The sequence below is a fragment of the Massilia aquatica genome, assembly GCF_011682045.1.
GTDB lineage: Bacteria > Pseudomonadota > Gammaproteobacteria > Burkholderiales > Burkholderiaceae_D > Telluria_A > Telluria_A aquatica.
Genome location: NZ_VVIW01000003.1, coordinates 56,644 through 114,314 on the forward strand (window position 1 = coordinate 56,644; position 57,671 = coordinate 114,314).

Genomic DNA, 57,671 nt, shown 5'->3' on the forward strand with positions numbered 1-57,671 from the left:
GCGACATTGCGCTGCCTCAAACCCGGGCCTGATGGCAGGGTTAACGTGGATGGCTCGACCTTGTCCACCGGCTGCTGTCCATGGAATTGCTGATCATCCTCGTCCTGATTTTGCTCAATGGCGTGTTCGCCATGTCCGAGCTGGCGCTGGTGTCGGCCAGGCGCGTGCGGCTCGAAAAAATGGCGGCCGGGGGCCGGGGCGGGGCGCGCACGGCCATGCAGCTGGCCGACGACCCGGGCGCTTTCCTGTCCACGGTGCAGGTCGGCATTACCCTGATCGCCATTTTTAATGGCGCCTTCGGCGAAGCCTCGCTCGCCGAGCGCCTGGCGCCGCAGGTGGCCACGGTGCCGGTGCTCGCGCCCTATGCGCGCCAGGTGGCGCTGGCGCTGGTGGTGGCCGGCATTACCCTGGTGTCGATTTTGCTTGGCGAGCTGGTGCCCAAGCGCATCGCGATCCAGTATCCGGAAGCGGTGGCGGCCCTCATCGCGCCGCCGCTGCGGGCGCTGTCGCGCGCCATGGCGCCGTTCGTGAACCTGCTCTCGGCCCTGAGCGACCTGATCATGCGCGCGCTGGGCATGGGCCGTCCGCCCGACAGCGCCCCTACCGCCGACGACATCAGCGGCATGCTGCGCGAGGGCGCCGACGCGGGCGTGCTCGACAAGACCGAGTCGGACATCGCGGCGCGCGCCCTGCGCCTGGACGACCTGCGCCTCGATGCGCTGATGACGCCGCGCGCCGCCTTGCAGCTGATCGACCTCGACGGCAAGCGCGGCGCCAACCTGGCGCGCATCGCGGCCAGCCCCTTGAGCCGCTTTCCGGTGGTGCGCGGCGATGCTTCGCAGGTGCTGGGCGTAGTCGACGCCGGCGCGCTGCTGGCCCAGGCGATTACCCATGGCGCGTGCGAGGCGATTGATATCGGCGCAGCCATGCGTCCGGTGCTGCTGGTGCCGCAAACGGTCAGCGCGCGCGGCTTGCTGGAACAGTTGCGCCAGCAAAAGGCCGAGTTGGCGCTGGTGGTCGACGAGCATGGCGAACTCAAGGGCATGGTGACCCTGGTCGACCTGATGGCGGCCCTGATCGGCGCGCCGCCCGGCGACGAGGGCGAGGCCGATGCGGTGCGGCGCGAGGATGGCAGTTGGCTGCTCGACGGTGCCATGCCGCTGGCGCGCCTGCGCGAGGTGCTCGGGGTCGGGCATGCGCTGCCGGGCGAAGCGAGCGGGGCGTATCAGACCCTGGCCGGTTTCGTGCTGGAACAGCTCGGGCATGTGCCGGCCGCGTCCGACCGTTTTGTGTGGGAACGCTATCGTTTCGAGGTGGTGGATATGGACAGGCACCGGATCGACCGGGTGCTGGTGACGCCGCCGGAAGCGGATGCGGATGCGGCCGGCGGCGCCGCGCCGGCCACGGTGTAATGATGGTCCAATGCGGCGCCTGTGCGGCGCGCCGAATGCTGCAATCACATGCTGCAATCGACGCCGCAGCCGCAGCCGGGGGCGGGCTGCGGCGCGATGCAGGACGTGCCTGGATTACCTGACGCTGAGCTTGCCGGCGCCCGCATTGCGCAGCACCGATTCGCGCACCTTGGCGGTGTCGAGCAGGGCTGGCGTATACGGCAGGGTCCAGCCGATCGCGTTGCTGAACTTGCAGCTCGCGCCGCCCAAGCCTAGTGCCGCGCCGTTCAGCAGCGAACCGCTGTCGATGATGGCGCCGGTCTTGCTGGACGAGCCCGATGCTTCGATCACATCGCCGCATTCGCTGGCGCCGATGACGTCGAAGGCGTTGTTCTGCGACACGATCTTGGCCTTGTAGCCGACGCCGATGCTGTAGTGGTGCGCGTACAGCCTGGCGTTGCGGTCGCCTTCGTAGTAATTGTTGTACACGTGAACTTTGCCGAAACGCACGCGCGGGGCGCGGCTGGTCACTTGCTTGTAGTGGTTGCCGTGGAAGGTCACGGTCAGGTGGCCGTCGTCGGCGCTGGTGCTGTCGGACGAGCCGACCAGGGTGTTTTTCTCATGCAGTTCGAACACGTTGTTCGACACGGTCACGTAGTCGGAACCGTTCTTGACATCGAGCGCGCCATCGTGGCACTGCTTGAGTTTGCCTTTTTCTGTCGGGAACTGATCATCGGTGCGCGGCGCATCGGTGAAGGTGTTGTGGTCGATCCAGACGTGGGTCGACTTGTCGATATTCACGCCGTCGTATTCCGAGTTCCAGTTGCCGCTGCTGCCGTCGGTCGGGTCCCATTTCGGCGCGATGTCGCACGGGTTGGCGATGGTCAGGTTGCGTACGACGACGTTATCGACGCCCTTGATCATGATGCGGGCGTTGACGATGCGCGCATCGCTGCCCACGCCGATCAGGGTGGTGTTCGACGGAATCGAAATCAGGCTGCGCGCGCCCTGGTCGCTGGCGCTCTTGAAGGCGCCGCCGTTGTCGCTGGCCGTCATGTCGATGGTGCCGTAGACCTTGATCTGTGCCGGCTTGCCGGCCTGGGCCTTGAGCGCCGCCAGCAACTGCGACGGCGAGCCGACCAGGTAGATCTCTTTCTGCGTCGCCGCCGCGCCGCCGCGGGTGCCGCTGCTGTAGCTGGCCCAGCCGGTTGCAGGCGCCGCTTGCGTGAGCGGATCGGTGCCGGCCGGCGGAGTGACCGGCGGAGTCACTGGCGGCGTGACCGGCGGCGTGGTGCCGTCCAGCGGCCCGACCGCGCATTTCTTGTCGACGCCCGGATACGGATCGCTGCCGAAGGTGGCGGCGGTGCACGCCACTTTGCCGCTGAGCGACTTGACCACCCATTTGTTCTTGATGCCGAACGACATCTGGCGCTTGGCAGTGCCGATATCGCAGGTGCCGCCCTGGGCGGCGCATTTCAAAAAATTCTCAGGCCAGTCGGCGGCGTGGGCGGCGGAGCTGGCCAACAGGGTGGTGCTGATCAGTGCGGCAAGAGGTAACAGTTTCATTAAAGTTTCCTTTTTAAAAATTGTCGATATTGTAATAGTTCGTATGTATGCCGGATAAGGCCACTGCAATGACTTTTTTGACATGATGCATATCGAAATTGGTATGGGTAGGAAGGGGAAATGCTTAAATTTGGTCGCGCACGGTGCGGCGCGGTACAATGGCGGTGTGAAGCAGGCCAAGACAGTCGCTGGCTGGCGCGTAATGCGTCGGCGGGAGGAAGGTCCGGACTCCATAGAGCAGGGTGACGGTTAATGGCCGTCCGCTGAAAGCCGACCGGCGCAAGCCGGGGAGTATAAGGCGAGGAATAGGGCCACAGAGACGAGCGTATTAAGTTACGGTGAAACGCGGTAACCTCCACCTGGAGCAATCCCAAATAGGCACGCGTTGAGGCGGCTCGCGGAGCGTGCGGGTAGGGAGCTTGAGCGCAGGAGTAATTCTGCGCCTAGAGGAATGGCTGTCATAGCGAATGCCTGCAAGGGTAGTCGCCGTAACAAAATCCGGCCTATCGGCCTGCTTTACACTGAATAATCCGGCGCGCAAGGCGCCGCTGACAGATCCTCGCTTGCTGCTGGCGAATTTTCCCAATTCATCTGCCCGCGCTTCCGGCGTGGCGCAGTTGCCGAACGGCGACATCAAATTTTCATATGTTGACACTCATCAATTATTTCTATAAAAGAAATGTTTCTTTATTCTTAATGGAAATTTTAGATGATCTCTGTAATTCGCAGCATTGACGACCAGTCCTCTTTCCTGATCGGAAATTCCGATAAAAACTACTTGCTCGGCAATGGTGGCGATGACCGCCTTGACGGTGGCGCCGGCAACGATACCCTGGTTGGCGGGGCGGGCAACGACACCCTCACGGGCGGCGCCGGCGACGATACCTATTTTTTCGGGCGCGGCCATGGTCGCGATCAGATCAGTGCGGATTGGGGCGCTCCGAAGGAACGTAACCTGATTCATTTCGGCGACGGCATCAATCCGGCCGACATTGTTCTGTCCAGAGCAGGCGACGACAGCCTGACCTTGTCGATTCGCGACAGTAACGACAGCGTCACCGTCAACGGGTATTTCGGCCCTGGCGCTGACCAGTTCAGTGGCGAATCGCGCCCCGCGCCGATCGCCGACATCCGTTTCGCCGACGGCACCAGCTGGGACCACGCTGACGTCTTTGGCATGCTCAATCCCGTTCAAACCTTGTCCGCCGGCGCCGACTGGTTCCAGGGAACCAATCTGGACGGCGGCGACGGCGACGACAGCTTGATGGGCGGCTATTCGGGCAGCCAGCTTGCCGGTGGCAACGGTAACGACCGCCTCGACGGCGGCGACGGCAACGATCTGCTGATCGGCGGCGCTGGCAACGACGCGCTTCAGGGCGGTCGGGGCATCAACACCTACCGTTTCAATGGCGACTGGGGGCACGACACGATTGCGGCGAGCCGCTATGGCATGCACGTGGATCTGATCGAGTTGCCCGATGTGCTGGCGGGCGCGCTGACCTTTGCGCCTTCCGGCGAAGGGAGGGATCTGCTGATCGGCGTCAAGGGCGGGACGCAAAGCATCGTCGTGACTGATTACTTCGACCCGCAATCGCCCGAGATCGCCGCGCGCGTACGCATCGTGCTGGCCGACGGCAGCAACTGGAACGCCGAGCAGTTGCGCATGTCGACCATCCTGACCGACGGTCCCGACTTGACCGGCACCGACGACGGCGACTTTCTTGCCGACGGTGCGCATAACACGCTGCTGAGCGGCGGCAACGGCAGCGACACGCTCGCGGGCGGCGAAGGCAACGATGTCCTCCTCGGCGGCGCCGGCAATGACGTCTTGTTTGACATCGCAGGCGACAACCTCTTCGACGCGGGTGCGGGCGACGCCACCTTGACCGGCGGATCCGGGGTCAATCTCTACAAGTTCGGCCGTGATGCGGGAACCTATTTGCTCCAACCCGGCCGCGACGGTACCCATATCGTGCTGTTCGGGGACGATGTCACACCAAGCGATGTGACCTTTTCCGTTGACTATTCAAGCCAGCTCAATCTCGCCATTACCGGCACCAAGGCACTGCTGCAATTTTTCGTCAACACGTTGCCCGACATCGAGCCTGGCACGCGGATCCCTGTGCAGCTCCAGTTTGCCGACGGCACCATCTGGAGCGAGGACTACATCATGAATCGACTGTACGGGGGTGACGGGGGGGACAACCTCATCAGAAGCGGCGGCGGTCTCGACGTCCTGCACGGCATGGACGGCAATGACACGCTCGAGGGCTACCGTGGCGACGACACGCTGTACGGCGGCAACGGCAACGACAGCCTGGACGGCGGCGACGGCTATGATCTCCTGGTAGGCGGCGAGGGCCGCGACGTGCTCTTCGGCCGCGAGGGCAATGACGTGCTTCAAGGCGAGGCTGGCAACGACGAGCTGTTGAGCGGCAGCGGCAACGATACGGTGCGCGGCGGCGCCGGCGATGATGAGATCTGGGAAACGGATGGCAGCAATACCTTTGTGTTTGCACCCGGCGACGGCAACGACACACTGAACATCTCGCAAAACGAAGCCAACCAGAAGAATGTGATCGTTTTCGAGGGCGGCCTCACACCGCAGGACGTCTGGGTCAGCCTGGTGAACCAGGGTGACGGTAACCGTGGCGGCACATTGATCCTGGCGTCGGGCGCGGACAGCATCACCCTCCCGAGTTACGACTATCATTATTACGGCCCGACGTCCGTTCACGAAATCCGCTTTCCCGACGGCACGGTCTGGGACCGGGATGCCATTTTCGCCCGCTCGCTGATCGGCAACGAGCGCGACAATATGCTGACGGGTGACTTCCGCGACAATGTCCTCGAAGGGAAAGGCGGCAACGACACCCTGGAGGGCAAATATGGCCACGATACCCTCTCGGGTGGAAGCGGCGACGACATGCTCGACGGCGGCGGCGATGACGCTAACACCTATCTGCTGAACCGGGGCGACGGCGCCGACATCATCCGGAGCTGGGGCGCCGGCAGCGTGATCCGTTTCGGCGCCGGCATCGGCTTCGCCGATATCGTCGCCGCGCCAGTCAGCGGTTCCATCATGCGCTTGAGCTACGGCAGCGATTCGGTCGTGATCGACCGAATCTACAGTAGTAATGTGGCCGAGGTCCTGGCGCACAGCTACCTCGAATTTGCCGGTGGCGGGCGCATTCCCCTGTCGGCTTTCGACAACCATGCACCGGTGCCTGGCTACGTCTCGGACCCGCCGCCGGCGCAAGAAGCGCAGCGTTTCGAGTTTGCCCTGCCACCCCAGATGTTCTTCGACCCGGACCAGGGCGATAGCGGCGTGATGAGCGTCGGCGCTCTGCCGGCATGGCTGGCGTTCGATCCGCTCACGCGCATCCTGAGCGGCACGCCGTCGTACAGCGATACCGGGATCGTACCGCTGACCGTGACCTGGACCGACCGGGGCGGCTTGCATGCCAGTGTCATCGTGGATCTGACCGTCAATCGGGCGGCCAGCCTGACGTTGAGCGGCGGGGCCGATGCCGACATCCTCACCGGCAAGTCGAACCACGACGACCTGCGCGGCTTCGATGGCGACGACCAGCTCAACGGCATGGGCGGCAACGATACCCTCGACGGCGGCGCCGGCAAGGACACCCTGGCCGGCGGCAGCGGCAACGACAGCTACGTCGCCGACGCCACCGATGTCATCCTCGAAGAGGTCGGCGGCGGCCTGGACCAGGTCAGCTCGGCGGCCAGCCTGACCCTGGCCGCGCACCTTGAGATCCTGACCCTGAGCGGCACCGCGCCAGCGGACGGCAGCGGCAACGCGCTCGACAATCTGCTCAAGGGCAACGCTAGCGTCAACCTGCTGCAAGGGCTCGATGGCATCGACCTGCTGCAGGGCGGCGCCGGCAATGACGGGCTCACCGATACACTTGGGCGCGCCGGCCTGCTCGACGGCGGCGCCGGCGCCGACCGCCTGGTTGGGGGCAGGGGCAATGACCTGTTCATCGGCGGCAAGGGCGCCGACACCATTACCACCGGTGGCGGTCAGGACATCATCGTTTTCAACCGCGGCGATGGCGTCGACACCGTCATCGGCACGGGCGGGGCCGACAATACCTTGTCGCTGGGCGGCGCGATCAGCTACGCCGACCTGCTGTTGACCAAGTCCGGTAACGACCTGGTCCTGACCACCGGGGTGGCCGAGCAGATCGTGCTCAAGGGCTGGTATGCGGCGCCGGGCAACGCCAGCGTCGGCACCTTGCAAGTCGTTACCGCCGCTTCCAGCGACTACCATCCTGGCGCGCTGAGCCAGATCAACGATAACAAGATCGAACAGTTCGACTTCATCGCCATGGTGGCGCGCTTCGATCAGGCGCGTGCCGACGGCGCCACGGCCTGGAGCGCGTGGACGACGCTCGAGCGATTCCACCGTGGCGGCAGCGACACGGCGGCCATCGGCGGCGACATCGCTTTCCAGTACGCCCTCAACGGCAACCTGGCCAATGTCGGTGCGGCGCCGGCGCTCGCCATCGTGGGCAGCAGTGGTTTCGGCGGCGCGGCGCAGGAATTCCTGCCAGGCGCCAGCCTGAACGACGGCTCGCCGCTGCTGTACTGATCCACGCAGGTTCTTCATCAACGGCCATTCCCGTTCGGGAATGGCCTTCTTCCGCCGCCCGTTCAGCCGCGCTGCTGCGCGGGCGCGCAACAGAATGCTCACATCACCGTCGATTTCTTCACAATGTATTGACAATCATTCTATATTTCTATAAAACAAATATTTTTAAACTTTATCGAAAGCAATGTTCATGAACGGTCTTCCTGTTGGCGTCAATCAAGTTTATGTTTATGGAAACAATTCTCAGCAAATCCTGCCGCGCTATAACGTCACGCCTGGCACCCATGATGTTCTGTGGATGCTCGATTGCAACCCGGACGACGTGATCGTCGAGCGCCGCGATAACGATCTGCTCATCGCCGACCGCAGTGGAGGACGCCACTTGACCATCGACGCCTACTTCGTCAAGCAGGGAGGCGAGACCAATACCGTACAGCCCCATCTCATCGAAGAAATTCGCTTCGCCAACGGCATGCGCTGGGACGCGGAAGCGGTGCTGGCCCGGACCTTGCTGTCCTATAAGCCGTTCACGCAGCTCGACGATGGCGATAACGTCATGGAGACCTTCATGCCGCTCGACGCGGGTGGCGGCAACGACGAGATCCGCAGCCTCGCCAATGCCAATCTGCTGAGCGGCGGCAGCGGCAATGACACCTTGCACGGCGGCAGCGGCGCCGACGTGCTGCGCGGCGGCACCGGCAACGACAAGCTCAACGGCGGCGCGGGCGACGATGTCCTTGCCGGCGGCGCGGGCAACGACCTGCTCGATAGCGGGACCGGCAACGACACCATTCAGTTCGGCCGCGGCGACGGCCGCGACACCTTGCTGACGGCGCATGGGTTCGGAGTGGCGGGCAAGACCATCGCGCTGGCGGCAGGCATCGTGCCCGGCGCCGTCGGACTCATCCGGGATGGCAATGACCTGGTCATCGAACTCAAAGGCAGCGCCGATGCCCTGACCGTGAGCGGCTTCTTCGAGATGTCGCGTTTTGACATCCAGATCCGCTTCGCCGACAGCAGCGTATGGAGCGGCGAGCGCATCGCCGAGCTGGCCAAGTTGTATACTGCCCCTGCCATGATTGACAGTGATGAGAGTAACCACATCACGGCCAGCGACAGGGGCCAGGTGTTAAATGGCATGGGCGGCCACGACCGGCTGACCGGCGGTACGGGCGCGGATGTGCTGATCGGCGGCACTGGCGACGATACCCTGGCTGGCGGCGCCGGCGACACCGTCGATGCCGGTGCGGGCTTCGACATCATCACGATCGACGGCGCGGCCACCGTATTGGTCGGGCGCGACTCGGATTTCGACAATCTCCTGCTGCAAGGGCCGCAAGCGAAGGCCAATGTCGTTTTCGGCGCGGACATCAAGCCCTCCGATCTGCGCATGGAAATCAATCCACCCAACATGAGTTTGCTGGCCGTTTCGTGGAACGACCCCATGTCGGACCGACCGCTGAACTTGCGCATTGACAGCGATGTCGACTACGGCCCCACCCGCCTGCCGGCGCTGACCTTCACGTTTGCCGACGGCACCGTGCTCGACAGCGGCGTGATCCGCGCGCTGGCGCTGGGAAGGGACAATATGATGCCAATGGTCACCGCCGCGCTGCCCGACATGGCGACCGAAGACTCTTTGCCGTTCAGTCTGGTTCTTCCCACCGACCTGTTTCGCGACGAGGATGACGACGGCGTCAGCCTCATGACCGTGCTGGACATGCCCCGCTGGCTCAGTTTCGACCGTGCCACCCGCACCCTGAGCGGCACCCCCGAGCTGTTCGACGCTGGTGAAACGCGCCTGACGGTGGGCTTGATCGACAGCAGCGGCAACTTTGCCAGGACCGAATTCAAGCTGACCGTGACGCGCGCCGCCAGCGTGAACCTGACGGGCACGGCGGACGCGGATGTTCTGAGCGGGAAGTCAAACCACGACAGCCTGCGCGGCCTGGCCGGCGACGACCTCCTCACTGGCATGGAGGGCAACGACACCCTCGACGGCGGCGCCGGCAAGGACACGCTGGTGGGCGGGGAAGGCAACGACAGCTACAGCGTCGACGACGCCGGCGACGTCATCGTCGAGACGGACTGGGCAAGCCTCGACCATGTCACCTCGAGCGTCAGCCTGACCCTGCCGGATCGCGTCGAGCTGCTGACACTGGCCGGCACGGCGCCGCTCAACGGCAACGGCAACGCGCTCGATAATCTGCTCAAGGGCAACGCTGGCGTCAACCTGCTGGACGGCCTGGACGGCATCGACCTGCTGCAGGGCGGCGCTGGCAACGACGGGCTCACCGACACGCTTGGCCGCGCCAGCCTGCTCGACGGCGGGGCCGGCATCGACCGCCTGGTGGGCGGCAGCGGCAACGACCTGTTCATTGGCGGCAAGGGCGCCGACACCATCACCACCGGCAGCGGCCAGGACATGATCGTCTTCAATCGCGGCGACGGCGTCGACACTGTCATCGGCACGGCCGGCGCAGACAATACCCTGTCGCTGGGCGGCGGGATCGGCTACGCCAACCTGCTCTTGACCAAGTCCGGCAACGACCTGGTCCTGACCACCGGGGTGGCCGAGCAGATCGTGCTCAAGGGCTGGTACGCGGCGCCGGGCAACGCCAGCGTCGGCACCTTGCAGGTCGTTACCGCCGCTTCCAGCGACTACCATCCTGAAGCGCTGAGCCCGATCAACGACAACCTGGTCGAGCAGTTCGACTTCATCGCCATGGTGGGGCGCTTCGACCAGGCGCGTGCCAACGGCGCGACGGCCTGGAGCGCGTGGACCACGCTTGAGCAATTCCATCGTGGCGGCAGCGACACGGCGGCCATCGGCGCCGACCTGGCTTACCAGTATGCGCTCAACGGTAACCTTGCCAATGTTGGCGCAGCGGTGGCGATCGCCATTGTCGGCAACAGCGGTTTCGGCAGCGCGGCGCAGGAATTCTTGCCCGCATCCAGCCTGAACGACGGCTCGCCACTGCTGTACTGATCCGCAGCCTGCCCGCAGCGCTGGCCGGCTGCGGGCTTCCTAGCACACTCCACCGTCCACACACCGGACAAATCACTCATCCGTTGCGCAAAAGTAAGCAGATGTAATTTATTTAAGTCTTGTTGTGTCCGGCAAACCCATGTGTATAGATGAGGTTGAACATTCACTGTACTGCCTAAGTCTCTAATTTTTCGACATATTTTGCTTTGAAGATCCTTCAAGGTAATGCGCTAAGTCCTTGACTTCATTAACAAAATTCCCTTTTAGCACGATTGAAAGCGCTTGACCGTCCAGATGGCTTCATCTAAAGTGGGCAACTGTGTGAAAAAGTGTAGTTTTGTGGGATGAAATCCATGTTTCTAGCGCCAAGACACCGACTTCATCATAAACTTTTCCAAGTAGGTAACTCGTGTTTCAAGGCGCGTCCGCAATCAATCTCGATGCGAAAGGCAGGATGTCCATTCCCGCCAAGCATCGCGACGCACTCGCAGTCCAGTGCGAAGGCCGCCTCACGCTTACCCGCCACCCGCACGGGTGCCTGCTGTTTTTTCCGCGTCCGGTGTGGGAATCGCACCGCGAGCAGATCGCCGCCTGGCCGATGTCGGCCCGCGCGTGGCAGCGTATTTTCCTCGGCAACGCTTGCGATGTCGAGCTCGATTCCGCCGGGCGCGTCCTGATCGCGCCCGAACTGCGCAGTGCTGTCGGCCTCACCCGTGAGGTCATGCTGCTTGGCATGGGCAGCCATTTCGAAATCTGGGATGCCGCCAAACTGGCCGAAGACGAGCAAGCCGCCGTCGCCGGTGGCATGCCCGATGTCTTATCTAATTTTTCTTTCTAAGGCGCGCCGATGATGAATGTGGTGGCGGTGCCGGAATTTCAGCACCGGACGGTGTTGCTGGACGAAGCGGTCGATGCGCTCGACCTGACAGGCGTACGCGCCGATGGCACTTATATAGACGGGACCTTCGGTCGCGGTGGACACAGCCGCCTGATCCTGTCGCGGCTGGGGCCGAACGGGCGCCTGTTTGCCTTCGACAAGGACTTGCAGGCAATTGCCACGGCCGGCCAGATTACTGATCCGCGCTTCGAGATCGTGCACGACAGTTTCGCCACCATGGCCCAGGCCCTGGCGGCGCGCGGCGTGGCGCAGGTGGACGGCATCCTGCTGGATCTTGGCATTTCCTCGCCGCAGGTGGACGACGCCGCGCGCGGTTTCAGCTTCCGCAATGACGGCCCGCTCGACATGCGCATGGACACCACGCGCGGCGTTTCCGCCGCCGAGTGGCTGGCCAGCGAGACTGAACAACAATTGGAAAGGGTCATTCGGGATTATGGGGAAGAACGGTTTGCTTTTCAGATTGCAAAGGCGATTGTTGCTCGCCGGGCAGTCGAACCAATTTCAAGCACACGACAGCTTGCCGGCATCGTGGCAAACGCGGTTAAAACCCGGGAGAAGGGCAAGGATCCGGCCACTCGGACCTTTCAGGCTATCCGGATTTTCATCAATAAAGAGCTTGAAGACCTTGAAACAGGCTTGAGCGCGGCCTACGCCATGCTCGCGCCGGGCGCGCGGATCGCCATCATCAGCTTCCATTCGCTGGAAGACCGCATGGTCAAGCAGTTCCTGGCCAGCAAGGTCAAGGTCGAGCAGCCCGATCGCCGCCTGCCGATCCGCGCGGTCGACCTGCCGCAGCCGCTGATGAAGCTGGTCAAGAAGATGAAGCCGTCCGACGGCGAGGTTGAAGGCAATCCGCGCTCGCGCTCGGCCGTGATGCGGGTGGCCGAACGGCTGCCAGCGCGGAGTGTTGCGTGAACAGCAAGATCAACATCGTGCTCGCCGCCCTGCTGGTCGGCTGCGCTTTGTCGCTGGTTAACGCCCAGTTCCAGGCGCGCAACCTGTTCATCGAGCTGGGCAAGCTCGAACACCAGGCGCGCCAGCTCGACATCGACTGGGCCCAGTTGCAGCTCGACCAGTCGACCCTGGGCACCAACGCGCGCATCGAACAGATCGCGCGCGACAAGCTCGACATGACGCCGCTGACCCCGGCGCGCACGCAGTACCTGACGGAAGGGGCGCAATGAAACGCGGTAACAGTGGTGCGGCAGGCGCGCGGGTAGCGGCCTCGAAAGGCGTATCGTTCTCGAAAAGCCCGGTGCTGGCAGTCAGCCTGCCTACCTGGCGTTCGCGCGTCGTGCTGTTCGTGCTGTTCGCCTCCTTCGTGGCGCTGGCCGGACGCGCCATGTGGCTGCAAACCGTGTCCAACGAATTTTTGATCGGGCAGGGCAAGAACCGCTACGAGCGCACCATCGAACTGCCGGCCACGCGCGGGCGCATCCTCGACCGCAACGGCCAGGTGCTGGCGTCCTCGGTGCCGGTCAAGGCGGTGTGGGCGATTCCCGAAGACGTGCTCGAGTCGCCGCCGGAAAAACTGCGCGCGCTGGCCGGGCTGCTCGACATGAGCGACGCCGACCTGCGCAAAAAACTCGATTCCGACCGCACCTTCGTGTACCTCAAGCGCCAGGTCGAAATGCCGGTGATCGACCAGATCGCCAAACTGGGCATCAAGGGCCTCGACACGCGCAAGGAATACAAGCGCTTCTATCCGCAGGGCGAAATCGCGACCCACCTGGTCGGGTTCACCAACGTCGAAGACGCCGGCCAGGAAAGCATGGAACTGGCCCAGCAAAAGAACCTGGTGGGCACCACCGGCAGCCGCCGCGTGATCAAGGACCGCCTCGGCCAGATCGTCGAAGACGTGGGCCTGTCGAAAGAGCCGCACGACGGCAAGGACCTGACCCTGTCGGTCGACAGCAAGCTGCAATACATCGCCTTTAACCAGGTGAAGGAAGCCGTGGCCAAGTTCAAGGCCAAGGCCGGCGCCGCCGTGGTGCTGGACGTGAAAACCGGCGAAGTGCTGGCGCTGGCCAACTGGCCGACCTACGACCCCAACGACCGCAAGGGCCTGACCGGCGCGCAGTTGCGCAACCGCGTCATCACCGATACCTTCGAGCCGGGTTCGACCCTGAAACCATTTACCGTGGCGCTGGCGCTCGACAGCGGGCGCGTCACGCCCACCACCCGCATCGATACCGGCGCCGGGCGCTTCGTGATCAACGGCGCGCCGATTTCCGACACCAAGGCGCACGGCGTGATCACGGTCTCCGAGATCGTCGAAATGTCGTCCAATATCGGCACCTCCAAACTGGCGCTGTCGATGCCGCCGCGCGAAATGTGGGAGATGTTTACCGAAGTCGGTTTCGGCCAGCAGCCCAAGTTCGGCTTCCCGGGCGCGGTGGCCGGGCGCGTGCGTCCGTATAAATCGTGGCGTCCGGTGGAACAGGCCACCATGAGCTACGGGAACGGCATCTCGGTCTCGCTGCTGCAGCTCGCGCGTGGCTACATGATGTTCGCGCGCGACGGCGACACCATTCCGCTGTCGTTCCAGAAAATCACCGAGCCGCCGGTCGGGCACCAGATCATCAAGCCGAAAACCGCGCGCCAGATGCGCGAGATGCTCGAACTGGTGGTCTCGGGCGCGCACGGCACCGCCAAGCAGGCGCGCGTGGCCGGCTACCGCGTGGGCGGCAAGACCGGTACCGCCTACAAGGTCGAAAACGGCAAGTACGCGATTCCGCGCAAGTACATCGGCTCCTTTGTCGGCATGGTGCCGATGTCGAACCCGCGCTTCATCATCGCCGTCATGATCGACGAACCGACCGCCATTGGCCACTTCGGCGGCATTGTGGCGGCGCCGACGTTTGCCGCGCTGGCCGCCAACGCGCTGCGCGCACTGAATATTCCGCCCGATTCGGACGTGACCGAAATCGTCGCGCCGAACGACGGCTCCGGGGAGGTGATGTAGTGACTCAAATAATGCTGTCTTTGAATCCGCAGCAGGTCTGCACCTGGATTGCCGAGGCCGCCGCTGGCGCCAGGGTGGTCTCCGACTCGCGCCGCGTCAAGCCGGGCGACGTGTTCTTCGCCTATCCGGGCGACGCCGCCGACGGCCGCGCCTATATCGCCACGGCGATCGGGCAGGGCGCCGCCGCCATCGTGTACGACGACCGAGATTTTGCCTGGAACGACGCCTGGAACGTGCCGCACCTGGCCGTGCCTGACCTGAAGGCGCAGGCCGGTCCGATCGCGCACGCCTGCTATCACATGCCAGACAGCGCCATGTTTACCGTCGGCGTCACCGGCACCAACGGCAAGACCTCGTGCGCGGTCTGGCTCGGCCAGGCCTTTGCGCGCCTGGGCGACACGGCGGCCGTCATCGGCACGCTCGGCGTGGGCCTGTTTTCCGGGCGCGGTGACGTCGAGTACGACGTCACCGGCTACACCACGCCCGACGCGGTGCTGCTGGCCGAAAAACTGGCCGGCGTGCGCGATGCGGGCGCCACTGCGCTGGCGATTGAGGTAAGCTCCATCGGGCTCGGGCAAGGCCGTACGCTGGGCATGCATTTCGACGTTGCGTTGTTTACCAACCTGACGCGCGACCACCTCGATTATCACGGCACCATGGAAAGCTACGAAGCGGCGAAAGCAACGCTGTTCGCGTGGCCAGGATTAAAAACAGCAGTGCTTAACCTCGACGACCCGGCAGGACAACGCCTGGTCAACCAACTGACCTCCCAGCCCGGCGGCCCTTCCGTGACCGGCTACACCCTGCGCGACGTGGCCACCCAGCCCGACGTCGCCGGCGTGACCATGCTGCGCGCCTCGCAGTTCCGCAGCCGCCACGCGGGCACCGAATTCCATCTCGATTCCCCGCTCGGCGGCGCCCAGGTCAAGACCCGCCTGGTGGGTCGTTTCAATATCAGCAATGCGCTGGCGGTCCTCGGTGCGCTGCTGGCCAAGGGCGTGGCCTTGCGCGCCGCGCTCGACGCCATCGAAGCGCTCACGCCGGCCCCGGGCCGCATGCAGCAGATCGGCGGCCAGGATGCGCCGATGGTGGTGATCGACTACGCCCACACGCCGGACGCGCTCGAGCAAACCCTCGGCGCGCTGCGCCAGGTGGCGCACGAACGCGGCGGCCAGCTGTGGTGCGTGTTCGGCTGCGGCGGCGACCGCGATCCGGGCAAGCGAGCGCAAATGGGCGCGATTGCGCAGATCGCCGAACATGTGCTGGTCACCAGCGACAACCCGCGCAGCGAAGATCCGGCCGCCATTATCAAGCAGATCGTCGCCGGCATGGACGCTGCGCATCCGACCTCGCGCTTCCAGGCGATCGAAGACCGCGCCGCCGCGATCCTCTCGGCCGTCAAGCACGCGGCCAAGCCGGACGTGATCCTGCTGGCCGGTAAGGGCCATGAACCGTACCAGGAAATCAAGGGCCGCAAGATGCCGTTTTCCGACGCCGACCACGCCGCGCTGGCGCTGGCCGCGCGCGTGACCATGATGAGGACCAACTGATGCACGGCACGCTCGCACAACTGGCCGCGTCCATTTCCGGCGCGCGCATGACGGCCGACGCCAGCTTTACCAGCGTCTCGACCGACAGCCGCAGCGCCGGTCCTGGTGCGCTGTTCGTCGCCTTGCGCGGCGAGACCTTCGACGCCCACGACTTCCTGGCGCAAGTGGCGGCCGGCGGCGCCGCTGCCGTGGTGGTGGACAGCCTGCCGGATGGCTGGACCCTGCCGGCCATCGTGGTGCCCGATACGCTGGTGGCCCTGGGCCGCATCGCCAACCACTGGCGCGCGCAGTATGGCATTCCGGTGATCGGCGTCACCGGCAGCAACGGCAAGACCACGGTCAAGGAAATGATCGCCGCGATCCTGGCGGCCGGCCTGTCGGAAGACGCGCGCCTGGCCACGCGCGGCAACCTGAATAACGAAATCGGCGTGCCGCTGACCCTGATGCGTCTTGGCGCCGGGCACAAGGCGGCCGTGATCGAACTGGGCATGAACCACCCGGGCGAGATCGCGCGCCTCGCCGCGATTGCCGCGCCGACCATCGGCCTGGTAAACAACGCCCAGCGCGAGCACCAGGAATTCATGCACACCGTGGAAGCGGTGGCGCTGGAAAATGGCGCCGTGCTGGCTGGCTTGCCGCTCGATGGCGTGGCCGTGTTCCCCGGCGACGACGAATACAGCGCGCTGTGGCGCGGCCTGGCCGCCGGCCGCACCTGCATCACCTTTGGTTTTGACGCCGCATGCAACGTCAGCTGCGCGCAGCGCGCCGCCGATTTCGGCAGCGAACTCGATGTGAGCGTGCGCATCGACGGCGCGCCGCTGCGCACTTTTAACGTCAAGCTGGCCGCAGCCGGCCTGCACAATGTGCGCAACGCGCTCGCGGCGATCGCCTGCACCATCGCCGCTGGTATTGCGCCGGACGCGGTGGCGCGCGGCCTGGCCGCCTTCGAACCGGTCAGCGGACGCCTGCAACGCAAAGAGGCCGCCTGCGGCGCCACCGTCATCGACGACACCTACAACGCCAACCCGGATTCGGTGCGCGCCGCCATCGATGTGCTGGCGCAGGCGGGTGCGCCGCGCATCCTGGTGCTGGGCGACATGGGCGAAGTCGGCACGCAGGGGCGCGAGTTTCACGAAGAAATCGGCGCCTACGCGGCCGCGCGCGGCATCGACACGGTGCTCGTCACCGGCGAACTGACGCGCCACATGGCCGCCTCGGGCGCACAGCATTACACGCAGTTCGACGAATTATTGGCAGCACTCGATTCTCAATTGGGCAGCAAATCTGACGCGACTGTTCTGGTGAAAGGCTCGCGTTTCATGAAAATGGAACGGGTCGTCGCTCACCTGGCCGGATCACACAACACAAGTAAGGAAGCCCACTAACATGCTGCTCTGGCTCGCACAAATGTTCCAGGACGAACTCGGTCCTCTGCGAATCTTCAATTTCATTACCTTCCGCGCGGTGTTCGCCACCATCACGGCGGTACTGATCGGCCTCGTCGCCGGTCCGGCCGTGATCCGCAAACTGACTTCGCTCAAAGTCGGCCAGGCAGTGCGCCCGGACGGTCCGCAGACGCACCTGAAAAAACACGGCACGCCGACCATGGGCGGTGTGCTGATCCTGATCGCCATTGGCGTCTCCACCCTGCTGTGGTGCGACCTGTCGAACCGCCTGGTGTGGCCGGTGCTGGTCGTGACCCTCGGCTTTGGCGCTATCGGCTGGGCCGACGACTACCGCAAGGTGGTCTACCAGGACCCGGAAGGCATGCGCTCGGGCGAAAAATACTTCTGGATGTCGCTGATCGGCATCGCCGCTTCGCTCTACCTGGCGTTTTCGGTGTCGGCGCCAACGCCGGGTAAAGTGTGGGACCTGTTCTACGCGTGGGTGCAGTCGGGCTTTTCGCTCGACCTGCCGCCCAAGGCCGACCTGATCGTGCCGTTCGTGAAAACCGTCAGCTATCCGCTCGGTGTGTGGGGCTTCATCGCGCTGACCTACTGCGTCATCGTCGGCACCAGCAATGCGGTCAACTTCACCGACGGCCTCGATGGCCTGGCGATCATGCCCACCGTGATGGTCGGTTCGGCCCTCGGCCTGTTCGCTTACCTGACCGGCAGCGCCACCTATTCCAAATACCTGTTCATCCCGCACATTCCCGGCGCGGGCGAGCTGTTGATTTTCTGCGGCGCGATGGCCGGCGCGGGTCTGGCCTTCCTCTGGTATAACGCGCATCCGGCCCAGATGTTCATGGGCGACGTCGGCGCGCTGGCGCTCGGCGGCGCACTCGGCACTATCGCCGTCATCGTGCGCCAGGAGATCGTCCTGTTCATCATGGGCGGCGTGTTCGTGGCCGAAACGGTCTCGGTGATCATCCAGGTCAGCTGGTTCAAGTACACCAAGAAGCGCTACGGCACCGGGCGCCGCGTGTTCCTGATGGCGCCCCTGCACCATCACTTCGAACAAAAAGGCTGGAAAGAGACCCAGGTCGTCGTGCGCTTCTGGATTATCACGATGATGCTGGTGCTGGTCGGCCTGTCCACCCTGAAGCTGCGCTGATGAACCACCTCGAACAATACGCCGGCAAGCACGCCCTGGTCCTCGGACTGGGCGAGTCGGGTCTGGCCATGGCGCAGTGGCTGGCGCGCTGCGGAGCGCGCGTGCGCGTGGCCGACACCCGCGAGGCGCCGCAACGCCTGCAGGCGCTGACCGGCGCCGTACCGAGCGCAGAGTTCATCGGCGGCGAACTGGGTGAAGCACTGCTGGGCACCATCGACTTCGTGGCCGTCAGCCCGGGTCTCGCGCCCGGGCGCGAACTGGCTGCCATCATTCCCGCCGCCGCCGCGCGCGCCATTCCGGTGTGGGGCGAGATCGAACTGTTCGCCCAGGCCCTGGCGGCCTTGAAAGAAGAACGCGCGTACGCGCCCAAAGTCATTGCGATTACCGGCACCAACGGCAAGACCACCGTCACCAGCCTGACCGGTTTGCTGTGCCAGCGCGCCGGCCTGTCGACCCGCGTAGCCGGCAATATCAGTCCGGCGGCGCTCGGCGTGCTGCGCGAAGTACTCGACGCCGACGAGCTGCCGCAAGCATGGATTCTCGAGTTGTCGAGCTTCCAGCTGCATTCGACCTTCAGCCTCAATGCCGATGCCGCCACGGTCCTGAACCTCACCCAGGACCATCTCGACTGGCACGGCAACATGGATGCCTACGGTCTTGATAAGGCGCGCATTTTCGGCGCGTCGACGGTACGCGTGCTCAATCGCGACGATGCGCTGGTTGCGCGCATGGCCGCAGCGGGCAGCGTGGTGCGCACCTTCGGCACGAACGAACCGCAGGAAGCCGGCAGCTTCGGCCTGCACAACGAACGCGGGGTGCTGTGGCTGACCGTGGCCGTGGCCGGTGAGGAAAGCGAAAAGAAGCGCAAGAAAAACGAGCCGATCGACGTGGTGCCGTGCACGATCAGCCGCCTGATGCCGGCCGACGCGCTGCGCATCCGCGGCCTGCACAACGCCACCAACGCGCTGGCCGCGCTGGCCCTGTGCCGCGCAATCGGCCTGCCGTTCGCGCCGCTGCTGCATGGCCTGCGCGACTACCAGGGCGAGCCGCACCGGGTCGAACTGGTGGCCGCCATCGACGCCGTCGACTATTACGACGACAGCAAGGGCACCAATGTCGGCGCCACCGTGGCCGCGCTGACGGGCCTGGGCAAGGCCTTCGGCGGCGAGTCGCAGAAAATCGTGCTGATCGCCGGCGGCGACGGCAAGGGCCAGCAATTCGAACCGCTGGCCGAACCGTGCTCGCGCTACGTGCGCCTGGTGCTGCTGATCGGGCGCGACGCGCCGCTGCTGCGCGAGGCCATCGAGCCGTCCGGCGTCGAGGTGATCGACTGCGACACCCTGCCGGAAGCCGTGCGGCGCGCCTCCGCGCTGGCCCAGCCCGGCGACGCGGTGCTGCTCTCGCCGGCCTGCGCCAGCTTCGACATGTTCACCGGCTATGGCCACCGCGCCCAGGTGTTCGTCGACGCCGTGCGCGAACTGGCCTTGGACAAGGGACAGGATCTCTGATGGCCCTCCAGTTTCCATTCAAATTCGCCGGCCCGGCTTCGGACGCATTGTCCGGGGACCGCTCACGCCCGTCGAAAATGATGGAATACGACCAGTTGCTGGTCTGGGTCACCGTACTGCTGATGCTGTTCGGGATGGTGATGGTGTACTCGGCTTCGATCGCGCTGCCCGATTCGCCCAAGTACGCCAACTACAAGACCACCTACTTCGTGCAGCGCCAGGCGATCTTCATCATGGTCTCGATGCTGGCCGGGTACTTCGTGTTCCGCTTCCCGGTCGCGCTGTGGCAGCGCTATGCCTCCACCATGTTCGTCGGCAGCCTGGTCTTGCTGGTGCTGGTGCTGGTGCCGCACGTGGGTTTTTCGGTCAACGGCGCGCAGCGCTGGCTGGACCTCAAATTCTTCAAACTCCAGCCGTCGGAAGTGATGAAGATCGCCGCCGTGCTGTACGCCGCCGACTACACGGTGCGCAAGCAGGAATACATGCACAAGCTGACCAAGGGCTTCCTGCCGATGGCCGGCGCAATCGGCCTGGTGGGCCTGCTGCTGCTGCTCGAACCCGACCTGGGCGCGTTCGGCGTGATCGTCTGCATCGCCATGGGCATCCTGTTTTTGGGCGGGATCAACGCGGTCTGGTTCGGCGGCATCGGGGTACTGCTGGTGACCATCTTTGGCGCCATCATCGCCTTGTCGCCATTCCGGCGCGCGCGCATGTTCGCTTACCTGAACCCCTGGGCCGAGGGTAATTCGCTCGACAAGGCGTACCAGCTGACGCACTCGCTGATCGCCTTCGGGCGCGGCGAATGGTTCGGCGTGGGCCTTGGCGCCAGCGTCGAAAAACTGCACTATCTGCCCGAAGCGCATACCGACTTCCTGATGGCGGTCATCGGCGAAGAACTGGGCCTGGCCGGCGTGCTGGTCGTCATCGCCATGTTCTACTGGCTGGTCAAGCGCGCCTTCGACATCGGGCGCCAGGCCATCGCCATCGACCAGACCTTCGCCGGCCTGGTGGCCAAGGGGATCGGCATCTGGATCGGCGTGCAGACCTTTATTAACATGGGCGTGAACCTGGGCCTGCTGCCGACCAAGGGCCTGACCCTGCCTTTGATGAGTTACGGCGGCTCGGGCGTCTTGATTAACTGTGTGGGACTGGCGATTTTGCTGCGTATCGATTATGAAAACCGTGTGTTGATGAGGGGTGGACGGCCATGAAGCGTTTGATGATCATGGCGGCCGGGACCGGCGGGCATATCTTCCCGGGGATCGCGATCGCGCAGACCATGCGCCAGCGCGGCTGGGAAGTGAGCTGGCTGGGCACCTCGCACGGCATGGAGCAGGACCTGGTGCCGAAGAACGGCATCGCCATCGACAGCATCGACTTTTCGGGCATGCGCGGCAAGGGACTGAAACACAGCGTGACCGGCGCCTTCAAGATGGCCGCGAGCTTCGTGGCCTGCCGCCGCTTCATCAGGCAGCGCAGGCCCGACGTGGTGCTGGGCATGGGCGGCTATGTGTGCGTCCCGGGCGGGATGATGGCGCGCGCCGCCGGGGTGCCGCTGGCACTGGTCAACGCCGACGCCGCGCTGCTGTTGTCGAACAAGACGCTCGCGCCGCTGGCGAAAAAAGTGATGTTCGGCTTTCCCGCCGATTTCGGCAGCGCCGCCGCCAAGGCCATCGTCACCGGCAACCCGGTGCGCAAGGAGATCCTGGCCATGACGGCGCCGCTGCCGCGCTTCGACGGCCGCGGCGGGCCTTTGCGCGTGCTGGTGGTCGGCGGCAGCCTGGGAGCGAAGGTGTTGAACGACAGCGTGCCGGCCGCACTGGCGCTGCTGCCGCAAGAGCAGCGTCCGCATGTGACGCACCAGTCGGGCAAGAAGAATATCGATGCGCTGCGCGAGGCCTATGCCAAGGCCGGCGTGACGGCCGACGTGGTCGACTTCATCGACGACATGGCCGGCGCCTACGCTGCGGCCGACGTGGTGATCTGCCGCGCCGGCGCGATCACGGTGTCGGAATTGACGGCGGCGGGCGTGGCCAGCGTGCTGGTGCCGTTCGTGGCCAGCACCACCAGCCACCAGCGCGACAACGCGCAGTGGATGGACAAGCAAAAGGCGGCAATTCATTTGCCGCAGACGGAATTGAGCGCGCAGCGCGTGGCCGAGCTGCTGCAAGGCCTGAGCCGCGAGACTTGTCGCGCCATGGCGCTCGCCGCGCTGGCGGTCGGCAAGCGCAACGCCAATGAAGCAATCGCAGACGTACTCGAACAACTGGCAGGAACAGTCAATAAAACCTAGAAGCAGAACATGAAACATAAAATCAAGAACATCCATTTTGTGGGCATCGGCGGCAGCGGCATGAGCGGCATCGCCGAAGTGCTGCTTAACCTCGGCTACAGCGTGTCGGGCTCGGACCTGGGCACCAACGCGGCCAGCCAGCGTTTATCGAGCCTGGGCGCGCAGGTCATGCTCGGCCACGCGGCCGACAATATCCTTGGCGCCGACGTGGTCGTGACCTCGACCGCCGTCAAGGACGACAACCCGGAAGTGGTGGCGGCGCGCGCAGCGCAGATTCCCATTGTGCCGCGCGCGATTATGCTCGGTGAATTGATGCGCTTGAAACGCGGCATCGCCATTGCCGGCACCCACGGCAAGACCACCACCACCAGCCTGGTGGCCTCGGTACTGGCCCAGGGCGGCCTCGATCCGACCTTTGTCATCGGTGGCCGTTTGAACAGCGCCGGCGCCAACGCCAAGCTGGGCACCGGCGAATACATCGTGGCCGAAGCCGACGAATCGGACGCCTCGTTCCTGAACCTGACGCCGATGATCGAAGTGATCACCAATATCGACGCCGATCACATGGAAACCTACGAGCACGATTTCGAAAAGCTCAAGCAGGCCTTCGTGCACTTCACCCACCGCCTGCCGTTCTATGGCCGCGTGATGCTGTGCATCGACGACCAGCACGTGCGCGACATCATTCCGTTCGTGACCAAGCCGATCACCACCTACGGCTTTTCCGAAGCGGCCCAGGTGCGCGCCATCAACGCGTCCGCCATCGGCCTGCAGATGCATTTCACGGTGCTCCAGGAAGGCTATCCGGATACACAGTTCATCCTGAACCAGCCGGGCATGCATAATGTGCAGAATGCCTGTTCGGCGATCGCCATCGCGCGCGAAATCGGCATCGACGACAGTGCGACCCAGCAGGGCCTGGCCGAGTTCCACGGCGTTGGCCGGCGCTTCACGCGCTACGGCGACATTGCGATTCCGGGCGGCGGCAGTTTTGCATTGGTGGATGATTTCGGCCACCACCCTGTGGAGACCGAAGTGACCCTGGCGGCGGCGCGCGGCGCCTACCCGGGCCGGCGCCTGGTGCTGGCCTTCCAGCCGCACCGCTATTCGCGCACGCGCGACCTGTTCGAAGATTTCGTCAAGGTGCTGGCTACGCCCGACGTGCTGCTGCTGGCCGAAGTCTACGCCGCCGGCGAAGCGCATGTGGTGGCCGCCGACGGCCGCGCGCTGGCGCATGCGCTGCGCGTGGGCGGAAAAATCGAGCCGATTTTTGTCGAGGCGATGGCCGACATGCCGGCTGCAATCATGAATGTGGTGCGCGACGGCGACGTTGTGATCACCATGGGCGCCGGCTCGATCAGCGGCATTCCGAATAAACTTGTTAATCCTGTGGAGGCATGAGCATGAGTGGTTTTAATTCCGGCGACGCCGCCGCACTGGGCAAGGTCGGCGTGCTGTTCGGCGGCCGTTCGGCCGAACGCGCCGTCTCGATCATGTCGGGCAACGGCGTGCACGCGGCGCTGCAAAGCAAGGGCATCGACGCCCATCTGTTCGATACCGGCGAGCGTAGCATCGCCGACCTGGCGGCCCAGGAGTTCGACCGCGTGTTCATCGCGCTGCACGGCCGCTTCGGCGAAGACGGCAGCCTGCAGGGCGCGCTCGAGCAGCTCGGCATTCCCTACACCGGCAGCGGCGTGATGGCGTGCGCAATCGGCATGGACAAGATCTACACCAAGATGATCTGGCTGATGCGCGGCCTGCCTACGCCGCGCTACGCTTCGCTCGACGCCGGCACCGACCTGGCGCAGGTGGTGGCGCAGCTTGGCCTGCCGCTGATCGTCAAGCCGCCGCACGAAGGCTCGAGCATGGGCATCACCAAGGTGCGCGCTGGCTCCGACCTGAAAGCGGCCTACGAGGTGGCGGCCGGTTTCGACGAGATTGTGCTGGCCGAGGAATTCGTCACCGGGCGCGAACTGACAGTGGCGGTGCTGGGCCGCGGCGCGCAGGCGCGTGCGCTGCCGATCGTGGAAATCGTCGCGCCCGACGGGAACTACGACTACCAGAACAAGTACTTCACCGACGACACCAAGTATTTTTGCCCGGCGCAGCTGGACGACGCGACCAGTGCGGAAGTGGCGCGCCTGGCGGTGGAAGCCTACCGCGCCATCGATTGCGAAGGCTGGGGCAGGGTCGATGTGCTGCTGCGCGCCAGCGACAACAAGCCGTTCCTGATCGAGGTCAATACCTCGCCCGGAATGACCAGTCACTCGCTGGTGCCGATGGCGGCGCGCGCGCTCGGCATCAGTTATGAAGACCTGTGTGTCGAGATAGTTCGTTCGGCACGCTTGAAAATGGCCCAGGGCCAGGGTTAATACAGTAATGTGGCATGACGTACGCTCTTTGAACGCAACCGCGAGCGGCCTGATGGCCGCCGTGGTGATCGCCTGCCTGGCGTCGGGTGTGTGGTGGCTGTCGCAGCTGCCCATGTTCACCCTGCGCACGGTGCAGGTCGACAGCGTGCATGGAACCGAACTGCAGCACGTAAACAAGCTCACCTTGCGCGCCGGCGTGGTGGGCCGCATCAAGGGGAATTTTTTCACGACCAACCTGGAACAGGTGCGCACCGCCTTCGAAGCGGTACCCTGGGTCAGGCGGGCCACGGTGCGGCGCGAGTGGCCGGACCAGCTGATCGTGGAAGTCGAGGAGCACGAAGCGCTCGGCACCTGGGGCGAAGACGGGCGCCTGTTGTCGGTCAAGGGCGACGTATTTACCGCCAACCTGGCCGAGGCGGACGAGGACCATCCGCTGCCGGCGCTGGACGGGCCGGAAGGCAGCGAGAAGGAAGTGCTGGCACGCTTCCTGGAATTGCGCACGATGTTTGCGCCGATTTCGCTGGTGCCGGAAAAGCTGGACCTGTCGAGCCGCTACGCGTGGACCGTGAAACTCGATAACGGCATGATCGTGGCGCTGGGACGGGAGCAGGACAAGACGACGCTCAAGCAGCGGGTGCAGCGGCTGGTGGGGATTTATCCGCAACTGGCCAGCCGCCTGCAGGACGGCATCGACACGATCGACATGCGCTATCAGAACGGCCTGGCGCTTTCCGCCGCCGCCCTGGTACTGCCCGACGATCCGCACAAGCCTGTGAAGGCCGCGCCAAAAAAAGCGGTAAAACCGAACAGCACATCAACCAGCAGCAAAATCAAGCAAAGACAGTAGGCGACAGCACATGACAAAAGACGCGAAAAACCTGATCGTCGGCCTCGACATCGGCACCTCGAAAGTGGTGGCGGTAGTGGCCGAGGTCATGTCCGACGGCCGCCACGAGGTGATCGGACTGGGTCAGCACGAGTCGCGCGGACTGAAAAAAGGGGTGGTCGTCAATATCGAGGCGACCGTCGAATCGATCCAGCGCGCGCTCGAAGAAGCCGAGCTGATGGCCGACTGCAAGATCCGCAATGTCTACGCGGGCATCGCCGGCAGCCATATCCGCTCGTTCAATTCGAGCGGCATGGTCGCGATCAAGGACAAGGAAGTCACCGCCACCGACGTGGCGCGCGTGATCGAAACGGCCAAGGCGGTCAACATCCCGACCGACCAGCAATTGCTGCACACGGTGCCGCAGGAATTCATCGTCGACAGCCAGGAAGACGTGCGCGAGCCGATCGGCATGAGCGGCATCCGCCTGGAAGTGCGGGTGCATATTGTCACCGGTGCGGTGTCGGCGGTACAAAACATTGTAAAGTGCGTGCGCCGCTGCGGTCTTGAAGTGTCGGACCTGATCCTGCAGCCGATGGCCTCGGCCGACGCCGTGCTCACGCTCGACGAAAAGGAACTGGGCGTGGTGCTGATCGACATTGGCGGCGGCACCACCGACATTGCTGTGTTTTCCGACGGTGCGATCCGGCATACGGCGGTCATTCCGATCGCCGGCGACCAGATCACCAACGACATCGCGATGGCGCTGCGCACGCCGACTTCCGAAGCCGAAGAGATCAAGATCCGCTACGGCGTGGCCAAGCAGGTGCTGGCCGATCCGCACGAGTCGCTCGAAGTGCCCGGACTGGGCGACCGCGGACCGCGCAACCTGTCGCGCCAGGCGCTGGCGGCGGTGATCGAGCCGCGGGTGGAAGAATTGTTTGCGATGGTGCACCAGGTGGTGCGCGAATCGGGATACGAAGGGGTTCTGTCGTCGGGCATCGTGCTCACCGGCGGCACCGCGATCATGCCCGGCATGGTCGAAATGGCGGAAGATATTTTCCTCAAGCCGGCGCGCCTTGGCACGCCGGACTATCGCGGCCAGCTGGCCGACGTGGTGCGCAGTCCGCGCTACGCGACCGTGCTCGGGCTGCTGCTCGAAGCGAAGAAGCAGTATCTGCGCGGGCATATCGTGACGCGCCAGGACGGCTCGGTGAAAGCGGTCTGGCAGCGCATGAAGGAATGGTTTTTAGGGAATTTTTAAATCGGTACGGTTGGAATGATACGCACACGGGTTCTTGTTATTTAACGGTTAACGCAGTTTTCAATCTCCAGGTTTCATACCACTATGAGTCCTGGCGCTTGGAAACCGCACTTTGATTAGGAGTTCATCATGGAGTTTGATATGGTCGATAACGCAGCACTAGGAACCGTCATCAAGGTCGTCGGCGTCGGCGGAGCGGGTGGCAATGCGGTTCAGCACATGATCAACAAGGGCGTGTCTGGCGTTGAGTTCATCGCGGCCAATACCGATTCGCAGGCGCTGGCCAAGTCCAGCGCGCACAACATCATCCAGATCGGCGAGTCGGGCCTGGGCGCCGGCATGAAGCCGACCGTCGGCCGCCAGCTGGCCGAAGAATCGCGCGCGCGCATCGAAGACGCGCTGCGCGGCGCGCACATGGTCTTCATCGCGGCCGGCATGGGCGGCGGCACCGGTACCGGCGCCGCGCCAATCGTGGCCGAAATCGCCAAGTCGCTCGGCGCGCTGACGGTGGCCGTGGTCTCCAAGCCATTCTCGTACGAAGGCCAGAAGTGCATGGACGTGGCCGAGAGCGGGCTGGAAGAACTGTCGCTGCACGTCGATTCGCTGATCATCATCCTCAACGAAAAGCTCGAAGAGATCTACGAAGATGAATCGATGATCGAGTGGATGCGCCACGCCGATGATGTGCTCAACAACGCGGTGGCCGGTATCGCCGAGATCATCAACGTGCCGGGCCACATCAACGTCGACTTCAACGACGTCAAGACCATCATGGGCGAGCAGGGCAAGGCCATGATGGGCACCGCCACCGCCAGCGGCGTCGATCGCGCCCGCATTGCGGCCGAGCAGGCAGTCGCGTCGCCGCTGCTCGACGGGATCGACCTGTCGGGTGCGCGCGGGGTGCTGGTCAACGTCACCGCCAGCCGTGGTCTCAAGGGTAAAGAGATCAAGGAAGTCATGGCGGCCGTGCGCGCGTTTGCCGCGCCGGACGCGTCGATCGCGCAGGGTATCGCGTACGACGACGAAATGGGCGACGACATCCGCGTGACCGTGGTGGCGACGGGCCTGGGCAAGGCCAAGAAGGCCATGCAGCTGGTGCAGCAGCCGATGCTGCGCACCGGTACCCACAACGGCCCGGCCATGTCGGCCGGCGGCGTGGGCGCCACTGTCGGCGTGTCGATGGGTTCCGGCTCGGCCAGCGGCCACGCCATGGAAGGCATGAAGCAGCCAGCCGTGTGGCGCCGCGAGCAGGCCTCCGAGCAGGTTCAAGCGATGCAGCGCAATGGCGTGGAAACCTACGACATTCCGGCGTTCCTGCGCAAGCAAGCCGACTAAGCCGGTCGCAGTGCGCGATTGAAGAAGCCGGGGACTTCCCCGGCTTTTTTTTGTGCGCGCCACGCGTGATCGGCGTCCGGTCTTGTCCGCAGTGATGTAAATATTTCGATAAAGCATGTAAATGTTGATACAGTGAGCAGATTCTTGTTCATCGGTCGATCCATGCACGCCTTTCTCCTCGCCGCCGCCGGCATGAGCTGTTATCCGCAGCCGCCTTTTTCCGCCTGCATGATCCAGCGCGCACCAATCCCGCTGCCCGACCCGCTGCGCGACTTCGTGACACGGCCGGCCACGCCCGGCGCACCGGTGCACTTGCCGGCGAATGCCGCCGGCGTGCTGTATTGCTCGCCCGAGCACCTGGAAAAGCAGCAGTTTTCAATCGTCGAGACGGCAAGCGGCCGGGCGCTGGAGGTGGTGCTGAGCCCCGTTCGTGGCGCCGGCAATGTGGATGGCTTGCCTAGCCTGCAGAAGTTTGACTCGGAGCGCGCATCGCTGTACCGGGTCGAAGCGCGCAATGGTTTCGAGCCCGGCAGGCGCTACACGGTGCGCCAGCGCGTCTCGGGCCAGGTGCTCGAGGTGGCGATCGACCGCGAGGCGGTCGACCTGAAGCGCAGCCTTGTGCGGCTTCGCGCAACGCAGCCGGCATGGCGCGAGAACATGGGCAGCGGCTGCTGGGGCCCGCCGGAGCAGGTGCTGGTGCAGGCGGTCGACTACGAGGTGCCGGCGGCGCTCGCGCCGTACCGCCAGCGCTTGCTGGCCGTGACCGTGAAGGCGGCCGGCCTGGCCTGGCGCGTGCCGGAAGGCCAGCAAGTCCTGCGGCCATTCGAGCTTGCGCAGCCTGGTTTTCCCTCGGCGTATGGTTTGCCGGCGGGCCTGCTGCATGCGAGCGTCGACGCGTTGCCGGCGCTGCCGCTGCGTGCTAGCCTGGCCGCTGCCGTGGCCTTTCTGGAGGTTGACAGTGACTGGCATCCGAGCGCCCCGTCGTTTGTCGACATTGCGCCGGACCGGCTGGCGCCCTTCGACAGCGTGAGCGGACTGCGCGCGGCCATGCGCAGCGGCGATTCCGCCCGCATCGCCGCCCAGCTGGCAGTCACGCCGGTGCGCACCAGCGACATGCGCTACGGTGGGCCGGTCATCGAGCCAGAGTCGCTCGGGCCGGAGGGCATGGGCAAGCCGGCCGCGCTGCGCGGATGGCTGGCGCAGCGTCACCGCGGCGCCCTGGAAGCGACCATCTACCGCTTGATGGCGCACCGCGAACCGGCAGTGCGCAGCGCCGCCTTGCCGGCGCTGGTGCGGGTGCAGTACCTGCCGCTGCGCGACCCGACCCGCGCACGCACGGCGATCGACGCGCTGCTGGCGGCCAAGCGCGATCCCGACGCCGGCGTGCGGCGCAGCGCCGTGCTGGCGTTGTTCGAGCTGCGGCGCGCGGTCGACGAGTTGGAACTAGTGTGCGAATTCACCGAAACGGGTGTCCCGATCTCGCCCGCCGGCTGCGTGCCGTCCGAGGCGTTTTTGCCGCTGCTGCCATCCGCGCGCGCCTTTTGAAGCATCCCGACAGCGCCGTGCGCGACCGGGCGCAGGCGACCGTGACGCTGCTCGAAGCGCCTGCGGCCGATTCCCATTAGCTCGCATTCTCGACGCGGGCGACGGGCGTCCGATGGCGCCAGCCTGGCGCGTACGCGCTTGCCTCACTTCTCCGAAAGCCATTCGATGACGCCTTCATCACACCGCAATGACCGGGTTCCATTCAAGCGCATGGTGCGCGGTCTGGCTTTGTTACTCATCGGGGCACTTGGCAGCGCGCCGCTGCTCGCCTGCTCGGTCCAGGAACGGGAGCGCCCGCCACCGGATGAGATCGACAAGTTCGGCAGGTTTATCACCCGTTCCGGCATTGCCGGGGAAGTGGTGCATCTGCCCGCCAATGCTGCCGGCGTGCTGTATCAATGGACCTCGACGCCGCGCGCGCACGGGTTTTCCATCGTCGACGTCGATACCGGGCGCAAGCTGCCGGTGCGGGTCAGGCGCCTTCAGGCACTGGACCAGTTACCCGACATGTCGCTGGTGTACCCGGTCTTTGGTGCGCCCGAACCGCTGTTCCGGCTCGAGCCGGCGAGCCGCTTCGAGCCCGGCAAGCGTTACACATTCCGCAATCTGGCTAACGGCGCGACAACCGAGGTGGCGATCGACCGGGCGCCGATCGACTTGAACCGCAGCGCAATCCGCATGGTCGCCAAGGCGCCGGCGTGGCGCGAAATGCTGCTGTTTGCCGGCGACTGCGACCGGGAGACGACAAGAACGCTGCTGCAGCCGGTCGGGTACACGGTTGACGCACCGCTCGGAGCGTACCGCGCGCGCATCGTGTCATTTCCAGTGGCGCCTTTCAATAGTTGGCGCGAAGCGCCTGGTTTGATGCTTGGCAGTCCCGGCTACCTGGACTGGGCACGGCTCGCTCCCCGCGCCTTCGGTTTGCCGGACGGCTTGCACTACATCGTTGCGCGCGATGTGCCGCTCGAGGCGCGCACCCTGCAACTGGCCAGCGCCTTCGCTTTCCTGGAAGTGGAGGACCGCTGGCATGGCAGCATCGCCACGCCGGTCGTTATCGGTCGCACCAGCGCGCCGGTGTTCGACAGTCTGGCGGCGCTGCGCCAGGCCATGCGCGGCGGCGGCCGGGCGGACCTGCTGGCCCGACTGGCGGCGATCCCGGTGCGCCATGCGGATTGGCCCGAAACCAGCAGTTTCCCGGATGAGCCCAAGGCGCGCACGCATGAACAACAGATCGACGCGGCCCTGAAGGAATGGACCCGCCAGCGGCGCCGTGGCGCGCTGGAACGCAGCCTGCGCCGGCTGGCGCGGCATCGGGATGGCGCGCTGCGTGCCGCCGCGCTGGCGGCGATCGCCCGCGTGCAGGCGCAAAACGCCACGCTCCCCTGATGCGCCGGCACGCCGGCTGCCTGCAAGATCGGGCAGGATCAGGCATACTAGCCATCTTATCAACCCCACATTATGGAGCCTCGAATGACTATTAAAATCGGCGACCGCCTGCCGGAAGGCACCCTCTCTGAATTCGTCGAGACCGAAACCGAAGGCTGCTCGCTCGGCCCAAACACCTTCCAGGTGGCTGACTTGGTCAAGGGCAAGAAAATCGCCATCTTCGGCCTGCCGGGCGCCTACACCCCGACCTGCTCCGCACAGCACGTGCCGGGTTACGTCAAGCTGGCCGACGAATTCAAAGCCAAGGGCGTCGACGAAATCTGGTGCATCTCGGTCAATGACGCTTTCGTCATGGGCGCCTGGGGCCGCGACCAGAAAGCCACCGGCATCGTGCGCATGATGGCCGACGGTAACGCCGCCTACAGCAAGGCACTCGGCCTGGACGCCGACTTCTCCAAGTTCGGCATGGGCACGCGCTCGCAGCGCTACTCGCTGCTGGTCGAAGACGGCGTGGTCAAGCAGTTGAATGTGGAGCAGGGCGGCGCTTTCGAAGTCTCGAACGCCGAAACGCTGCTCAAGCAAGTCGCTTAATACCCACCTGTCACCTCTGTCGCACAAACGGCGCCGCAGCGCCGTTTTTTATACCGCCATGCATATTCAAACCGAAACACCACGCCAGGGCGACGTCATCGCCATGTTAGAGCAGCTGGACGCCTATTTTGCCGCGCTGTATCCGCCCGAGAGCAACCACCTGATGGATGTCGATTCGCTGTGCGCACCCGGCGTGGTGTTCCTGGTCGCACGCGACGATCAAGGCCGCGCGCTTGGCTGCGGCGCCTATGTCGACCGTGGCGGCTACGGCGAAGTCAAACGCATGTACGTCGAACCGGCCAGCCGTGGCCAGGGCGTGGGTGGCAAGCTGCTGGGCGAGATTGCGCACCGCGCGGCGGCCGCCGGCCTGCCTTGCTTGAGGCTCGAAGCGGGCATCAGCCAGCCGGAAGCCATCGGCCTGTATGAGCGCGACGGCTTTATCCGCTGCGCGCCGTTCGGCGATTATCAGCCCGATCCACTGAGCCTGTTCATGGTCAAGCGCCTGTGATGGCGCGTAGCGGAAATCTGCGTGCCGTCTACGCGATGCTGATCGCGGTGGCCATGTTCTCGCTGATGGACACGGTGATGAAGCTGCTGTCGGCGCATTATCCAGCGCTGCAGGTGGCCGCCATGCGCGGCCTGTCGTCGCTGCCGCTGGTGCTCGCCTACGTGGGCTGGCGCGGCGCCTTCGCCAGCGCCTTGCAGGTGCGCTGGCCGCTGCACCTGCTGCGCGCGGGCTTGAGCATCACCATGCTTGGCCTGTTCGCCTTCGGCCTGCGCAATCTGTCGCTGGCCGAAGCGTATTCGATCTTCTTCATCGCCCCGGCGCTGATTACCGCCTTGTCGGTGGTGTTCCTGAAAGAGAGCGTCAACCTGGCGCGCTGGATCGCCATTGCGGTCGGCCTGGGCGGGGTGCTGGTGGTGCTGCGCCCGAGCGGTACCGGCATGCTGACCCTGGGCGGACTGGCGGTGCTGGGCGCGGCGTTATGCTACGCGGTGTCGGCCATTACCACCCGCATCGTCGGGCGCACCGACCGCTCCGAGCACATGGTGCTGTGGCTGATGGTGTTCCTGGCCATTGGCGCGACCACCCTGGCCGCACCCAACTGGGTGGCGGTGCGCAGCGCCGATGTGTGGCTGCTGTGCGGCCTGTCGCTGACCGGTTTCCTGGGCCAGCTGGCGGTGACCGAGGCGTTCAATTCGGGCGAGGCTTCGCGCGTGGCGCCGTTCGAGTATTCGGGGCTGGCCTGGGGCGTGGGGCTGGACTGGATCCTGTGGCGCACCCTGCCCGACCAGTACACCCTGGTCGGCGCGGCCATCATCATCGGCAGCGGCATCTACCTGGTGCGGCACGAGCGCGCGCACGCCCAGGCCGAGCATCCGTAACCGATCGGAAGAACCCGGCAGCAGCGGCCCATCAAGTTCGCTATAATCGCCGGATGTTAAAACAAAGAACCGTCAAACAACTGGTGCGCACCGTCGGCGTGGGGCTGCACTCCGGGACCAAGGTCGAGCTGACCCTGCGCCCGGCCGCGATCGACACCGGCATCGTGTTCCGCCGCGTGGACCTGGACCCGGTGGTCGAATTCCCGGCCAGCGCCGGCGTGGTGGGCGATACGCGCATGGCGTCGGTGCTGGTCAAGGACGACGCGCGCGTGTCCACGGTGGAGCACCTGATGTCGGCCTGCGCCGGGCTGGGAATCGACAACCTGTATGTGGACGTGTCGGCCGAAGAAATTCCGATCATGGACGGCTCGGCCTCGTCGTTTGTCTTTTTGCTGCAACAGGCGGGCGTGCAGGAGCAGGGCGCGGCGAAAAAATTCATCCGCGTGCTGAAAGATGTGGAAGTGCGCCAGGGCAGCGGCGCCAACGAAAAATGGGCGCGCCTGACCCCGTACGACGGCTTCAAGCTCGATTTTTTCATCGAATTCAATCATCCTGCGGTCGACGGCACCACCCAGCGCGCTTTCGTCGACTTTGGCGACGTGTCGTACGTGCACGACGTGGCGCGCGCGCGCACCTTCGGCTTCATGCAGGACGTGGAAAGCCTGCGCGGCATGGGCCTGGCGCGCGGCGGTTCGTTAGAGAACGCGATCGTGATGGACGAGTACCGCATCCTCAATTCCGACGGCCTGCGCTACGACGATGAATTCGTGCGCCACAAGATCCTCGACGCGATCGGCGACCTGTACCTGGTCGGGCACCCGCTGCTGGCAGGGTACGAGGCGCACAAGTCGGGCCATGCGCTCAATAATTTGCTGCTGCTCGAACTGCTCAAGCATCCGGACGCGTACGAAATCGTCGCGTTCGAACAACCGGGCAGCGCCCCGGCCTCGTACGTGCGCCAGATGGCGCGCGAGTGGGCGCTTACCTAAAGCCCCGCGCAGAGCGCTAGCCCTAGCGCTGGCGCGCCGCCATCGCCTTGACGGCGGCGATCAGGGTGGCGTTGGCCTTGGTTTTCGGCAGCGCGTCGCCCAGCGCTTCGAACGCCGAGCGCGCGGTCCCGGGCAGGATCAGCTGGTGCGTGTGCACCACTTGGGGAATGCTGCGCGTGACCTGCACTTTCAGCTTGATTTCGTCGATATGCCAGCCGCGCTTTTGCAGCGCTCCTTGCAGCTTGGGCAGCTGCTGTTTGAGCTTGGCGGCGACGGCCGAACTGGGCACGGCCAGCACCAGGCGCGCGTCTTCGAACGAGAGCACGTCGCAATTACCGAACATCGGCGGCAGCGCCCTGGCGCAGTCGCTCTGCAGGCTGGCCATGCGCATCGCCGTCGGCAGCAGGGCCGCCATCTTGTCGTTGCGCTTGAGGAAATCGGTGGCGACGATCGAGGTGCGGCGCGTCTTGGTTCCGTAGATATGCATAAGGCGCAACATATCACAGCGCGCGACGCCCCGCCACAAGCGCGTCCCGGAGTCATTTTATTAACTTTGTTTTGCCCCTGCCCCTTGAGTTCCGGGCCAATATCCCCAAGTGTGGCCGTATCGCATGATAAAATCACAGTCTTTTTTGCATAGTCGGCCGTTGGGTGATATGTTTTTGCTATCATTGCGGCTTCTTTTTGCGGCGTTTTTTTCAAGAATTCAAGCATGTCATTACTGACCCAGATTTTCGGTAGCCGCAACCAGCGGCTGCTCAAGCAATATCAAAAAACCGTGCGCGAGATTAACGCGCTCGAGCCACAGATCGAAAAGCTGTCGGACGCTGAACTCCAAGCGAAGACGCCGCAGTTCAAGGATCGCGTCGCGAAGGGCGAAACGCTCGACCAGCTGCTGCCGGAAGCATTCGCGGTGTGCCGCGAAGCGGCCAAGCGCGTGCTCAAGATGCGCCATTTCGATGTGCAGATGATCGGCGGGATGGTCCTCCATTACGGCAAAATCGCCGAGATGGGCACCGGCGAAGGCAAGACGCTGATGGCGACTCTGCCGACCTACCTGAACGCGCTGTCCGGCAAGGGCGTGCACGTCATCACGGTCAACGATTACCTGGCCGAGCGCGATGCCGAGTGGATGGGGCGCCTGTACGGCTGGCTGGGCCTGTCGACCGGCATTAACCTGTCGCAGCGCGATCACAGCCAGAAGCAAGCCGCTTACGCTGCCGACATCACCTACGGCACCAATAACGAATTCGGTTTCGACTACCTGCGCGACAACATGGTGTTCGAGGCCGGCGAGCGCGTTCAGCGCACGCTCAATTTCGCCGTGGTCGATGAAGTCGACTCGATCCTGATCGATGAAGCGCGTACGCCGCTGATCATCTCGGGCCAGGCCGAAAACCACACCGAGCTGTATCACCAGATTAATTCGCTGCCGGGCATGCTGACCCTGCAGATCGGCGAAGAAACGCCGGACGGCAAGGGCGTGGTCTCGGTCCCGGGCGACTACACCAAGGACGAAAAAGTGCATACGGTGCTGCTGACCGAGCGCGGTCACGAGAACGCCGAAGCGATGCTGACCAAAATGGGCCTGCTGCCGGAAGGCGCCTCGCTCTACGACGCCGCCCACATCACCCTGATTCACCACCTGTACGCGGCCCTGCGCGCGCACGCGCTGTACCACAAGGACCAGCACTACGTGGTGCAGAACGAAGAAGTGGTGATCGTCGATGAATTCACCGGGCGCCTGATGACCGGGCGCCGCTGGTCCGACGGCCTGCACCAGGCGGTCGAAGCGAAAGAAGGCGTGCGCATCCAGAACGAGAACCAGACCCTGGCCTCGATCACGTTCCAGAACTACTTCCGCATGTACGCCAAGCTGTCCGGCATGACCGGCACGGCCGACACCGAAGCATACGAATTCCAGGAAATTTACGGTCTCGAGACCGTGGTCATTCCGCCCAATCGTCCGTCGCAGCGCAAGGACCGCCAGGACCAGGTGTACAAGTCCTCGGCCGAGAAATACAACGCGATGCTGATCGATATCCGCGATTGCTTCGAGCGCGGGCAGCCGGTGCTGGTCGGTACCACCTCGATCGAAAACTCCGAGATGCTGTCGGGGATCCTCGACAAGGCCAAGCTGGCGCACAACGTGCTGAACGCGAAGCAGCATGCGCGCGAGGCCGAAATCATCGCCCAGGCGGGCCGTCCGAAGATGATCACCATCGCCACCAACATGGCCGGCCGTGGTACCGACATCGTCTTGGGTGGTAACGTCGAAAAGCAGATCCAGATCATTGAAGCCAATCCGGCCCTGACCGATGCCGACAAGGCGGCCCAGGCCGAGAAGCTGCGCAGCGAGTGGAAGTCGCTCAACGAACACGTGGTGGGCGCCGGCGGCCTGCACATCATCGGCACCGAGCGCCACGAATCGCGCCGCGTCGACAACCAGCTGCGTGGCCGTTCCGGCCGCCAGGGCGATCCGGGTTCGTCGCGCTTCTACCTGTCGCTCGACGATGCGCTGCTGCGCATCTTCGCGGGCGACCGCGTGCGCGCCATCATGGACCGCCTGAAAATGCCGGAAGGCGAACCGATTGAAGCGGGCATCGTGTCGCGTTCGATCGAATCGGCCCAGCGCAAGGTCGAAGCGCGCAACTTCGACATCCGCAAACAGCTGCTCGAATACGATGACGTGGCCAACGACCAGCGCAAGGTGATCTACACCCAGCGTAACGAACTGCTGGAGACGACCGACATCGCCGACCTGATTGCCTCGCTGCGCGCCGGCGTGTTCACCGACGTGGTGCATGCCTACGTGCCGGAAGAATCGGTCGAAGAGCAATGGGACATCGCCGGCCTGGAAGCGACCCTGGCCAACGAATGGCAGCTCAACGTGCCGCTGGCGCAGATGCTGGCCACCGATACCAGCATGACCGACGACGACATCCGCGAGCGCGTGCTGGCCGCGGCCAACGCCTCGTACAACAGCAAGATCGCGATTGTCGGCAAGGAGTCGTTCGGCGGCTTCGAGCGCAACGTCATGCTGCAAAGCGTGGACAGCCACTGGCGCGAACACCTGGCCGCGCTGGACCACCTGCGCCAGGGTATCCACCTGCGCGGCTATGCGCAAAAGAACCCGAAGCAGGAGTACAAGCGCGAAGCGTTCGAGCTGTTCGGATCGATGCTCGACATGATCAAGAACGAAGTGATCCGCATGGTCATGACGGTACGGATCCAGTCGCGCGAAGAGATCGACGCGGCCGAAGCGGCCATGCACCAGTCGCACGTCGAAAACGTCAGCTACCAGCACGCGGACTTCAATCCGGATACCGCGCCGGAAGACCTGCTGGCGCCGGTGTCGGTCGGCGCGCCTGGCGAAGACGAGATGCTCGGACCGAAGGTGGGACGCAACGACCCATGCCCTTGCGGCAGCGGCAAGAAGTACAAGGCATGCCACGGCAAGCTCGCATAAAGCGCCCGGCATGACCGACAAGGGAGGCAGAACGTGATGTTCCGCCTCCCTTTTTTTACGGCTGCGCGGTCTTCGGCGCGGCTGTACGGTCACAATTTTCAGGAGTATTCAATGACTTTTTCAGTAATCCGCGGCAGCCTGGCGGCGATGACGCTGCTGGCCGGCGGGATGGCGGTCGCTGCCCCCGCGCTCGAACAGAGTTTGCCTTCACCGGGCTTGTACCGGCTCGATTCGGCGTCGACCAGCAGCATGCCCGCGCCAGCGCCGGCTAACCGGGTCGATACGCGCGTCGATGGTGCCAACGGCGACATTGTGCGGCGCGAACGGGTCGGCGCGGGCGACTCGGGCGAGAAGGTCTACGAGGGCAAGGGCCCGGTCACGCACTGCATCCGGCCGCGCAGGATTTCGGATGCGCTGTATTCGTCGGCGGTGGCGCTGGCGTCGTGTCCCGATCAATCGAGCCAGGTGGGCGCGGATGGGGTGCTGGTGCACACGGCGAACTGTCCGGCGGGGGTGGTGACCTTGACCATCCGGCGGATCGACAAGGTGACGTGGGAATACGACACCGTCAGCGCCACGCGGGCCAGCGATCCGGCGGCCGACCTGGCGTGGATGCGTCCCGTGCTCGAACGCGAGGCGGCCGAGGGCAAGACGGCGCAAGCGCGCGCCAGGGCTGCCCAGCAGCTGCTTGATTTGCCGCGCTTGCAGCGCGAGCTGGCGGAAAAACAGGTCAAGGTGAACGTGGAGTTTTCCAAAGCGCTGCGCAATGCGAAGACGCCCCGGGAGGCGGAAGCGGTACGGGCGGCGATGGCGAAGTCGGGCGAGTCGGTGGCCACGCAGGCGCGCCAGCGGGTGCGCTGGACGCGCATCGGCAACAGTTGCGCGGTTAATCCCGGCGGCTGATGAGGTGTGCTCACGTCGCGCGGACGCCACATCTGTAGCATTACCTACAGGTAAGAATAGAGAAGTTGACGATGCGCAACAATGGCTGGGGCGCTTCCTGCAATGGTTAGGTTTCATCGCCAATCAGGAGGAGCTCATGAAAGCCATTTTTGTCGCTGTCGCCGTGTTTGCGGGCTTGTTGCTCGCATCGGTCTGGAGCAAGCCGCGCCAGATGCCGGGAGGGCCGGGGCTGACCGTCCAGCGTTCGGACAAGCCATGTCCAGCCAACAGCCACCTTGCCGGGCCCAATTGCGTCTGTCCTGACGCGACCAGCTGGACCGGCGCCGAGTGCATGCAGGTGTGGTCCAATTCGAACCGGAATGTGGCAGCCGTAGCGCCGCCTCAGCCGAGCGGGGCCAAGTCGCGCCAGGTGGGCACTTACTGAGAAGCGAACGAGGCTGCAGGCGCCATGGGGCGCGTGCAGCCTTGTTTGTTGAACGCGGCGTTTCAGGTTTTTACGACTTTAACCAGCTCGACACGTCGATTTTTGGCGCGGCTTGCTTCGTCTGTGTTGGGCACCAGGGGCTTGTCGGCACCGTGACCGGCGGCGGCCAGGCGTGTTTTATCGATGCCGCTGGCCAGCAAGGATTGGAGGACTGCTTCGGCCCGTTGTTTCGAAAGCGTGCTGTTATGCCCGGCGTCACCAACATTGTCGGTATGTCCTTCAATCGACAGGCGCAGCGCAGGATCCGATTTGAGCACGCTCGAAATCTCATCGACCGCCGCCTTGCCGTCCGCCTTGACGACTGCCTTGTCGGTATCGAAATTGATATACAAGGCGATGTGACCTTTTGCATCGAGTTCCGACTTGATTGCTGCGGCGCGCTTTAGGATCACAGGCGAGACCAGCTCCTTTGCCTGCGCGACGAAGATCTTCGTCCGCGATTCGTTCACCATCAGAACGATCCAGGAAATGCCTTCGGTAGTACGCAGCGCGTACGCGTCATAAGACATTTCCCGCTCGGGTATGTGTAGCTCTTTGCGAAGTTTTGGTGAGTCGAATTCCTTGAGAAACGATGGGTCGTCCGGCGTGACACTATTCACTTTGACCGCGCCAAGCGCCTCAATGGCGTTGGTGTAGCTGCGGTGCGACGCCAGCACAGTCAGATTCGCTTCCCGATTCGAAAATAGGATTTCTGCGTAACGTCCTTCCACAACATGCACCTTATTGCCAACGATGATCCCGAACCTGTCGAATTCCACAGGCTCCCCACGATATTGGTGATTGCCGATGACTTCTGGATACTCAAAAAAGGGGTAGGGTGGCACCGTCGTGGTTGTGAGTGGAATCCTGTCCAAGATATCGCTGCTTGCAAGAATAGCCTGCTCAGGATTTGCGGAGCCCGAAATTGGAGGGCTTTCGGGCGTGTCTGGTTGAACGAGGGGCGAAGCTGACAACGTCGCAGGCATGGAGGAAGTTGTGGGAGGCGACTCCGCAGAGCTAAGGGGCACGGAGTGCAGAATTGGCTCGGGCCGGGTCGTTGCCGGTGTCGCGATGTCGGACTGACGCGAACACCCAATGAAAAGCAAGCAAATGACGGCGGCTGCCGGCAGTAAAAGATAGGAATTATTTGCCATGATGTGTCCAGTTGGGTTGATAGGAAAGTACCGCTTGACGCCGCGACAACAAAACTCGATTCAGAATGGTGATTTAATTAAAAATTTTGCCGGATATAAGTCGCTTGACACCTGCGTACACTGTTTCGCTCGGAAGCGGTCGAATTCTGGTTGTAGCTACTTGTAATTTCTCTAACTATCTATTTACTGATAGTTATTCTAGCAAGAACAATCCGTCTCAGTTCTTGACTTTCCTCAGATAAACATCCCCCAACCAATCACAGACGGAAGCTTGCCACGGAAGTGCTAATTTGGCACGTTTCGGCTAGCGAGGTTTGATGTCATTTCCCCAGGTATCCGCGAGATAGAAATTTCAATTAGGAAATAAATTTTCCAATTTGCAAAGATAAATACGGATATAGATCAAAACATTGAATTTATGATCAGCTAATCTGACTCAACGTTTTCATCCGGACACTTTTATGCATGAGTGTGAGCAGATTGAAGCTGGATTAGATGGCAATTTCAATTGCTAAGTCGACCATAAAAATATGGCGGTATTTTTATACGAAAGGAGGTTGAGCCAGATTCGCAACACTTATGCACGAGCTTTGAATCGGATTTGATCTAGATTAAAGGTCTTGCATTCAAGATTGTTCGCATCCTGGTACATGAGTATAGTTCGTCCAGTTCGTGTGGTTTCTCTCGATTAATCTAAATGGAGTCAACATGAATAAGTTCATTACACGTCGTCGTCAACTTGGCCAAGGTATGACTGAGTACATCATTATTGTCGCCCTGATAGCAATCGCCGCCATCGGCGTATACCAAGCCTTCGGAGACGTGATCCGCGGACAAACAGGTGTCGCCGCCTCAACCCTGGCTGGGGCGAAGAATGAGGGAGCCAGGAAGGTCGTCACCGAAGGGAACACCGCAGCAAATGCCCGCGCTAAAAGCCTCCACTTGGACGACTATGAGTCGACCGCCGGCGTCAAATAATATCGATAGTACTAGTTGATATCTTGAACTCGGGGGAGCGTCCCCCGAGACATCGTCGGGGACGATATGCGAAAAATTAGAAGCTATCAGAACGGCCAGGCTCTTGTCCTATTCCTTGCCTTTGCTGCTGCGCTGATCGGGATCATGCTCGTGGCGTTCAATTCCGGGCAGGTGACCAATGCAAAAATGCGCGCTATGAATGCGACTGACGCTGCCGCCTACAGCGGTGCTGTGTGGCAGGCGCGTACTCTTAATTTTCAGGCTTACATGAACCGGGCCATGATCGTCAATGAAGTGGCGATCGCCCAATCCGTGAGCCTTCGTTCATGGATTGATTATTTGGCGGAGTTTGTCAGAAATGTCAGTCACATAGCAAAACTCTACCCGCCAATTTATGCGGCAGTGCAAACGGCTGTCCGAGTGTTGGAGAGTGTGAACAATCAAGTGCAAACCCATTTACCGCCAGTGGAAGACGCGTTACGCACCCTTAGTTATTTGGAACACAATGCGCAGAAGAGTTTTAATGGCGTCGGTATTGTAATAGCAATGGATATTGCTAACGAGATCGCAAAAAAGAATGGGGCCATGCTGACTCTGGGCGATGTAGCTTTATTCGAACAGAACCTTGAGTCTTGGGTAAAATTCACCGAAACGTATGACAAGAATAATCGGCCTTCCATTGGTCTAAAAGACGATGGACGCAAGCGCTTGCGCGAAGTGGCGCTTAATTCACGCGACGGATTTACTCGTGCACGCGACTGGAGTCTTAATGTTTTTTTAGGTTTCCGTAAACAGGGTGGTACAGATTTGATTGATTACGATTCTTGGAAGGCAATGGATTCTGTCGCTGTAAGCATAGGAGTACCACCCGTACAATTAAAGTTTCCCTTAGGCTGGGGAGGCGCGCAAGCTTATTCGACGAGAATGCCTGTGAAGAAAATCGGTATGCATGGTGACATCAACGATTGGAACGCTATCGATGGTGTCCTTGCACGTGATGCTGCAGAAAGTAAAATAACTGCTAATCCACTTAAATTTGGATCTAAGCTAGTTGATTTTCCTGGTTATCGAGATGTGCAGAAATTCGATGCCGGAGAGCCAAAAGCTAACATGCTCCCATTCGCTGTCGAAGTGGTTATAAAAAAATCTGCGATTCCCTCGGCTAACAGTGAGTTCGGGGCTAAAGCTGCTTTGACAAATGGCATTATGGTTGAACACGCCCCCCATTATGTCGATAACGGAGGAGTGTATGCGATTGCGGAAGCGTGCGTAGCGTTCCAACGTCCCTTCAATCATCCGCGTCTGGATGGCGCGCCGGAATTTCCGAGCCTGTTTAATCCTTACTGGAGAGCATCACTTGCGACTGATGATTTTCGCTCTATGGCTCTTGTTAAAGTGGTAAAAGGACTATTTCCGATGAGGGTGTCTGGTAAAGGATCGTGCCGAGTATGAAAACCCTGACTGCGTTGAAAATGGTATCATCTCTATTTGTTGGGTGCGGAATTCTCATCGCATGTGGAGATGATAGTGCCCCTGCTCACACCTCGTCGACATCTCCTACATTATCTCAAATTAGAGACACTTATGAATTGGTCACCGTACACCGGCCAACGTCAATTGACGACTATGTCAATCTACTGAGTATGCCATATAAGATGTGCAGAGCACTGGCCCGGGCTAAAAATCTTCCGGTGAAGCCGTTTCCGGTTATTCCTGAGAACTTCGTGATGACGCGCACCACCATCATCAGTGACGGTAAATCGTTCAGGACTACCGAAGAGGGTTTCGGCGTTGATATCGATGGGGTAACGCCAGAAAACGGTTGCGAAACGAAATTCGGCGGCGGTTCAAACACATGGGTAGCACACAACGGGTTTGAATATGTACTTGATGATCAGACTCAGAGCCAGGCGGAGTCAGAGCGAGTAAAGTATGAAGCTAAGCCTTATGATCCAGAGAGTGTGTCAGGATATTCAATCTCCAAAAAAATAAACAATATTGCTGTCAAATGCACTGATGAGAGCGATTTAATGGTTGCGGGAAAGATTGTCGCTGAAATGTGCGTTCTCGATCCGAAACTTGGAAGAATAGCGATGTCAGACGGAAAGCCTCCTATCGTCTACTCGCGTGATTTGCCAGGAAAGTCGGTGTTTGGCAGCCCAATGATCCTTGAGCCAGTGTCTTTAAGAGTCGGCATCAAGGTAAGTCCAACAATCTTTGTCAATGCGAGCGCCAAATGATGATATCGCGTTTTGTTCGATATCAGGAAGGCCAAGCGATGGTGGAAATGGCCGTTGTGGCGACCTTCGTGGTCATGATATTTTTTGCTATCTTCTATCTCGGTAAGTTTCACGACATTCAGGCAAGCACTATTCAGGCCGCGCGCTATGCCTCATGGGAGCGAACGGTACGCCCGTCAACGTTCAGTGAAAGCAAACTCCAGGAACAGACGCGTTCCCGACTGTTTAACTGGAATTCCGACGCATTCAGAAGTAACGACGGCGCCACCGACATTGCCGCGTGGGGCGGCCAGACTGAGATATGGAAAGACCACTCGGGAAAAATACGTCTAGTTGACAATCCCAGCGATGTATCGGTCCGTACAGTGCGCGGCGATCTACCCGGTAAGGCCGCTAGTGTGACAGCGGAGGTGATGGGTATCGTAACGGGATTTCTCGCGACAATATCCGACGGCGAAAAACTCCCGGAAGGCGGCCTGTACACCAGCACCGTCAGCGTCAAACTAAGCAACGTGGCCTCGCTGCCCGCACCGCTCAACGAGCTCAACCTCACACTCAACGAAACCTCATCGTTGATCACCGACAACTGGGATGCGAATAGTCCGTCTCAGGTCGCCGAACGTACCCGTGTCTTCACCGGAGTCGGGCTGTTCCATAGGATAACACCGGTGATCAAGGCCGCCAGCTACCTTCTGGTTCCCCTCGAACCAGCCTTTCGGCATTTCGAACCAGGCCAGATCTGCCCCGACATCGTCCCGGCCGATCGCGTCACAGGCAGCAATCTGCCAGCTTACGGGGGCGCTCAATGCTTCTGATAACGATGACGGGGCGCATGGTACTGATCCTGATGGCGCTCGCATTCCCCCACACTGCCTGCGCCGGCTGGCAAGACATGCCCGACACCGTTCAGCTGCAACCGATGGGCGACACCTTGCAGGTCAACGGCACACCCATGCAAGTACGCGCCTTCGCCTCCACACTCGCGCTCGACACCCTGTTGCAAGACGTCGAAACACGCTGGCGCCGCTTGCCGGGCGAGGTCAAGCGCTCGGTCAACAGCGCCTGGACAGTCCTCAACCAGACCGTCGGCGCGCAGCACCGCAGTTTTCAGGTGCGCCAGTCCAGCGCGTCGACGATCGAGGGTTTTGTCGCACTGACGTCGCCTTCGGCCACCCGCGAACCGAAACTGGCAGTGCGCCTTCCTCCCGACATGACGGCGGTCTCCATCATCGATTCGGTCGACCAGGGCCGCGCATCCCAGCAAGTGATCGCCGTATCGAAACGCTCGATGACGGCCACCGCCGCCTCGCTCGAAGCATCCCTCAAAGCGTCGGGCTGGGAACGCCACCGCTTCAAGGCTGAACCCAGCGGCATCGTATTTGCCGCCAACAAGGGCAAGCAGCAATTCGATGCCACCCTGAGCCCCCAGCCCAACGGGTCGATCGTCATGATGAATACCCTCCTTAACTAAGCCGCCAGGATGAACCGCATGCGCCGCCACCAATCGTCTTCCTCCGTACTCCCAGCGCCGGGCACACGCCAGCGCGGCCAGGCCATGATCGAGTATCTGGTCGTGACCAGCACCGTTGCACTGGTCCTGTTCATTCCCACCGCCCTGACCAATGACATGTCGCTGGCCGATTATCTGGCGCGCGCTGTGCGGGCTTTCTTCCGCAGCTACAGCTTCATGATGTCCGTTGCTTAACCCACTGTCCGAATGCGTCCCTTGAAAATCTCTAAAAATACCCTGCTGCTGGGTGGAGCGGTCGGTCTCGGCATCGTGTGCTTTGTCGGTGCCAACTACTTCCTGCGCGCCCATCTCAGTCGTGAGGAAGCCAGGCTTGCCGGCGACTACCAGACCAAGAAAATCCTCGTGGCCAAGGCCGAGATTCCTGCCGGTGCCCAGCTCAGCGGCGACAATCTGGCGGTGCGCTCAGTTCCGGAGCGTTATCTGAGCAGTACCGTACTGGCGCCCGATTCGTTCGATATGGTGCAGGGCCAGAAAATCATGGTGGCCCTCAAACCTGGCGACCCGATCGACCGCGGCGCGCTCGAACGCGGCGACCACGCGGCCCTCTCGACCACGGTGGCCAAGGGCGAGCGTGCGATCACCTTCCCGGTCGACGAAATCAGTTCGATCTCGGGCATGCTGGTCCCCGGCGACATCATCGACCTGCTCTTCACCGGCCCTGGCACCACCAGCAATTCGTACAAGCAGCCACCCGACGCCGATGGCCAGTCGCATACCAAGGAGCTGCTGCATGTACGCCTGATCATGCAAGCGGTATCGGTCATGGCGACCGGTAAAACCACCCAGAAGCGCGTGGTGCGCACCGAAGGCGGGGGCGAGCAGGAAGTCAACGCCGAATTCAGTACCGTCACCTTGAACGTCGGCCCGCGCGACGCCGAACAGATCCTGCTGGCCCAGCAGATCGGCAAGCTGACCGCAGTGCTACGCAACCCGGAAGACAAGGCAGTGCTCAAGCGCGTCGTGCTCGACGAGGCGACCTTCAAACAGGTTGAGGGCGCCGCGCCCAAGCCGGACGAGGGCCGATTCATCGAGATCATCATCGGCGGTACCGGCACTGCCGGCGGGGCGCGCGTCAAGTCGCCGGAAGGCGGCGAGGCGCTTGCCACCCTGCTCAAGGAGATCACGCCACGTCCGGCAGCACCGGCCGCCGCACCCATGCCGGCTGCCGCCCCCAGCGCCGCTAATGTGCATAACCGCCTCGGCCTCGCTCCGGCATTGTCGCCCACTGCCGCGGCTTCCTCCAACAAGCCATAAGAACGGACTAACCAAGTGATCAAAGCACTCGTCGCTACACTGAGCATCCTGGTGATGCTGGCTATACCGGCCCATGCCGCGCCCCCGACTACGATGAATATGTTCGTCGGCGAGGCGCGCGTGCTGCCTTTGTCGCCGTCGCGCATCGCAATCGGCAACGGCAAGGTGATCTCTGCTTCCAGCCTGGCCAATAACCAGATGCTGGTGCTGGCCGAAACGGGCGGCACCAGCACCTTGCACGTCTGGCTCAAGGGCGGCGGCGAGAAAATCATGACGGTGCAGGTACGCGAGGCGAATCTGGCCGCCACGCTGGAAGATATCAACCGGCTGCTGGCCAATGTCCAGAATGTGCGGGCCCGCGTGGCCGGTGCCCGCATCGTGCTCGAAGGTGACATGGTCAGCGATATCAACCAGGAGCGGGCGCAGTCGATCCAGAAGATGTTCCCGGAGCAGGTGGTCAATTTCGTCGGCAAGGTCGGCTGGGAGAAAATGGTCTACCTCGACGTCAAGGTCCTCGAACTGACCACCAAGGGCTCGCGCGACCTGGGCATCCGCTGGGACTCGAACGTCAACGGACCGCATGCCGGCGTGATTGCCGATTTCTACAGCAACCCGACGTTCCGCTATCTTCCCCCGGCCGGCAGCAGCGGCCTCGATATCGCAGAGGGCGCTCTGGCAAACAAGATCTGGCCGCCCAAAGGCTTCATCAATCTCACGTCGCTGATCACCTCGCGCATCAATCTGCTGGTGCAGGATGGCGAAGCCCAGGTGCTTGCCGCCCCCAGCCTGAGCACGCGCAGCGGGTCGAAGGCGCGCTTCGTGGCCGGTGGCGAAATCCCGCTGCCCAGTGTCGACGCGCTCGGACGCACCAGCGTCGAGATGAAGGAGTATGGCGTGATCCTCGACGTCACGCCGGTGACGGACGAATCGGGCGCCATCTACGCCAAGGTCGACGTCGAAGTGAGCAGCATCGACCGCTCGGTCACGGTGCTCGGTGTGCCAGGCCTGCTCAAGCGCAAATCGACCGCCGAGTTCAATTCGCGCGATGGCGAGACGGTAGTCCTCAATGGCATGTACTCGTATGAGGGAGCGCGCGACACGCAAAAGGTGCCGGGGGCAGGACAGATACCTATTCTCGGTGGCCTGTTCCGCAACAAGGCGACCGTCAGCGCCACGCGCGAAGTCGCGATCATGATCACGCCGCGCCTGGTGCAGGCCACGCCCAATCCCGCTGCCGGGCCGGCGGACGTGAACAAGGAGAAGCTGTACGAATTCGACAAGGCCCTGCGCGACAAGCAGCTCGGGCCGAAGCCCCCCGCACCGCTGACGATGACGGAATAATCCCATGATCACGATCGAATCCAGACAGCCCGACGGCCAGCTCGCCGATTATCTGATCAGCAAAACCGCCGTCATCGGCGCCGAGGCGGCTTCGCCGATTCCGCTGCCTGCCGCAGCCGGCAAAGGCGCGCTGCGCCTGACGGTGGACGCCGAAGGCGGCGCCAGCGTGATCGACCTGGCCTCGCTGGCCGGCGTCTTCGTCAACGGCGAGCGGATCGTGCGCTACGGCCCTTTGCGCGTGGATGACGCCATCATGGTCGGCGGCCAGCAGCTGCGGGTCAAGGCGGTCGGCCTGGCGCGTCCGGCCGAACCGGTCAAGCCGTCCATGCGCGACCCTGTCACGCCGGCTGCCGCCGCGCCGGCGCCGCTCCAGCCGATCGCGCAGCCCCACAGCGGCGCGCGCAGCGATGCGGCGCGCGCGCATCATCTGGCCCTGTCGCGCAATGCCGAAGTGCTGCATGCGGAGCTGATCCAGACACTCGACTTGCGCCGCCAGGATGTCACGCGCATGGGCGACACCGAGTTGCGCAGCGTGGCCGATAAGCTGATCCGCGAACTGATGGCCAAGCTCACCCTGCCGGCCGTGACCGATCCCGATGAACTGGCCAGGTTCGTGCTCGACGAGGCGGTTGGCCTGGGCGTGCTCGAAAGCCTGCTGGCCGATGGCTCGGTGACCGAGATCATGGTCAACGGTGCGCATGATATTTTCGTCGAACGCGATGGCCAGACGCGCCGCTGCGACATTGCCTTCAGCAGCGAGAAAGCCCTGATGGGGGTGATCGAGCGGATCGTCTCGCCGATCGGGCGCCGCGTCGACGAATCCTCGCCCTTGTGCGACGGGCGCCTGAAGGACGGCTCGCGCGTCAATATCGCGATCCGCCCGATCGCCCTCAAGGGGCCGTCGGTCTCGATCCGCAAGTTCGCCAAGCGTCGCCTCGAGGTGGCCGACCTGGTCAGCTTCGACTCGGTCGATGCCGCCATGGTCGCCTTCCTGCGCACCTGCGTCGAGCAAAAAAAGAATATCGTCATCTCCGGCGGCACCGGCTCGGGAAAGACCACGCTGCTCAATATTATTTCGAACCTGATTCCGCCCTACGAGCGCATCGTCACGATCGAGGATGCGGCGGAACTCAAGCTGTACCATGACAACCTGGTTACCCTCGAAGCGCGCCCGGCCAACGTCGAGGGGCGCGGACAGATCACCATCCGCGAGCTGGTCAAGAATGCGCTGCGCATGCGGCCCGACCGCATCGTGGTCGGCGAATGCCGCGGCGGCGAGGCGCTCGACATGCTGCAGGCAATGAACACGGGTCATGATGGTTCGCTCACCACGGCCCACGCCAACTCGCCGCGCGACATGCTCTCGCGTCTCGAAGTGATGGTGATGATGGGCGGGATGGACCTGCCGGTGATGGCGATCCGTGAACAGGTGGCCGCGGCAGTCCAGATCATCGTCCAGCAAACCCGCTTTGCCTGCGGAACGCGCAAGGTCACCAGCATCACCGAAATCACCGGCATGGAGCGCGGTGTGATCCAGATGCAGGAGATCTACCGCTTCCAGCGTCTCGGCTTTTACGATAACGGCAAGGTGCGTGGCCAGTTCGTCCCATGCGGGAACGTGCCGACCTTCTATGAAGAACTGCGCGGCTTCGGCATCGCCATCGACCTGACGACCTTTGGCGTGGACGGCGCCGCTGCGGCTGGCCAGACCGGCCATGGATGAGTCGCTCCTGCCCAGCGTGATCGCGGCCGGCATCGCTGTGGCCATGGTGCTGTTCGTGGCCGCCATGTGGATGCTGGGACGCAGCCTGGCGGCCTCCTACCAGGAAAAGGTGCTCGATACGACCAGCCTGAAGCTGTCGGACATGTTCATTTTCATGGATCCGCGCCTGCTGACCAAGTTGAGCATCATTGCCACGGTACTGGTGCCGGTCGTGCTGCTGGTCTTGAGCGGCAATCCGCTGCTGGCCGTCGCCGGCGCCATGGTGTGCCTGGTCGGCCCCGGCCTGGTGCACAAGCGCCTCAAGGCGCGCCGCCGCCGGATGCTGATCCGCCAACTGCCTGATACCCTCGACTCGCTGGTCGGCGCCCTGCGTTCAGGCATGAGCTTGCAGCAGGGACTGGCGCTGCTGGCCGAGCAGTTGCCCAAGCCGTCCAGCCAGGAGTTTTCGCTACTGGTGCGCAAGCTGCGCATGGGCGTGGGCATGGATGAAGCGGTCGATGAACTTGAGTTGCGCATCGGTTCGCGTGAGTACACGATGTTCGCCACCAGCATGCGCATCGCGCGCGAGGTCGGCGGCAACCTGACCGAGTCGCTCGAACGCCTGGCCGATACCATGCGCCGCAAACTGGCGATGGAAGACAAGATCGATGCACTCACAGCCCAGGGCAAGCTGCAGGGCATCATCGTCGGCTGCCTGCCGCTGTTCCTGATGGCCGCGCTCAACGCCATGGAACCGGAAGCGATGGCGCCGCTGTTTACGACCTGGATCGGGTATGGCGTGCTGCTGCTGATTTTTTTGCTCGAGTGCGTCGGGTTTGTCCTGATCCGCAAGATCGTCGCCATCGATGTGTAGGGGGAGTTGCGCATGACCGAAATGTATCTGCTCGCCGGCGCGTTTGCGATGGCCATGATGTTCGCCGCGGTCTTCGCTTACCGCATCGTCACAGCCGTCGAAGCCGAAGACCGCACCTATGCCGACAAGCCGCCACCGGCCATGGCGCGCGTCTGGCCTCTGATTGCGCTGGCCACGCATTATCTCGGTCCCCTGCTGTCGGTCGAGTACCGCGAGAAGACCATCCGCCGGCTGCGCAAGGTCGAACTCGATTACGCGCTCTCGCCCCAGCAGTGGTTTGCGTCGAAGGTGGTGTATGCGTGCCTGATCGGCGGCCTGGTCACGCTGCTGGCATTGTGGGTCGGCGCGGCCGGCCTGGCGATACCGATAGCCGGCTTCGTGTTCGGCTTCTGCTACCTCGAGATCTGGATGCGCGACCGCATCAAGCGCACCGAAATCGACGTGCTGAAGAATCTGCCGGCTTTCCTCGACATGCTGACCCTGGCCATCGAGTCGGGCTGCAACCTGACCGTGGGGATGAATATCGCCGTCGAGAAAACGCCCGACAATGCCTTGCGCCGCGCCTTTGCCCGCCTGCTGCGCGAGATCCGCTCCGGGCGCAACCGCATCGACGCGCTGCGCATGCTCGAGGAACGGCTCGACAATGCCGCCGTCAGCTCCCTCATCAGCGCGCTGGTGCAGGCCGAAAAGACCGGCGCCAGTCTCGGCATGGTGCTGCGCGCGCAGTCGACACAGCGCACCAACGAGCGCTTTGCGCGCGCCGAGAAGCTGGCCATGGAAGCGCCGGTCAAGATGCTTGGCCCGCTCATCCTGTGTATTTTCCCTTGTACCTTCGTCGTGATCGGTTTTCCGATCGTGGTCAAGATGGTGGGTGCAATTAACTGAAGGGACCTTTATGCTCAAGCTACGTAACGTCTTTGTTCGCGCAGCGCTGATCTGCTGCAGTGCTTTCCTGGTCGCTTGTGCCACGCCGGCGCCGGCGCCACCTGCCGCCGGCCAGATGAGCGAGGCGCAGATGGTGCAACTGGCTGCGCGGGCCGAGCAGGAGATCGGCGCCGGGCGTTTTAACGATGCCGGGCTACGCTACCTGCAAATTGTGGAAGCTTCTCCCTCGAATGCGACGGCCTGGTTCCGGCTCGGCACCGTTTACCTGCGCACCAATCAGGCGCGCCAGGCCCAGCGCGCGTTCGAGCAGGCCTTGCAGATCGACCCGGACATGGCCAAGGCCCATGCCAATCTGGCGCTGGCCCACGCGATCCAGTTGCGCGGCATGGCAAGCATTGCCGTACGTAGCAGCCAGGTGTCGGTGCCGAACCGGCAAGCGCTGCAATCGCTGATGCGCGATGTCGATCATGCGCTTGGCCCGTTTGTGCCACCGGTGCCGCAGGTCGCGCCGGAGCCGCAGCAGTGAGAGCGACTGGGGCCGCCGGCTGCGCGCGCGCCCAGTGCGGTGCCGCGACGATCGAGTTCTACATCATTGCCTTCTGGGTCTTGGTTCCCATGTTCATGGCGATCCTGCAACTGGGCCTGTTCATGGTGGCCAAGAACACGGCCAATGTCGCCACGCTGGCCGCCGCCCGTGCCGGCGCGGCCTCGGGGCTGGACATGGGCGAGATGCGGCGCGCGTTTGCTTTGCATATCGCGCCTTTGTACGCCACCAGCGGGCTGGGGCGAATCAGCGATGAGGGCTTCGTCGACGCGCAATCGAATTACGGGAGCGTCGCCAGTTCGGCGATTGCGCGTGCCAGGCTCGAAACCGAGGTCGCGAGAATGCATCGTATTACCGTGCTTAATCCGACCACCCAATCGTTCGACGACTTCCAGATCACGCGTGCGTCGGACAAGGCACGCATCATTCCTGTGGACGGCCTGTACGCCAACAATGCCATGGGCAGCAAATCGCAGCAGCAGCGTTCCGATGCGCTGCTGCTCAAGATCGAAACGCGCTACTGCTACAAGATGATCATTCCGATCATCGACAGGATGATTATCAAGGTCTTGACCAGCGACATGTGGTCCGATCCCAAGCTCGATCACCTCAAATGTTATGCCCTCAACGCCATCCCGATCCTGTCGCAGTCGGTGGTGCGCATCACCGTCCCGCCCGAACGGAGCAAGCTGGAGAACTGAACATGGATCATCAAGACATCGAGGTGCGTGGCATGCGCATCAAGGTGGCGCGCTCGTTTTTCGCGCGCCTGGCCGGCTTGCTGGGGCGGCGCGCGCTGGCGCCGGACGAGGGCCTGTTGCTGGCGCCCTGTTCCAACATTCACACCTTCTTCATGCGCTTTGCGATCGACGTCGTGTTTCTCGACAGCGACGGCCTGATCCTGGCGATCCATCGCGACGTCAAGCCGTGGCGCGTCAAGGCCATGCGGCGCGCGCACGCCTGCCTGGAGCTGGCCGCCGGTGGTGCCTCGCGGGCCGGGCTGACAGTGGGGCAGCGCCTTGCCAGGCTGGCGCAGCACCGCCTGGTCGTGGTGCAATGATCCGTGCCTGCCTGCTGATGCCGATGCTGCTGGCACTGGCACCCGCATGCGCAGAAATCCATGTGCGCGTTGATCCGGCCACCGGAGTTACCGTATTGAGCAACATGCCGCCCAGGCCTGGGGACATCGCAGCACCGTTACCTTCGTCCGTTCCTCTGCGCGCACCGGTGCGCATTACCGCAGCCGCTGACTTTCCCAAAGTGGATCGCAAAACGCAACAGGCACGCGACATTGGCCGCCGCGCGATCCTGGAAAACGAACTGGCGTCGGAACAGCAAGCGCTGACGACCGCCCGCGAACACGGGGCTGGCAACGATGCTCTTCATCGTCATGCCGCGAATCTGGCGGCCCTGCGGCGTGAACTGCGCAGCATTCGCTAGCGTGGGAAAGCCGGGTGCAGCCGGGACGCCGGCGACGGTCTGTGTTGAAAGGGGGGGGGCGGGAGAGGGGAGGGCGGCGACCATCATCCGATGGCCACCGCTTGATGCTACGCTGGGGTGCAGCTTGTGTGCTTCCTACCAGGCAATCACTTGCTGCGGCGCGCAGGTTTTTTGGCGCGGGCAACCGGCTTCTTGCCTTCGCCGGCCGGCAGGGCGATGGCCTTGCCGTTGACCGTCAGCTGGCCCGCCTTGTAGTCGAGCATCGATACCAGCACGTCGCCTTCAAGGCGCGCATAGCCCGCATCGACCGCCATTTTGATGTACATGTCGGTCATCGACTTGACGGTGGCGTCGATCGCTTCAGGCGACGGCGTTTCGGCCTGCGTGGCCGCCTGCGCCGCCGTCATCTTGCGCGTCACGGCAGTCACCAGCGCGACCGGTACGCGCACCTCGAAGCGCGCATCCATTTTCTTGAGCAGGGCGGCGGTCGTCTTGAAGTCTTTCTCGACCGTCTTGCCCAGCGAGAAGCGTCCCTTCAACAGCGCGCGGTGGCCCAGGTAGCCCACGCTCATCTCGGTCAGCTCGATGGCCGTGCCGCGCGCCGACATGCCCTTGGCGAAAGCCTTGATCTGCGGGCCGAAATCGTCCAGCTTCGGCTCGGCGCCCGGTTTGGTCTTTTTCCGGATATCGCTGCTTAACTGCTCGAACGCTTTCAGGTCGAGCTTGCTCATGCGCATGGATGCGCGCAAGTCGTCGATCTTTTCTTCCATGACCGTGATCAGTTCGATGCGCAAGTCGCTGCCGAGGTCGTAGTCCTTGCCGTTCGGCTCAACCATGGAGGTCACCGACAGCTTTTCCATTTTGATGCTGAACGGATGGTTCTTGCCGCTGATCTCGAGCGATTTGGCATCGGCGCGCGCCGCGCCGACCCAGACGTCGTCGCTGTTGCGGGTCTGCTTGCCTTCCATGGTGATGTTGTTGATGGTCATCTTGCCCGGTTTACCGTCGATCACGAACGCCGGCCAGCTGCCGCTGCTGGTCAGGGTACGGCCGGCCTCGTCGGTCAGCATATTGAGATTGAGTGCGCTCCACGACCAGGTTTGCTCGTTCAGGTCGGCGTAATTGTGCGCGGGCACCGAGAAATCGAAGGCGATCATGCCGCCGGCGGCCGGCGCGCGCGTGAGCGTGTACGGACGGGCCGAACCGAAGACTGTTTTCAGCTTCGCGGCAGTTGGCGGGCTGAACTCGTAGACCGCCAGCTTGTCCAGGATGGGAATCGGATTGCCCTTGGCGGTACCGAAACTTTGCTCCAGTTCGTAGGTGGCCGATTCCATGGCGTCCGCCATGTTCGACTCGGTCTTGGCGGCGGGCGCCTTGGCGCTGGCGCTGGCGGTCGCGGTGGCGGCCATGGCCGGGAGGGAGGCCATCAGGGCCGCGCACAGGAGAAGTTTTTTCACTGGAGATAGATTGGCAAATAGATAATGCTCGGCATTATCGGGCAAATGTGTTTACTTGTCATTAAGCATTTTTTATGGTGGCGAATTAGCAACGACCAAGCCCGGGCCGGACAGCTTTGCCTGGATCACATGAAGCGCCGCGCCCGGCGCCCGGCGCGCGGCGCAGCGCGCGTGGGTTGCCTCGCCATCGTCGCCCCACACGTCGAAGATCAGCTGCGGGCCGATGCGCGCGACGATCGCCTCCATGGCCTCGTAATCCTTGGCCATGCAGGCAAAGTAGGCAAACGCATTCAGGTTCCACGCGGCCGGGTACAGCGTGACCAGGTGCTCGAAGCTGGCGCGCATGGTCGGCCAGTCGGCGCGCCCGGCGTCGAACAGGCGCCCGTGATACTCGGTCTGGTCCATGAACCAGTAGATGCGCGCATACATCGACCGCTGCTCCTTGCCGGTGGCATGGCTGGCGTCGTGGGCCAGGCGCGCCACGCCATCGGGCGTGCCGCCCCAGCGCGGGTGCGAGTACAGCGCCGCCGTGAAATAGGCCGCGTGATAGTTCGGGTGGCGCGCCAGTGCCTGCCGCACCTTGTTGCGGTAGGCGCTAGCGGACATGCCGTCCACGTACGGCGCCACGCTGAGCATGGCGCGGTGCCATTCCGGATCGTTGGCCCTGGCCGCCATGAGCCGGGTCTTTTCCAGCATGCGCATGGCCACCTCGGCGCCGTACGAGACGGCGTCGCGCTGCTGTTCCGGCAGCTTGCTGAACAAGCCGCTGCCGCGCGCCACATGCAGCCGCCCCAGTTGCAGGTACACGCCGAACAGGCGCGCCGGCACCGACTTCGGATAGCCGGCCTGCCATTCGCGCGCCTGCTCTTCCACCGCCTCCCAATAGTCCATGTCGGTGGTCTGGGTGCCGAAGCGGCGCAGCTGGTTGTAGAAGATGGCCAGTTTCCACAGCCCGCTCGGGGTGCGCTGGCCGGCGTGGTTGAGGGTGCGGTACAGCGCTTCGAGGCGCTGGAAGTCGCCCGCCACCAGATAGCGCGCGGTTTCCTGCTTGATCGCTTCGTGCATGCGCGTTTCCGCATCGGCCGGCGGATTGTCGTTGGCGGCCGGGGCGGCGGCATGGCTGCACAGGGCGGCCGACAGGCAGGCCAGTGCGAAGAAGGAGCGGGCGCCCCGGGAAATGCGCGCAAATGTCGTCATGATGTCCCTTTCAAGGCCGGATGGCGCCATGCAGCGCATCCACGGCAGTGAAATAATGACAGTGTGCAACTCTTTGCGGTCTGCGAAAACGCAAGAGATGACGCTGGGGGGCGGCGCAGGCGCCCCCGGATGCGCTACAGGCGCCGCGCTTTCGGTGCGCGCGGCGCCTTGGCCGGCGCCTTGTGCGCCAGGCAGAGCGCGTGCGTGGCCTTGCCATTGGCGCCCCAGACGGCGTGCACCACTTCCGGGCCAATGCGCCCGACGATGGCGTCCATGGTCTTGTAATCCCTGGCCATGCAGGCAAAGTAGGCGAAGCCATTCAGGTTCCACGCGGCCGGATACTGGCCGACCATGTGCTCGAAACTGGTGCGCATGGTCGGCCAGTCGGCGCCGCCGGCATCGAACAGGCGCCCCTGATACGTGCTCTGGTCCATGGCCCAGTAAATGCGCGCATACAGCGAGGGCGCTTCCTTGCCGGCGCTCTGGCTGGCGTCACGGGCCAGGCGCGCCACGCCATCGGGCGTGCCGCCCCAGCCCGGACGCGAGAAGAGCGCGGCCGTGAACCAGGCGTCATGATAGTCGGGGTGGCGCGCCAGTGCCTCGTCCATCTTTTGGCGGTAGCCGTCGGCGGACATGCCGCCCAGGTACGGCGCCACTTCGAGCATGGTGCGGTGCCATTCCGGGTCGTTGGCTTTGGCAGCGGCGGGCCGCATCTTTTCGAGTATCTTCATGGCTTCGTCGGCGAAGATCTCCGTCAGGAGGCGGTGCATGCCCGGCATCGCGTCGAGGGTACTGGCGCCGCGCGCTATCTCGACCTCATCGAGCTTGGCGAACACGCCAAGCAGGCCGCCCGGCACCGAGTCCGGATAGCTCGCTTGCCAATGGCGCGCGAACTCCTGCATCTCGATCCACTTTTGGGTGTGGGAGATCCGGCTGGGGAAGTTGCGCAGCTGGCTGTAGAAGACGGACAGCTTCCATAGTCCGCCCGGGGTGCGCTCGCCGGGGTGGTTCAGCCGCAGGTACAGCGCTTCGAGCTGCTTGACATCGCCCGCCAGCACGTGGCGCACGGTTTCTTGTGCTATGTCTTGCTGGGCGCGCATTTCCGCGTCCGCAACCTGGCTCTCGTTCGCAGCCGCAAAGGCCGTCTGGCTGCACAGGCCCGCCGCAAGGCAGGCCAGCGCCAGCAGGGAGCGCGTTCTTGGGAACATGCGTGCAACGATCGTCATGATGGTGCTTTCAAGGGTGGAGAAGGCCGCGCAGCGCGATTACGCCGCGGCGGCGCTGGGCGTATAACAGTTTTCCGGCACGCCGTCGTCGGCCTCGGCGTAGTTGTAGCCGAGCCCCACCGAGAACGGCGGCAGGCCGAGTGCCTCGGCCAGGCGTTCGTGCCGTTCCACCGCCATCATGAACGAGTCGTCGCGCAACACCGCCTCGACCGCCGCCACATCGGCCGCGCCGAACGCGGCGCACAGGCGCGCGGCGTCGCCGCCTTGCGGCACGCCGAATCCGTCCTCGTCGTCTTCCGAAAACGCCGCCGGATTCGAGTTGTATTCATCGGTCTTCGCGCCGTTCTCGTACAGCGCCAGATACAGGAAATTGTCATCGTGATTGAGCACCGCCAGCACCGGGCAGGCAAAAATGGCCGACAGGCTTTGCGCCAGCGCCCCGAGCACCTGCGGGTCCTGGCATTCGGTCGATTCGTCGAGCACGGTGAGATTGCCGTCTTCCTGGCGCGAGACGAAGGCGCGCCGCTCGTGCATGTGGGCCAGCACGGCCTCCTGATCCGGACCGCGCAATGTGTGGCTGGTGTAAAAAGAACCCATGTTCGCTCCCTTGCGTTGATTGGTTGAAGGCGCATGTGGCTTGATTGCATGGCAACATTTCAATCTTACTATAACTTGCCAGCCACCTCGATAGCGGGCAGCGTTGCAGTTGCCTCCCGCATATCGTTTCAAGCGTTACAATAGCGTCTTCCCACTTCCACGCTAGAGAATCCGCCATGGCCGTTAATTCCCCTCTGCCCGTCGCCGCCGACCTGAAGCCCGTCAACGGGATCGAGATCGGTTTTGCCGAAGCCGGCATCAAGAAGCCCAACCGCAAGGACATCCTGGTCATGAAGCTGGCCGACACGGCCACCGTGGCCGGCGTGTTCACCACCAACCGCTTCTGCGCCGCGCCGGTGCAGGTCAGCAAAGCCAACCTGGCGGCGGTTGCCGC

Annotated in this window: 50 protein-coding genes and 1 other RNA gene (1 of these 51 running past the window's edge); 44 read left to right on the top strand and 7 right to left on the bottom strand. The window is 63.2% G+C overall.

What is annotated here, in order from left to right; all coding sequences use genetic code 11:
- Positions 1–80 precede the first annotated feature (80 nt).
- Positions 81–1,412: a hemolysin family protein gene (locus F1609_RS06290; RefSeq protein ID WP_167075653.1), complete on the top strand. Its 1,332-nt coding sequence runs from the start codon at positions 81–83 to the stop codon at positions 1,410–1,412.
- A 114-nt stretch (positions 1,413–1,526) separates the two neighbouring features.
- Here the strand turns inward: F1609_RS06290 and F1609_RS06295 are convergent, their stop codons facing one another.
- Entirely contained in the window at positions 1,527–2,957 is a 1,431-nt protein-coding gene (locus F1609_RS06295; RefSeq protein WP_167075654.1) for a pectate lyase family protein, read from the bottom strand.
- Positions 2,958–3,125: 168 nt separating this feature from the next.
- Between F1609_RS06295 and rnpB the strand changes: the two genes are divergently transcribed.
- The 24 genes from rnpB (at position 3,126) to lpxC (ending at position 34,022) form a co-directional block, all read left to right on the top strand.
- Positions 3,126–3,479, top strand: an RNA gene (gene rnpB, locus F1609_RS06300) — RNase P RNA component class A.
- 187 nt (positions 3,480–3,666) lie between these two features.
- Positions 3,667–7,569: a calcium-binding protein gene (locus tag F1609_RS34470; RefSeq protein ID WP_308609342.1), complete on the top strand. Its 3,903-nt coding sequence runs from the start codon at positions 3,667–3,669 to the stop codon at positions 7,567–7,569.
- 298 nt (positions 7,570–7,867) lie between these two features.
- Positions 7,868–10,558, top strand: a complete 2,691-nt coding sequence (locus F1609_RS35030; RefSeq protein WP_308609343.1) for a calcium-binding protein — start codon at positions 7,868–7,870, stop codon at positions 10,556–10,558.
- 409 nt (positions 10,559–10,967) lie between these two features.
- Entirely contained in the window at positions 10,968–11,396 is a 429-nt protein-coding gene (gene mraZ / locus F1609_RS06345) for a division/cell wall cluster transcriptional repressor MraZ (protein ID WP_167075656.1), read from the top strand.
- Between the two features lie 12 nt (positions 11,397–11,408).
- Positions 11,409–12,371, top strand: coding sequence for a 16S rRNA (cytosine(1402)-N(4))-methyltransferase RsmH (gene rsmH, locus F1609_RS06350; protein ID WP_167076031.1), 963 nt, complete (start codon positions 11,409–11,411; stop codon positions 12,369–12,371).
- Positions 12,368–12,640, top strand: a complete 273-nt coding sequence (ftsL, locus tag F1609_RS06355) for a cell division protein FtsL (RefSeq protein WP_167075657.1) — start codon at positions 12,368–12,370, stop codon at positions 12,638–12,640. Before rsmH ends, ftsL begins: the two co-directional genes overlap by 4 nt.
- Complete coding sequence (locus tag F1609_RS06360) at positions 12,637–14,421, top strand: peptidoglycan D,D-transpeptidase FtsI family protein (RefSeq protein WP_167075658.1); 1,785 nt, start codon at positions 12,637–12,639, stop codon at positions 14,419–14,421. Before ftsL ends, F1609_RS06360 begins: the two co-directional genes overlap by 4 nt.
- 11 nt (positions 14,422–14,432) lie before the next feature.
- Positions 14,433–15,971: a UDP-N-acetylmuramoyl-L-alanyl-D-glutamate--2,6-diaminopimelate ligase gene (locus tag F1609_RS06365; RefSeq protein ID WP_167075659.1), complete on the top strand. Its 1,539-nt coding sequence runs from the start codon at positions 14,433–14,435 to the stop codon at positions 15,969–15,971.
- The gene (locus F1609_RS06370; protein WP_167075660.1) at positions 15,971–17,356 is read left to right on the top strand and encodes a UDP-N-acetylmuramoyl-tripeptide--D-alanyl-D-alanine ligase; all 1,386 of its coding nucleotides are present in this window, start codon (positions 15,971–15,973) and stop codon (positions 17,354–17,356) included. The genes F1609_RS06365 and F1609_RS06370 overlap by 1 nt, the downstream gene beginning before the upstream one ends.
- Before the next feature lies 1 nt (position 17,357).
- On the top strand, positions 17,358–18,527 hold the full coding sequence (gene mraY / locus F1609_RS06375) for a phospho-N-acetylmuramoyl-pentapeptide-transferase (RefSeq protein ID WP_166894164.1): 1,170 nt from the start codon (positions 17,358–17,360) through the stop codon (positions 18,525–18,527).
- Entirely contained in the window at positions 18,527–20,035 is a 1,509-nt protein-coding gene (murD, locus tag F1609_RS06380) for a UDP-N-acetylmuramoyl-L-alanine--D-glutamate ligase (protein ID WP_167075661.1), read from the top strand. The genes mraY and murD overlap by 1 nt, the downstream gene beginning before the upstream one ends.
- Positions 20,035–21,246, top strand: coding sequence for a putative lipid II flippase FtsW (ftsW, locus tag F1609_RS06385; RefSeq protein ID WP_167075662.1), 1,212 nt, complete (start codon positions 20,035–20,037; stop codon positions 21,244–21,246). Before murD ends, ftsW begins: the two co-directional genes overlap by 1 nt.
- Positions 21,243–22,328 (top strand): undecaprenyldiphospho-muramoylpentapeptide beta-N-acetylglucosaminyltransferase, encoded by a 1,086-nt coding sequence (murG, locus tag F1609_RS06390; protein WP_167075663.1) that lies wholly within the window; start codon positions 21,243–21,245, stop codon positions 22,326–22,328. Before ftsW ends, murG begins: the two co-directional genes overlap by 4 nt.
- 9 nt (positions 22,329–22,337) lie before the next feature.
- Positions 22,338–23,729, top strand: coding sequence for a UDP-N-acetylmuramate--L-alanine ligase (murC, locus tag F1609_RS06395; RefSeq protein WP_167075664.1), 1,392 nt, complete (start codon positions 22,338–22,340; stop codon positions 23,727–23,729).
- Positions 23,726–24,700: a D-alanine--D-alanine ligase gene (locus F1609_RS06400; RefSeq protein WP_370661598.1), complete on the top strand. Its 975-nt coding sequence runs from the start codon at positions 23,726–23,728 to the stop codon at positions 24,698–24,700. Before murC ends, F1609_RS06400 begins: the two co-directional genes overlap by 4 nt.
- Before the next feature lie 7 nt (positions 24,701–24,707).
- Positions 24,708–25,547 carry a cell division protein FtsQ/DivIB gene (locus F1609_RS06405; RefSeq protein WP_167075666.1) on the top strand — a complete coding sequence of 280 codons (840 nt, stop codon included), beginning with the start codon at positions 24,708–24,710 and terminating at the stop codon, positions 25,545–25,547.
- Positions 25,548–25,557: 10 nt separating this feature from the next.
- Positions 25,558–26,790 (top strand): cell division protein FtsA, encoded by a 1,233-nt coding sequence (ftsA, locus tag F1609_RS06410; protein WP_054266460.1) that lies wholly within the window; start codon positions 25,558–25,560, stop codon positions 26,788–26,790.
- Positions 26,791–26,919: 129 nt separating this feature from the next.
- Positions 26,920–28,125: a cell division protein FtsZ gene (ftsZ, locus tag F1609_RS06415; RefSeq protein ID WP_166870608.1), complete on the top strand. Its 1,206-nt coding sequence runs from the start codon at positions 26,920–26,922 to the stop codon at positions 28,123–28,125.
- A gap of 162 nt (positions 28,126–28,287) precedes the next feature.
- A complete protein-coding gene (locus F1609_RS06420; RefSeq protein ID WP_167075667.1) occupies positions 28,288–29,670 on the top strand; it encodes a hypothetical protein in 1,383 nt (460 codons plus the stop codon).
- 165 nt (positions 29,671–29,835) lie between these two features.
- Entirely contained in the window at positions 29,836–31,056 is a 1,221-nt protein-coding gene (locus tag F1609_RS06425) for a hypothetical protein (protein WP_167075668.1), read from the top strand.
- Positions 31,057–31,140: 84 nt separating this feature from the next.
- Complete coding sequence (locus F1609_RS06430) at positions 31,141–31,647, top strand: peroxiredoxin (RefSeq protein WP_167075669.1); 507 nt, start codon at positions 31,141–31,143, stop codon at positions 31,645–31,647.
- Between the two features lie 58 nt (positions 31,648–31,705).
- Positions 31,706–32,155 carry a GNAT family N-acetyltransferase gene (locus F1609_RS06435; protein WP_167075670.1) on the top strand — a complete coding sequence of 150 codons (450 nt, stop codon included), beginning with the start codon at positions 31,706–31,708 and terminating at the stop codon, positions 32,153–32,155.
- Complete coding sequence (locus F1609_RS06440; protein WP_229421694.1) at positions 32,155–33,033, top strand: DMT family transporter; 879 nt, start codon at positions 32,155–32,157, stop codon at positions 33,031–33,033. Before F1609_RS06435 ends, F1609_RS06440 begins: the two co-directional genes overlap by 1 nt.
- Before the next feature lie 53 nt (positions 33,034–33,086).
- On the top strand, positions 33,087–34,022 hold the full coding sequence (gene lpxC, locus F1609_RS06445) for a UDP-3-O-acyl-N-acetylglucosamine deacetylase (protein ID WP_167075671.1): 936 nt from the start codon (positions 33,087–33,089) through the stop codon (positions 34,020–34,022).
- 22 nt (positions 34,023–34,044) lie between these two features.
- Here the strand turns inward: lpxC and F1609_RS06450 are convergent, their stop codons facing one another.
- Positions 34,045–34,509 carry a DciA family protein gene (locus tag F1609_RS06450; protein WP_167075672.1) on the bottom strand — a complete coding sequence of 155 codons (465 nt, stop codon included), beginning with the start codon at positions 34,507–34,509 and terminating at the stop codon, positions 34,045–34,047.
- A gap of 225 nt (positions 34,510–34,734) precedes the next feature.
- Between F1609_RS06450 and secA the strand changes: the two genes are divergently transcribed.
- From secA to F1609_RS06465, 3 genes are all read left to right on the top strand, one after another.
- Positions 34,735–37,491, top strand: a complete 2,757-nt coding sequence (gene secA / locus F1609_RS06455; RefSeq protein ID WP_167075673.1) for a preprotein translocase subunit SecA — start codon at positions 34,735–34,737, stop codon at positions 37,489–37,491.
- 111 nt (positions 37,492–37,602) lie between these two features.
- Positions 37,603–38,394, top strand: coding sequence for a hypothetical protein (locus tag F1609_RS06460; RefSeq protein WP_167075674.1), 792 nt, complete (start codon positions 37,603–37,605; stop codon positions 38,392–38,394).
- Positions 38,395–38,530: 136 nt separating this feature from the next.
- Positions 38,531–38,818, top strand: a complete 288-nt coding sequence (locus tag F1609_RS06465; RefSeq protein ID WP_167075675.1) for a hypothetical protein — start codon at positions 38,531–38,533, stop codon at positions 38,816–38,818.
- A 62-nt stretch (positions 38,819–38,880) separates the two neighbouring features.
- Here F1609_RS06465 and F1609_RS06470 read toward each other — a convergent pair whose 3' ends face one another.
- Positions 38,881–40,011 (bottom strand): OmpA family protein, encoded by a 1,131-nt coding sequence (locus tag F1609_RS06470; RefSeq protein ID WP_167075676.1) that lies wholly within the window; start codon positions 40,009–40,011, stop codon positions 38,881–38,883.
- Positions 40,012–40,719: 708 nt separating this feature from the next.
- On the opposite strand from F1609_RS06470, the gene F1609_RS06475 reads away from it, so the two are divergent.
- The 15 genes from F1609_RS06475 to F1609_RS06545 all read left to right on the top strand — a co-directional run bounded on the left by F1609_RS06475 (position 40,720) and on the right by F1609_RS06545 (position 52,800).
- Positions 40,720–40,989 carry a hypothetical protein gene (locus F1609_RS06475; RefSeq protein WP_167075677.1) on the top strand — a complete coding sequence of 90 codons (270 nt, stop codon included), beginning with the start codon at positions 40,720–40,722 and terminating at the stop codon, positions 40,987–40,989.
- Positions 40,990–41,055: 66 nt separating this feature from the next.
- A complete protein-coding gene (locus F1609_RS06480; RefSeq protein ID WP_167075678.1) occupies positions 41,056–42,441 on the top strand; it encodes a Tad domain-containing protein in 1,386 nt (461 codons plus the stop codon).
- Positions 42,438–43,229 carry a hypothetical protein gene (locus tag F1609_RS06485; protein ID WP_167075679.1) on the top strand — a complete coding sequence of 264 codons (792 nt, stop codon included), beginning with the start codon at positions 42,438–42,440 and terminating at the stop codon, positions 43,227–43,229. The genes F1609_RS06480 and F1609_RS06485 overlap by 4 nt, the downstream gene beginning before the upstream one ends.
- Complete coding sequence (locus tag F1609_RS06490; RefSeq protein WP_167075680.1) at positions 43,226–44,044, top strand: TadE family protein; 819 nt, start codon at positions 43,226–43,228, stop codon at positions 44,042–44,044. The genes F1609_RS06485 and F1609_RS06490 overlap by 4 nt, the downstream gene beginning before the upstream one ends.
- Positions 44,035–44,700, top strand: a complete 666-nt coding sequence (locus F1609_RS06495; RefSeq protein WP_167075681.1) for a hypothetical protein — start codon at positions 44,035–44,037, stop codon at positions 44,698–44,700. The genes F1609_RS06490 and F1609_RS06495 overlap by 10 nt, the downstream gene beginning before the upstream one ends.
- An 18-nt stretch (positions 44,701–44,718) precedes the next feature.
- The gene (locus F1609_RS06500) at positions 44,719–44,934 is read left to right on the top strand and encodes a hypothetical protein (RefSeq protein WP_167075682.1); all 216 of its coding nucleotides are present in this window, start codon (positions 44,719–44,721) and stop codon (positions 44,932–44,934) included.
- A gap of 21 nt (positions 44,935–44,955) precedes the next feature.
- Positions 44,956–46,014, top strand: coding sequence for a Flp pilus assembly protein CpaB (gene cpaB / locus F1609_RS06505; RefSeq protein WP_167075683.1), 1,059 nt, complete (start codon positions 44,956–44,958; stop codon positions 46,012–46,014).
- A gap of 15 nt (positions 46,015–46,029) precedes the next feature.
- Positions 46,030–47,355 carry a type II and III secretion system protein family protein gene (locus tag F1609_RS06510; protein ID WP_167075684.1) on the top strand — a complete coding sequence of 442 codons (1,326 nt, stop codon included), beginning with the start codon at positions 46,030–46,032 and terminating at the stop codon, positions 47,353–47,355.
- Between the two features lie 4 nt (positions 47,356–47,359).
- Entirely contained in the window at positions 47,360–49,078 is a 1,719-nt protein-coding gene (locus F1609_RS06515) for a TadA family conjugal transfer-associated ATPase (RefSeq protein WP_167075685.1), read from the top strand.
- Positions 49,071–49,931 (top strand): type II secretion system F family protein, encoded by an 861-nt coding sequence (locus tag F1609_RS06520; protein ID WP_167075686.1) that lies wholly within the window; start codon positions 49,071–49,073, stop codon positions 49,929–49,931. The genes F1609_RS06515 and F1609_RS06520 overlap by 8 nt, the downstream gene beginning before the upstream one ends.
- Before the next feature lie 12 nt (positions 49,932–49,943).
- Positions 49,944–50,816, top strand: a complete 873-nt coding sequence (locus F1609_RS06525; protein WP_167075687.1) for a type II secretion system F family protein — start codon at positions 49,944–49,946, stop codon at positions 50,814–50,816.
- Positions 50,817–50,826: 10 nt separating this feature from the next.
- Entirely contained in the window at positions 50,827–51,342 is a 516-nt protein-coding gene (locus tag F1609_RS06530; RefSeq protein ID WP_167075688.1) for a tetratricopeptide repeat protein, read from the top strand.
- On the top strand, positions 51,339–52,061 hold the full coding sequence (locus tag F1609_RS06535) for a TadE family protein (RefSeq protein WP_167075689.1): 723 nt from the start codon (positions 51,339–51,341) through the stop codon (positions 52,059–52,061). Before F1609_RS06530 ends, F1609_RS06535 begins: the two co-directional genes overlap by 4 nt.
- A 2-nt stretch (positions 52,062–52,063) precedes the next feature.
- Entirely contained in the window at positions 52,064–52,420 is a 357-nt protein-coding gene (locus tag F1609_RS06540) for a DUF192 domain-containing protein (RefSeq protein WP_196785408.1), read from the top strand.
- Positions 52,417–52,800, top strand: a complete 384-nt coding sequence (locus F1609_RS06545; RefSeq protein ID WP_167075690.1) for a hypothetical protein — start codon at positions 52,417–52,419, stop codon at positions 52,798–52,800. The genes F1609_RS06540 and F1609_RS06545 overlap by 4 nt, the downstream gene beginning before the upstream one ends.
- Before the next feature lie 146 nt (positions 52,801–52,946).
- Here the strand turns inward: F1609_RS06545 and F1609_RS06550 are convergent, their stop codons facing one another.
- The 4 genes from F1609_RS06550 to F1609_RS06565 all read right to left on the bottom strand — a co-directional run bounded on the left by F1609_RS06550 (position 52,947) and on the right by F1609_RS06565 (position 57,277).
- Positions 52,947–54,257, bottom strand: coding sequence for a DUF945 family protein (locus tag F1609_RS06550; protein ID WP_187362943.1), 1,311 nt, complete (start codon positions 54,255–54,257; stop codon positions 52,947–52,949).
- 72 nt (positions 54,258–54,329) lie between these two features.
- The gene (locus F1609_RS06555; protein ID WP_167075691.1) at positions 54,330–55,454 is read right to left on the bottom strand and encodes a hypothetical protein; all 1,125 of its coding nucleotides are present in this window, start codon (positions 55,452–55,454) and stop codon (positions 54,330–54,332) included.
- A gap of 134 nt (positions 55,455–55,588) precedes the next feature.
- Positions 55,589–56,680 (bottom strand): hypothetical protein, encoded by a 1,092-nt coding sequence (locus tag F1609_RS06560; RefSeq protein ID WP_167075692.1) that lies wholly within the window; start codon positions 56,678–56,680, stop codon positions 55,589–55,591.
- A gap of 39 nt (positions 56,681–56,719) precedes the next feature.
- Complete coding sequence (locus F1609_RS06565; RefSeq protein ID WP_167075693.1) at positions 56,720–57,277, bottom strand: hypothetical protein; 558 nt, start codon at positions 57,275–57,277, stop codon at positions 56,720–56,722.
- Between the two features lie 176 nt (positions 57,278–57,453).
- Between F1609_RS06565 and argJ the strand changes: the two genes are divergently transcribed.
- Positions 57,454–57,671: the 5' portion of a bifunctional glutamate N-acetyltransferase/amino-acid acetyltransferase ArgJ gene (argJ, locus tag F1609_RS06570; protein WP_167075694.1), read on the top strand. The gene runs 1,021 nt beyond the window's last position; 218 of the gene's 1,239 nt are visible here — the first part of the coding sequence; it begins with the start codon at positions 57,454–57,456; the stop codon falls past the right edge of the window.

Bases quoted from the DNA above. Each gene is read 5' to 3' on its own strand.
- F1609_RS06290 (WP_167075653.1), top strand. From the start codon at position 81: ATGGAATTGCTGATCATCCTCGTCCTGATTTTGCTCAATGGCGTGTTC.
- F1609_RS06525 (WP_167075687.1), top strand. From the start codon at position 49,944: ATGACCGAAATGTATCTGCTCGCCGGCGCGTTTGCGATGGCCATGATG.
- F1609_RS06565 (WP_167075693.1), bottom strand. From the start codon at position 57,277: ATGGGTTCTTTTTACACCAGCCACACATTGCGCGGTCCGGATCAGGAG.
- F1609_RS06365 (WP_167075659.1), top strand. From the start codon at position 14,433: ATGCTGTCTTTGAATCCGCAGCAGGTCTGCACCTGGATTGCCGAGGCC.
- F1609_RS06465 (WP_167075675.1), top strand. From the start codon at position 38,531: ATGAAAGCCATTTTTGTCGCTGTCGCCGTGTTTGCGGGCTTGTTGCTC.
- F1609_RS06530 (WP_167075688.1), top strand. From the start codon at position 50,827: ATGCTCAAGCTACGTAACGTCTTTGTTCGCGCAGCGCTGATCTGCTGC.
- mraY (WP_166894164.1), top strand. From the start codon at position 17,358: ATGCTGCTCTGGCTCGCACAAATGTTCCAGGACGAACTCGGTCCTCTG.
- F1609_RS35030 (WP_308609343.1), top strand. From the start codon at position 7,868: ATGCTCGATTGCAACCCGGACGACGTGATCGTCGAGCGCCGCGATAAC.
- secA (WP_167075673.1), top strand. From the start codon at position 34,735: ATGTCATTACTGACCCAGATTTTCGGTAGCCGCAACCAGCGGCTGCTC.
- F1609_RS06460 (WP_167075674.1), top strand. From the start codon at position 37,603: ATGACTTTTTCAGTAATCCGCGGCAGCCTGGCGGCGATGACGCTGCTG.
- F1609_RS06295 (WP_167075654.1), bottom strand. From the start codon at position 2,957: ATGAAACTGTTACCTCTTGCCGCACTGATCAGCACCACCCTGTTGGCC.
- F1609_RS06495 (WP_167075681.1), top strand. From the start codon at position 44,035: ATGCTTCTGATAACGATGACGGGGCGCATGGTACTGATCCTGATGGCG.
- F1609_RS34470 (WP_308609342.1), top strand. From the start codon at position 3,667: ATGATCTCTGTAATTCGCAGCATTGACGACCAGTCCTCTTTCCTGATC.
- F1609_RS06560 (WP_167075692.1), bottom strand. From the start codon at position 56,680: ATGACGATCGTTGCACGCATGTTCCCAAGAACGCGCTCCCTGCTGGCG.
- F1609_RS06480 (WP_167075678.1), top strand. From the start codon at position 41,056: ATGCGAAAAATTAGAAGCTATCAGAACGGCCAGGCTCTTGTCCTATTC.
- F1609_RS06515 (WP_167075685.1), top strand. From the start codon at position 47,360: ATGATCACGATCGAATCCAGACAGCCCGACGGCCAGCTCGCCGATTAT.
- F1609_RS06430 (WP_167075669.1), top strand. From the start codon at position 31,141: ATGACTATTAAAATCGGCGACCGCCTGCCGGAAGGCACCCTCTCTGAA.
- F1609_RS06440 (WP_229421694.1), top strand. From the start codon at position 32,155: ATGGCGCGTAGCGGAAATCTGCGTGCCGTCTACGCGATGCTGATCGCG.
- F1609_RS06470 (WP_167075676.1), bottom strand. From the start codon at position 40,011: ATGGCAAATAATTCCTATCTTTTACTGCCGGCAGCCGCCGTCATTTGC.
- F1609_RS06540 (WP_196785408.1), top strand. From the start codon at position 52,064: ATGGATCATCAAGACATCGAGGTGCGTGGCATGCGCATCAAGGTGGCG.
- F1609_RS06425 (WP_167075668.1), top strand. From the start codon at position 29,836: ATGACGCCTTCATCACACCGCAATGACCGGGTTCCATTCAAGCGCATG.
- murG (WP_167075663.1), top strand. From the start codon at position 21,243: ATGAAGCGTTTGATGATCATGGCGGCCGGGACCGGCGGGCATATCTTC.
- ftsA (WP_054266460.1), top strand. From the start codon at position 25,558: ATGACAAAAGACGCGAAAAACCTGATCGTCGGCCTCGACATCGGCACC.
- F1609_RS06545 (WP_167075690.1), top strand. From the start codon at position 52,417: ATGATCCGTGCCTGCCTGCTGATGCCGATGCTGCTGGCACTGGCACCC.
- F1609_RS06490 (WP_167075680.1), top strand. From the start codon at position 43,226: ATGATGATATCGCGTTTTGTTCGATATCAGGAAGGCCAAGCGATGGTG.
- F1609_RS06520 (WP_167075686.1), top strand. From the start codon at position 49,071: ATGGATGAGTCGCTCCTGCCCAGCGTGATCGCGGCCGGCATCGCTGTG.
- lpxC (WP_167075671.1), top strand. From the start codon at position 33,087: ATGTTAAAACAAAGAACCGTCAAACAACTGGTGCGCACCGTCGGCGTG.
- ftsZ (WP_166870608.1), top strand. From the start codon at position 26,920: ATGGAGTTTGATATGGTCGATAACGCAGCACTAGGAACCGTCATCAAG.
- F1609_RS06420 (WP_167075667.1), top strand. From the start codon at position 28,288: ATGCACGCCTTTCTCCTCGCCGCCGCCGGCATGAGCTGTTATCCGCAG.
- F1609_RS06360 (WP_167075658.1), top strand. From the start codon at position 12,637: ATGAAACGCGGTAACAGTGGTGCGGCAGGCGCGCGGGTAGCGGCCTCG.
- ftsW (WP_167075662.1), top strand. From the start codon at position 20,035: ATGGCCCTCCAGTTTCCATTCAAATTCGCCGGCCCGGCTTCGGACGCA.
- F1609_RS06370 (WP_167075660.1), top strand. From the start codon at position 15,971: ATGCACGGCACGCTCGCACAACTGGCCGCGTCCATTTCCGGCGCGCGC.
- F1609_RS06435 (WP_167075670.1), top strand. From the start codon at position 31,706: ATGCATATTCAAACCGAAACACCACGCCAGGGCGACGTCATCGCCATG.
- F1609_RS06485 (WP_167075679.1), top strand. From the start codon at position 42,438: ATGAAAACCCTGACTGCGTTGAAAATGGTATCATCTCTATTTGTTGGG.
- F1609_RS06450 (WP_167075672.1), bottom strand. From the start codon at position 34,509: ATGCATATCTACGGAACCAAGACGCGCCGCACCTCGATCGTCGCCACC.
- F1609_RS06475 (WP_167075677.1), top strand. From the start codon at position 40,720: ATGAATAAGTTCATTACACGTCGTCGTCAACTTGGCCAAGGTATGACT.
- F1609_RS06500 (WP_167075682.1), top strand. From the start codon at position 44,719: ATGCGCCGCCACCAATCGTCTTCCTCCGTACTCCCAGCGCCGGGCACA.
- F1609_RS06405 (WP_167075666.1), top strand. From the start codon at position 24,708: ATGTGGCATGACGTACGCTCTTTGAACGCAACCGCGAGCGGCCTGATG.
- murD (WP_167075661.1), top strand. From the start codon at position 18,527: ATGAACCACCTCGAACAATACGCCGGCAAGCACGCCCTGGTCCTCGGA.
- rsmH (WP_167076031.1), top strand. From the start codon at position 11,409: ATGAATGTGGTGGCGGTGCCGGAATTTCAGCACCGGACGGTGTTGCTG.
- F1609_RS06555 (WP_167075691.1), bottom strand. From the start codon at position 55,454: ATGACGACATTTGCGCGCATTTCCCGGGGCGCCCGCTCCTTCTTCGCA.
- F1609_RS06400 (WP_370661598.1), top strand. From the start codon at position 23,726: ATGAGCATGAGTGGTTTTAATTCCGGCGACGCCGCCGCACTGGGCAAG.
- murC (WP_167075664.1), top strand. From the start codon at position 22,338: ATGAAACATAAAATCAAGAACATCCATTTTGTGGGCATCGGCGGCAGC.